The sequence below is a fragment of the Amycolatopsis sp. NPDC033938 genome, from assembly GCF_055575975.1.
This window is the reverse complement of the sequence record NZ_JBVIRO010000008.1, coordinates 147,688-204,583: the sequence shown is the minus strand read 5'-3', so window position 1 is coordinate 204,583 and position 56,896 is coordinate 147,688. Positions and strand designations below refer to the sequence as shown.

Annotated in this window: 51 protein-coding genes (2 of these 51 running past the window's edge); 20 read left to right on the top strand and 31 right to left on the bottom strand. The window is 69.0% G+C overall.

Annotated elements, in window-relative coordinates; genetic code table 11:
- Positions 1–324, bottom strand: partial view of a hypothetical protein gene (locus tag ACZ5ZX_RS21925; RefSeq protein ID WP_465503824.1) — the 5' portion only. It extends 183 nt beyond the left edge of the window; 324 of the gene's 507 nt are visible here — the first part of the coding sequence; its start codon is at positions 322–324; its stop codon lies off the left edge, out of view.
- Between the two features lie 278 nt (positions 325–602).
- On the opposite strand from ACZ5ZX_RS21925, the gene ACZ5ZX_RS21920 reads away from it, so the two are divergent.
- Entirely contained in the window at positions 603–1,529 is a 927-nt protein-coding gene (locus ACZ5ZX_RS21920) for a diacylglycerol/lipid kinase family protein (RefSeq protein WP_465503823.1), read from the top strand.
- A gap of 273 nt (positions 1,530–1,802) precedes the next feature.
- Positions 1,803–2,057: a WhiB family transcriptional regulator gene (locus ACZ5ZX_RS21915; RefSeq protein WP_037306843.1), complete on the top strand. Its 255-nt coding sequence runs from the start codon at positions 1,803–1,805 to the stop codon at positions 2,055–2,057.
- A gap of 290 nt (positions 2,058–2,347) precedes the next feature.
- On the opposite strand, the gene ACZ5ZX_RS21910 is transcribed toward ACZ5ZX_RS21915, so the two are convergent.
- Positions 2,348–3,871 (bottom strand): sensor histidine kinase, encoded by a 1,524-nt coding sequence (locus tag ACZ5ZX_RS21910; RefSeq protein ID WP_465503822.1) that lies wholly within the window; start codon positions 3,869–3,871, stop codon positions 2,348–2,350.
- Positions 3,872–3,977: 106 nt separating this feature from the next.
- On the opposite strand from ACZ5ZX_RS21910, the gene ACZ5ZX_RS21905 reads away from it, so the two are divergent.
- Positions 3,978–4,052 carry a 50S ribosomal protein bL37 gene (locus tag ACZ5ZX_RS21905; protein ID WP_098515123.1) on the top strand — a complete coding sequence of 25 codons (75 nt, stop codon included), beginning with the start codon at positions 3,978–3,980 and terminating at the stop codon, positions 4,050–4,052.
- Between the two features lie 67 nt (positions 4,053–4,119).
- Here ACZ5ZX_RS21905 and rsrA read toward each other — a convergent pair whose 3' ends face one another.
- Positions 4,120–4,443 carry a mycothiol system anti-sigma-R factor gene (gene rsrA, locus ACZ5ZX_RS21900; protein WP_465503821.1) on the bottom strand — a complete coding sequence of 108 codons (324 nt, stop codon included), beginning with the start codon at positions 4,441–4,443 and terminating at the stop codon, positions 4,120–4,122.
- Entirely contained in the window at positions 4,440–5,078 is a 639-nt protein-coding gene (locus tag ACZ5ZX_RS21895) for a sigma-70 family RNA polymerase sigma factor (RefSeq protein ID WP_465503944.1), read from the bottom strand. The genes rsrA and ACZ5ZX_RS21895 overlap by 4 nt, the downstream gene beginning before the upstream one ends.
- A gap of 190 nt (positions 5,079–5,268) precedes the next feature.
- Here ACZ5ZX_RS21895 and ybaK point away from each other — a divergent pair, with 190 nt between their 5' ends.
- Together ybaK and ACZ5ZX_RS21885 are read left to right on the top strand one after the other, a co-directional pair.
- The gene (gene ybaK, locus ACZ5ZX_RS21890) at positions 5,269–5,745 is read left to right on the top strand and encodes a Cys-tRNA(Pro) deacylase (RefSeq protein ID WP_465503820.1); all 477 of its coding nucleotides are present in this window, start codon (positions 5,269–5,271) and stop codon (positions 5,743–5,745) included.
- 105 nt (positions 5,746–5,850) lie between these two features.
- Entirely contained in the window at positions 5,851–6,414 is a 564-nt protein-coding gene (locus tag ACZ5ZX_RS21885; RefSeq protein ID WP_465503819.1) for a hypothetical protein, read from the top strand.
- Here the strand turns inward: ACZ5ZX_RS21885 and ACZ5ZX_RS21880 are convergent.
- Together ACZ5ZX_RS21880 and ACZ5ZX_RS21875 are read right to left on the bottom strand one after the other, a co-directional pair.
- Complete coding sequence (locus ACZ5ZX_RS21880) at positions 6,364–6,972, bottom strand: alpha/beta hydrolase family protein (protein WP_465503818.1); 609 nt, start codon at positions 6,970–6,972, stop codon at positions 6,364–6,366. The genes ACZ5ZX_RS21885 and ACZ5ZX_RS21880 overlap by 51 nt on opposite strands.
- Positions 6,969–7,727, bottom strand: a complete 759-nt coding sequence (locus ACZ5ZX_RS21875; protein ID WP_465503817.1) for an SOS response-associated peptidase — start codon at positions 7,725–7,727, stop codon at positions 6,969–6,971. Before ACZ5ZX_RS21875 ends, ACZ5ZX_RS21880 begins: the two co-directional genes overlap by 4 nt.
- Positions 7,728–7,828: 101 nt before the next feature.
- Here ACZ5ZX_RS21875 and rsgA point away from each other — a divergent pair, with 101 nt between their 5' ends.
- From rsgA to ACZ5ZX_RS21850, 5 genes are all read left to right on the top strand, one after another.
- Positions 7,829–8,839 carry a ribosome small subunit-dependent GTPase A gene (rsgA, locus tag ACZ5ZX_RS21870; protein WP_465503816.1) on the top strand — a complete coding sequence of 337 codons (1,011 nt, stop codon included), beginning with the start codon at positions 7,829–7,831 and terminating at the stop codon, positions 8,837–8,839.
- Between the two features lie 61 nt (positions 8,840–8,900).
- On the top strand, positions 8,901–9,773 hold the full coding sequence (locus tag ACZ5ZX_RS21865) for an SCO4651 family lipoprotein (protein ID WP_465503815.1): 873 nt from the start codon (positions 8,901–8,903) through the stop codon (positions 9,771–9,773).
- Positions 9,774–10,755: 982 nt separating this feature from the next.
- On the top strand, positions 10,756–11,436 hold the full coding sequence (locus ACZ5ZX_RS21860; protein WP_465503814.1) for an SCO4651 family lipoprotein: 681 nt from the start codon (positions 10,756–10,758) through the stop codon (positions 11,434–11,436).
- Between the two features lie 72 nt (positions 11,437–11,508).
- The gene (locus ACZ5ZX_RS21855; protein WP_465503813.1) at positions 11,509–12,303 is read left to right on the top strand and encodes an SCO4651 family lipoprotein; all 795 of its coding nucleotides are present in this window, start codon (positions 11,509–11,511) and stop codon (positions 12,301–12,303) included.
- Positions 12,304–12,365: 62 nt separating this feature from the next.
- Entirely contained in the window at positions 12,366–13,250 is an 885-nt protein-coding gene (locus tag ACZ5ZX_RS21850) for an NAD-dependent epimerase/dehydratase family protein (protein WP_465503812.1), read from the top strand.
- 30 nt (positions 13,251–13,280) lie between these two features.
- On the opposite strand, the gene ACZ5ZX_RS21845 is transcribed toward ACZ5ZX_RS21850, so the two are convergent.
- A complete protein-coding gene (locus ACZ5ZX_RS21845; protein WP_143104845.1) occupies positions 13,281–13,772 on the bottom strand; it encodes a DUF6912 family protein in 492 nt (163 codons plus the stop codon).
- Positions 13,769–15,175, bottom strand: a complete 1,407-nt coding sequence (locus ACZ5ZX_RS21840) for a WS/DGAT/MGAT family O-acyltransferase (RefSeq protein WP_465503811.1) — start codon at positions 15,173–15,175, stop codon at positions 13,769–13,771. The genes ACZ5ZX_RS21845 and ACZ5ZX_RS21840 overlap by 4 nt, the downstream gene beginning before the upstream one ends.
- Positions 15,176–15,209: 34 nt before the next feature.
- Between ACZ5ZX_RS21840 and ACZ5ZX_RS21835 the strand changes: the two genes are divergently transcribed.
- Complete coding sequence (locus ACZ5ZX_RS21835; protein WP_465503810.1) at positions 15,210–15,992, top strand: TrmH family RNA methyltransferase; 783 nt, start codon at positions 15,210–15,212, stop codon at positions 15,990–15,992.
- Here the strand turns inward: ACZ5ZX_RS21835 and ACZ5ZX_RS21830 are convergent.
- A complete protein-coding gene (locus tag ACZ5ZX_RS21830; protein ID WP_465503809.1) occupies positions 15,964–16,404 on the bottom strand; it encodes an HAD-IA family hydrolase in 441 nt (146 codons plus the stop codon). The two genes, ACZ5ZX_RS21835 and ACZ5ZX_RS21830, sit on opposite strands and share 29 nt — an antisense overlap.
- Before the next feature lie 90 nt (positions 16,405–16,494).
- Between ACZ5ZX_RS21830 and ACZ5ZX_RS21825 the strand changes: the two genes are divergently transcribed.
- The gene (locus tag ACZ5ZX_RS21825) at positions 16,495–17,010 is read left to right on the top strand and encodes an Rv3235 family protein (protein WP_465503808.1); all 516 of its coding nucleotides are present in this window, start codon (positions 16,495–16,497) and stop codon (positions 17,008–17,010) included.
- Between the two features lie 57 nt (positions 17,011–17,067).
- On the opposite strand, the gene secA is transcribed toward ACZ5ZX_RS21825, so the two are convergent.
- The 8 genes from secA to ACZ5ZX_RS21785 all read right to left on the bottom strand — a co-directional run bounded on the left by secA (position 17,068) and on the right by ACZ5ZX_RS21785 (position 28,439).
- Positions 17,068–19,896, bottom strand: a complete 2,829-nt coding sequence (secA, locus tag ACZ5ZX_RS21820) for a preprotein translocase subunit SecA (protein WP_465503807.1) — start codon at positions 19,894–19,896, stop codon at positions 17,068–17,070.
- 251 nt (positions 19,897–20,147) lie between these two features.
- Positions 20,148–20,840, bottom strand: a complete 693-nt coding sequence (gene hpf / locus ACZ5ZX_RS21815; protein ID WP_037306587.1) for a ribosome hibernation-promoting factor, HPF/YfiA family — start codon at positions 20,838–20,840, stop codon at positions 20,148–20,150.
- 542 nt (positions 20,841–21,382) lie between these two features.
- The gene (locus ACZ5ZX_RS21810; protein ID WP_465503806.1) at positions 21,383–22,033 is read right to left on the bottom strand and encodes a ComF family protein; all 651 of its coding nucleotides are present in this window, start codon (positions 22,031–22,033) and stop codon (positions 21,383–21,385) included.
- A 662-nt stretch (positions 22,034–22,695) separates the two neighbouring features.
- The gene (locus ACZ5ZX_RS21805; protein WP_465503805.1) at positions 22,696–24,426 is read right to left on the bottom strand and encodes an LpqB family beta-propeller domain-containing protein; all 1,731 of its coding nucleotides are present in this window, start codon (positions 24,424–24,426) and stop codon (positions 22,696–22,698) included.
- Positions 24,423–26,105, bottom strand: a complete 1,683-nt coding sequence (gene mtrB, locus ACZ5ZX_RS21800) for an MtrAB system histidine kinase MtrB (protein ID WP_465503943.1) — start codon at positions 26,103–26,105, stop codon at positions 24,423–24,425. Before mtrB ends, ACZ5ZX_RS21805 begins: the two co-directional genes overlap by 4 nt.
- 94 nt (positions 26,106–26,199) lie before the next feature.
- Positions 26,200–26,877 (bottom strand): MtrAB system response regulator MtrA, encoded by a 678-nt coding sequence (gene mtrA / locus ACZ5ZX_RS21795; RefSeq protein WP_005150760.1) that lies wholly within the window; start codon positions 26,875–26,877, stop codon positions 26,200–26,202.
- 111 nt (positions 26,878–26,988) lie between these two features.
- Positions 26,989–28,125 carry an NAD(P)/FAD-dependent oxidoreductase gene (locus tag ACZ5ZX_RS21790; RefSeq protein WP_465503804.1) on the bottom strand — a complete coding sequence of 379 codons (1,137 nt, stop codon included), beginning with the start codon at positions 28,123–28,125 and terminating at the stop codon, positions 26,989–26,991.
- Complete coding sequence (locus tag ACZ5ZX_RS21785; protein WP_465503803.1) at positions 28,122–28,439, bottom strand: bifunctional 3-phenylpropionate/cinnamic acid dioxygenase ferredoxin subunit; 318 nt, start codon at positions 28,437–28,439, stop codon at positions 28,122–28,124. The genes ACZ5ZX_RS21790 and ACZ5ZX_RS21785 overlap by 4 nt, the downstream gene beginning before the upstream one ends.
- Positions 28,440–28,592: 153 nt before the next feature.
- Between ACZ5ZX_RS21785 and ACZ5ZX_RS21780 the strand changes: the two genes are divergently transcribed.
- From ACZ5ZX_RS21780 to ACZ5ZX_RS21765, 4 genes are all read left to right on the top strand, one after another.
- Positions 28,593–29,378, top strand: coding sequence for an IclR family transcriptional regulator (locus tag ACZ5ZX_RS21780; protein WP_465503802.1), 786 nt, complete (start codon positions 28,593–28,595; stop codon positions 29,376–29,378).
- A gap of 252 nt (positions 29,379–29,630) precedes the next feature.
- On the top strand, positions 29,631–32,069 hold the full coding sequence (locus tag ACZ5ZX_RS21775) for a GcvT family protein (RefSeq protein WP_465503801.1): 2,439 nt from the start codon (positions 29,631–29,633) through the stop codon (positions 32,067–32,069).
- Positions 32,066–33,211, top strand: coding sequence for an N-methyl-L-tryptophan oxidase (gene solA / locus ACZ5ZX_RS21770; protein WP_465503800.1), 1,146 nt, complete (start codon positions 32,066–32,068; stop codon positions 33,209–33,211). Before ACZ5ZX_RS21775 ends, solA begins: the two co-directional genes overlap by 4 nt.
- Positions 33,208–34,311, top strand: coding sequence for an aromatic ring-hydroxylating oxygenase subunit alpha (locus ACZ5ZX_RS21765; RefSeq protein WP_465503799.1), 1,104 nt, complete (start codon positions 33,208–33,210; stop codon positions 34,309–34,311). The genes solA and ACZ5ZX_RS21765 overlap by 4 nt, the downstream gene beginning before the upstream one ends.
- On the opposite strand, the gene ACZ5ZX_RS21760 is transcribed toward ACZ5ZX_RS21765, so the two are convergent.
- From ACZ5ZX_RS21760 to ACZ5ZX_RS21750, 3 genes are all read right to left on the bottom strand, one after another.
- A complete protein-coding gene (locus ACZ5ZX_RS21760; RefSeq protein ID WP_465503942.1) occupies positions 34,308–34,940 on the bottom strand; it encodes a dTMP kinase in 633 nt (210 codons plus the stop codon). The two genes, ACZ5ZX_RS21765 and ACZ5ZX_RS21760, sit on opposite strands and share 4 nt — an antisense overlap.
- An 85-nt stretch (positions 34,941–35,025) precedes the next feature.
- The gene (locus ACZ5ZX_RS21755) at positions 35,026–35,793 is read right to left on the bottom strand and encodes a hypothetical protein (RefSeq protein ID WP_465503798.1); all 768 of its coding nucleotides are present in this window, start codon (positions 35,791–35,793) and stop codon (positions 35,026–35,028) included.
- Positions 35,790–36,374, bottom strand: coding sequence for a papain-like cysteine protease family protein (locus ACZ5ZX_RS21750; RefSeq protein ID WP_465503941.1), 585 nt, complete (start codon positions 36,372–36,374; stop codon positions 35,790–35,792). The genes ACZ5ZX_RS21755 and ACZ5ZX_RS21750 overlap by 4 nt, the downstream gene beginning before the upstream one ends.
- A 250-nt stretch (positions 36,375–36,624) precedes the next feature.
- Here ACZ5ZX_RS21750 and ACZ5ZX_RS21745 point away from each other — a divergent pair, with 250 nt between their 5' ends.
- On the top strand, positions 36,625–37,620 hold the full coding sequence (locus tag ACZ5ZX_RS21745; RefSeq protein WP_465503797.1) for a hypothetical protein: 996 nt from the start codon (positions 36,625–36,627) through the stop codon (positions 37,618–37,620).
- Positions 37,621–38,228: 608 nt separating this feature from the next.
- On the opposite strand, the gene ahcY is transcribed toward ACZ5ZX_RS21745, so the two are convergent.
- The gene (gene ahcY / locus ACZ5ZX_RS21740) at positions 38,229–39,701 is read right to left on the bottom strand and encodes an adenosylhomocysteinase (RefSeq protein WP_465503796.1); all 1,473 of its coding nucleotides are present in this window, start codon (positions 39,699–39,701) and stop codon (positions 38,229–38,231) included.
- 92 nt (positions 39,702–39,793) lie between these two features.
- Between ahcY and ACZ5ZX_RS21735 the strand changes: the two genes are divergently transcribed.
- On the top strand, positions 39,794–42,088 hold the full coding sequence (locus ACZ5ZX_RS21735) for a hypothetical protein (RefSeq protein WP_465503795.1): 2,295 nt from the start codon (positions 39,794–39,796) through the stop codon (positions 42,086–42,088).
- A gap of 82 nt (positions 42,089–42,170) precedes the next feature.
- On the opposite strand, the gene ACZ5ZX_RS21730 is transcribed toward ACZ5ZX_RS21735, so the two are convergent.
- From ACZ5ZX_RS21730 to ACZ5ZX_RS21720, 3 genes are all read right to left on the bottom strand, one after another.
- Positions 42,171–42,875 (bottom strand): LPXTG cell wall anchor domain-containing protein, encoded by a 705-nt coding sequence (locus ACZ5ZX_RS21730; RefSeq protein ID WP_465503794.1) that lies wholly within the window; start codon positions 42,873–42,875, stop codon positions 42,171–42,173.
- Positions 42,876–43,096: 221 nt separating this feature from the next.
- Positions 43,097–44,617, bottom strand: coding sequence for an amino acid permease (locus tag ACZ5ZX_RS21725; RefSeq protein ID WP_465503793.1), 1,521 nt, complete (start codon positions 44,615–44,617; stop codon positions 43,097–43,099).
- 529 nt (positions 44,618–45,146) lie between these two features.
- Positions 45,147–46,061, bottom strand: a complete 915-nt coding sequence (locus ACZ5ZX_RS21720) for a cation diffusion facilitator family transporter (protein ID WP_465503792.1) — start codon at positions 46,059–46,061, stop codon at positions 45,147–45,149.
- Between the two features lie 154 nt (positions 46,062–46,215).
- Between ACZ5ZX_RS21720 and ACZ5ZX_RS21715 the strand changes: the two genes are divergently transcribed.
- Positions 46,216–49,230, top strand: coding sequence for an AfsR/SARP family transcriptional regulator (locus ACZ5ZX_RS21715; RefSeq protein WP_465503791.1), 3,015 nt, complete (start codon positions 46,216–46,218; stop codon positions 49,228–49,230).
- A 41-nt stretch (positions 49,231–49,271) separates the two neighbouring features.
- Here the strand turns inward: ACZ5ZX_RS21715 and ACZ5ZX_RS21710 are convergent, their stop codons facing one another.
- From ACZ5ZX_RS21710 to ACZ5ZX_RS21685, 6 genes are all read right to left on the bottom strand, one after another.
- Complete coding sequence (locus tag ACZ5ZX_RS21710; protein WP_465503790.1) at positions 49,272–49,781, bottom strand: hypothetical protein; 510 nt, start codon at positions 49,779–49,781, stop codon at positions 49,272–49,274.
- 152 nt (positions 49,782–49,933) lie between these two features.
- Positions 49,934–51,157, bottom strand: a complete 1,224-nt coding sequence (gene manA, locus ACZ5ZX_RS21705) for a mannose-6-phosphate isomerase, class I (RefSeq protein WP_465503940.1) — start codon at positions 51,155–51,157, stop codon at positions 49,934–49,936.
- A gap of 67 nt (positions 51,158–51,224) precedes the next feature.
- Positions 51,225–52,316, bottom strand: coding sequence for a hypothetical protein (locus ACZ5ZX_RS21700; protein ID WP_465503789.1), 1,092 nt, complete (start codon positions 52,314–52,316; stop codon positions 51,225–51,227).
- The gene (locus tag ACZ5ZX_RS21695; RefSeq protein WP_465503788.1) at positions 52,300–52,521 is read right to left on the bottom strand and encodes a Trm112 family protein; all 222 of its coding nucleotides are present in this window, start codon (positions 52,519–52,521) and stop codon (positions 52,300–52,302) included. The genes ACZ5ZX_RS21700 and ACZ5ZX_RS21695 overlap by 17 nt, the downstream gene beginning before the upstream one ends.
- A gap of 84 nt (positions 52,522–52,605) precedes the next feature.
- Positions 52,606–53,961, bottom strand: a complete 1,356-nt coding sequence (locus ACZ5ZX_RS21690; protein WP_465503787.1) for a phosphomannomutase/phosphoglucomutase — start codon at positions 53,959–53,961, stop codon at positions 52,606–52,608.
- Between the two features lie 71 nt (positions 53,962–54,032).
- Positions 54,033–54,386: a DUF3499 domain-containing protein gene (locus ACZ5ZX_RS21685; RefSeq protein WP_033261311.1), complete on the bottom strand. Its 354-nt coding sequence runs from the start codon at positions 54,384–54,386 to the stop codon at positions 54,033–54,035.
- Between the two features lie 116 nt (positions 54,387–54,502).
- Here ACZ5ZX_RS21685 and ACZ5ZX_RS21680 point away from each other — a divergent pair, with 116 nt between their 5' ends.
- Positions 54,503–54,934 carry a metallopeptidase family protein gene (locus tag ACZ5ZX_RS21680; RefSeq protein ID WP_037306554.1) on the top strand — a complete coding sequence of 144 codons (432 nt, stop codon included), beginning with the start codon at positions 54,503–54,505 and terminating at the stop codon, positions 54,932–54,934.
- 311 nt (positions 54,935–55,245) lie between these two features.
- Here ACZ5ZX_RS21680 and ACZ5ZX_RS21675 read toward each other — a convergent pair whose 3' ends face one another.
- A protein-coding gene (locus ACZ5ZX_RS21675; RefSeq protein WP_465503786.1) for a glycosyltransferase crosses the window boundary here: on the bottom strand, positions 55,246–56,896 show its 3' portion. Its footprint extends 1,649 nt past the window's final position; only the last 1,651 of its 3,300 coding nucleotides appear in the window; its start codon lies off the right edge, out of view; its stop codon occupies positions 55,246–55,248.

Below are 56,896 nucleotides of genomic sequence, written 5' to 3'. Positions count from 1 at the left end.
TTGCCCGGACGGTCCGGCACCGTACCAGCCGACGCCGATCAGGATGAGCCCGACGACCACCCCCGGCGACCTGGCCCAGGTCTTCCCCATGGCCAGCCCCGCGGCGCACGCGAGCGTTCCGGCGGCGAGGACGAGGTAATAGGCGACCTCGGCCACCAGGTTCTCCGGTCCGGCCTGGCCGTTGACCAGTAGCAGGACCGCGAACACGATGAGGGCGAGCCCGGGGAGCGCGGTGATGGCCCCGGCGAGGCGGACTTCACGGGGCGCGGGCGAGAGCTTGTCGGCGATGGACACGGCGAAACAGCCTTCCAGGCTTCCGGACACGGCGCTCCATCAGGGCGGGTCACCGTACGTGAGCACTTTCGATCGTATGCCACCCGGTCGGCCGGTTTCCCCTGACCGCCGTGTGGGAAGAATTGGAAGCGTCGTCGATGAGCGGGCGGTCGGCCCGGGTGCACTTGTCACGACGAGCGACAGTCGCCGGCGATGAGGAGGAACGCCCGCCACAGGGTCATACGGTGTTGCTTCGAGGACGCACGGGCATTGAGCTTCGCGTCACCTGACGCTCCCCCCTACGGGCCGACGTCACTTACCCTGCGGTAGTGCGTGCCATCCTCGTCGTGAATCCCCAGGCCACCTCGACCACCGCCGGTGGCCGTGACGTGCTGGCCCACGCGCTGGCCAGCCAGGTGAAGCTCGACGTGGTGGAGACCGACTACCGCGGCCACGCGATGGCCGTGGCGCGCTCGGCCGCCCGTGACGGGATCGACCTGGTGGTCGCCCACGGCGGCGACGGCACGGTCAACGAGGTCGTCAACGGCCTCCTCGCGGACGCCGACGGCGATCCGGCCGAGATCGGCGACGTCCCCATGCTCGGTGTCGTACCGGGCGGCTCGGCGAACGTCTTCGCCCGCGCGCTGGGGATCGCGCACGATCCGGTGGAAGCGACGCATCAGCTCCTCAACGCCATCGAGAGCGACCGAAGCCGCAAAGTCGGCCTCGGCCTCGCCGACGGCCATTGGTTCACCTTCAACGCGGGCATGGGCTGGGACGCCGACGTCGTCGGCCGGGTGGCCAAGCGGCGGGGCAAGCAGACCACCGCGGGGCTCTACCTGAGGGCCGCCGTGGCGTCCCATCTCCGACCTCCGCTCGGTCGTCCGCCCCTCACCGTGCGGATCCCGGGTGAGGAGCCCACCGAAGTGCTGACCGCTTTCGTGTCGAACACCGATCCGTGGAGTTACCTGGGTGACCGTCCCGTGCACCTGAACCCGGGCAGCTCGTTCGACACCGGATTGGGGCTTTTCGCGTTGAGCGGTCTGCGGTTGCCCACCGTGTTCAAGCATGTACGGCAGGCATTGCTCACGAAGAGCGACCAACGCGGGCGACGTCTCCTTCGTCACGATGACCTGCCGATGATCCGCATTGACGCTGCTGAACCGGTAAACTTCCAGGTGGACGGCGACCTCGTCGGCCAGCGGACGAGGGTGGAGTTCTTCAGCGTCCCGGAAGCACTGACAGTAACCGTGTGAGAACCGGACCGCTGATCGCCTGCGGCAAAGTGGTATCTGCCGCTCATCGACGCAGAACCTCCGCTCACCGCATCGGCCTTCCCAACGGGAGGCCGTTTCGGAACGAAACCGCAGGTCAGGAGCGTCGCTCGGCCGGGTGAGCTGACTCACCGATCTTCAGAAAACCCTTGTCGAAACGGGTGCTTCGTGAAAGCATTCACAAGCACCCAAAAAAACGACCGCCATGACGACTATGGCGCGGAGTACCGCGCCGTTATGAAGGAGCTCAGAAACATGGACTGGCGCCATGACGCGGCCTGCCGAGACGAGGACCCCGAGCTGTTCTTCCCCGTGGGAACCAGTGGTCCGGCTCTGTCGCAGGTAACGCAGGCGAAGGCCGTGTGCCACCGCTGCACCGTCGCATCCGACTGCTTGGCCTGGGCTTTGGCCAGCGGGCAGGACGCAGGCGTCTGGGGCGGGATGAGCGAGGACGAGCGACGGGCCCTGAAGCGCCGTCGTACGCACATCGGCACGCGTACCTCCGCCTGAGTCTTTCGAGACTCAGCACTCTTCATCACAGCAACCAAAAGCTACATCCAAGCTTCGGGCCAATCCCGCGGCGCAATGGCTGTATGGCCGTGCGCTGCGAGGTGACACGTACCCGACTTGAGCTTAACAAGCGAGGCCGACACATCCCCACGGGGGTATGGCTTCACCGGACTTTTACCCAGTCCTCCCGCGGAACCGTTGCAGGGCCGGCGCCACTTCTCTTCGGGCGCCGGCCCTTAAACGTGTCCGGATCAGACGGTCCACAAAGGATGATCAATGGGGACAGTCCACTAGAGACGGCGGGAAAGCGGGATCCGCAAGGCCGCCTCGGTTCCCGCCCGGCGGCCGCCGCTTTCCTCTTGCTCCCCACGCAAACCGCGAAGCGACAGCGAACCGCGCAGTTCCGACTCCACCAGCGTCCGCACGATCTGCAGCCCGAGGCCGTCGCTGCGTTCGAGGGAGAAGCCCGAAGGCAGTCCGCGCCCGTTGTCGCGGATGACGACGTCGAGCCAGCGAGCCGACCGTTCCACCTCGAGTTCGACCTTGCCCGGCCGTCCGCCGGGGAACGCGTGCTCGATGGCGTTCTGCACCAGTTCGGCCAGCACCATCACCAGCGGCGTCGCGATCTCGGCGACGACGATGCCGAACGAGCCCTTGCGCGAGAGCCCGACCTGCGACTCGGCCGTCGCGACCTCGCCGACCATCGGCAGGACGTTGTCGAGCAGCTTGTCGAGGTCGACCCGCTCGTCCACGGAGATGGACAGCGCCTCGTGCACCATCGCGATCGACGAAACCCGGCGTACGGACTCACCGAGCGCGAGCCGCGCCTCCTCGCTGGAGGTCCGCCGCGACTGGAGACGCAGGAGCGCGGCCACGGTCTGCAGGTTGTTCTTCACCCGGTGGTGGATCTCGCGGATGGTCGCGTCCTTCGAAAGGAGGGCACGATCGCGACGCTTCACCTCGGTGACGTCACGCACCAGCACCAGCGCGCCGGCGGCCTGCCCGGCCGGGCGCAGCGGCAGCGCACGGAACAGCACGACGGCACCGCGGCGTGAATCCGCCTCGGTACGGCTGCTGGGCTTGCCGTCGAGTGCCTCGATGATCCGGTGCGACACCTCGGTCGCGTCGAACGGGTCGCGGATGAGCGAGCGCGTCAGCGGCGCGAGACGCTGCCCGACGAGGTCGGATTCGTGCCCCATCCGGTGATAGGCCGACAACCCGTTCGGGCTGGCGAAGACCACGGTGCCGGTCGGGTCGAGGCGGATCAGGCCGTCGCCGACGCGCGGGCTGGTGTGCGTGTCCGTCTGGTTTCCCGGGCTGGGGAAGGTGCCGTCGACGATCATCTGGCACAGGTCGCCCGCGCTGCCGAGATAGGCGATCTCGAGCGGGCTCGGCACCCGCGAGGCCGCCAGGTTGGTCTCCCGGCTGAGGACGGCGATCACCGTGCCGCCGAACACCACCGGGATGGCCTCGCGGCGCATCGGCAGGTCGCGGTACCAGTGCGGATCCTCTTCACGGCAGATCCGCACCTCGCGGCTCGCCTTGGCCAGCTGCGGATGCTCGTCCACGGTGAACCGGGAGCCGACGACGTCCTCCGGATGGGCCGTGGGCGCCGTCGTCGGGCGTGCGTGCGCGACGCAGACGTAATCCCCACCGTCGGGCTGCAGCTCCTCGGAGACGGCTACCCAGAGCAGGAAATCGGCGAAGGAAAGGTCGGCGAGCAGCTGCCATTCGGCGACCACGGTCTGGAGGTGGTCCGCGGCTTCGCCGGACAGACCGGTGTTCTCGGCGAGCAGATCGGAGAGGGTCGACACGTCCCCATCCAAGCAGGGTGAGGGCCGCATGACACACTGGAGCGGTTGACCCTGGCCCAGCGGTGTCGTATCACCCCGCGAGGGCCACTTGGACAAGGAGTGGAACATGTCGAAGCGCGCCCGCAAGCGTCGCGACCGTAAGAAGAACGGCGCGAACCACGGCAAGAAGCCCAACGCCTGATCATCGATCGGACGGCGAAGGCCCCCGCACCGGATTCGGTACGGGGGCCTTCGCGTGTCCGAAGTGGTTATTCGAAGGTCTGCTCGATCTTGACCTCGGTGCGCTCGATGGTGAGCGAGCCCTTGGTCTGCACGGTCTGGCGGATCGAGGCCCGCAGCCGGGACTTCAGATCGTCCGGCGCGTGGTCACCACCGCATTTCCGGGCGAGCAACTGCTTGATGTGCTCGTCGATGCCGTATTCCTCGAGGCACGGCGGGCAGTCCTCGATGTGCTTGCGCAGGGCCGCGTCGCGTTCGGCGCTGCACTCCTTGTCCAGCAGCAGGTAGATGTCGGCGAGGGCCTCTTCGCACTTGACCTTGTCGTCCGCGCCGCTGCAGTAGTCCTCGCTCATCGCCCCGCCACCTCCTGCTGTTTGCCGGCGCGGATGAAGCCCCGCTCGCGGGCGACGTCGGCGAGCAGGTCACGAAGCTGGGCACGGCCGCGGTGCAGCCGGGACATCACGGTGCCGATCGGCGTGTCCATGATCTCGGCGATCTCCTTGTACGCGAAACCTTCGACATCGGCGAGGTAGACCGCGAGGCGGAACTCCTCCGGCAGCTTCTGCAGCGCTTCCTTGACGTCGACGTCGGGCAGATTGTCCATCGCCTCGACCTCGGCCGAGCGCAGGCCGCTGGAGGTGTGGCTCTCCGCCTTGGCGATCTGCCAGTCGGTGATCTCCTCGGTGGGCTGCTGCACCGGCTGGCGCTGACGCTTGCGGTAGCCGTTGATGTAGGTGTTCGTGAGGATGCGGTACATCCACGCCTTGAGGTTCGTACCCGCCTTGAAAGAGGCGAAAGCCGCGTACGCCTTCAGGTACGTCTCCTGAACGAGGTCCTCAGCGTCGGCGGGATTCCGGGTCATCCGCATGGCGGCCGAGTACAACTGGTCGAGCAGGGGCATCGCGTCCCGCTCGAAGCGCTCGGCCCGCACGGCCACCTCTTCGGCGTCCGTGCCCGTTTCCGGCGCAGGATTCTGCGTGCTCGGCAAACCGTTCCCTTCCCGATCGGCGTCGATGCGCTTGTGCGCATGAGACGTCGCCGAGTTTACGCGCGGGCGGATCACCTGGCCGCCCGGCGTGCGCGGGATCAGGATTCGGGGAGCTTCCAGTGTGGTGGACACGTGCCTTTCAACAGCGCGGTCCGGCCGGGCATTCCCGGCGCGCTCGTAGACTCCGCCCATGGCAGGCAAGGGAACCCCGGCGACGGCGTTGCTGGCGAAGCAGAAAGTGCCGCACGTGCTGCACGCGTACGACCATGATCCGCGGGCCGAGTCGTACGGTCTCGAAGCGGTCGAGGCGCTGGGGCTGGAGCCCGCGCGGGTGTTCAAGACACTGGTCGCCGAGGTCGACGGGAAGCTGACCGTCGGTGTGGTCCCGGTCACCGGTCAGCTGGATCTGAAGGCGCTGGCCGCCGCCGCGGGCGGGAAGAAGGCGAAGATGGCCGACCCCGCGGCCGCGCAGCGCGCGACGGGGTACGTGCTCGGCGGGATCTCGCCGCTCGGGCACCGGAGCCGGCTCCCGGTGGTGATCGACGCCACGGCGGAGAAGTTCGAGACCGTGCACTGCTCGGCCGGGCGCCGGGGCCTGGAGGTCGAACTCGCGCCCGCCGACCTGGTGCGGCTCACCGGTGCCGTCCTGGCCCCGATCGCCGCCTGATCTCCCCCTCGCGAGGGAGCGAGGTCGTCCCGCGGCGGGAAGATCGGCCGGCCGGACTCGGGAATCGTCATCGGCAAGCGAACGACGACTCCTGGGAGCCCCGAAATGACCGACACCGTGCCCGGCGTACCGAGGTGGGCGAACATCGCCGCCCACGCGACGTTGCTGGCGACCCTGCCGTCCGGGCTGTGGCGGATCGCGATGGGCCTGGGCATCCCGGTCGGGTTCACCGCGCAAGGACTGGTGGAGTTCGGCATCCCCGGCTGGGGTACGGCCTACGTCTTCGGGCTGAGCATCCTCGCCGAGACACTCGCGTTCCTCACCCTCGGCCTCGTCCGGCCGTGGGGTGAGGTGTGGCCGCGCTGGGTCCCGGGATTGCGCGGCCGTCCGATCCCGCCGCTCGCGGCGATCGTCCCGGCCGCGGCGGGGGCGATCATCCTGACCGCGCTGGGTGTCCAGGGGTTGTTCGGCTGGGCGGAGGCCGGTTCCTCGATGTCGCCGGGGAGCTGGGAGACCTCGCCGGTCTACGGCGTCGTCATGACCGCCTGCTACGCCCCGCTCCTGCTCTGGGGTCCGCTGCTGGCGGCCGTCACCGTGCACTACGCCCGGCGGCGGCTCTCAGGTGAGCGGCCGCAGCACCCGCTCGAGCCACTCGGCGGCCGCGCGTGACACGCCTTCGAGGTCGGCGGTGAGGTTGTGGTCGCCCTTGAGCACCACGATCTCGTGATGCGGGCCGCCTTTGGGCAGGCCGAAGGGGTCACGCTCGCCCTGGATCACCAGGGTCGGCACCTCGACGGCGTCCAGTTCGGCCTGCCGGGTCTTCTCCGGCTTCCCCGGCGGATGTTCGGGGAAGGCCAGGCAGAGCACCGCCACCGCCTGCCCCGCCGCGGCCGTCCGGCAGGCGACACGCGCGCCGGAGGACCGGCCGCCGAACACGATCGGGAGATCGTCGAACCGGGCGGAGATCTCGTCGGCCACGGTGAGCCAGGCGGTGTCCAGCTGCGTGGCCGGAGCGGGCGCGCGGCGGCCGGCGACCCGGTACGGCTGCTCGACGAGCGCCACGTGCACGCCCACGGCCTGTGCCGCCCGCGTGACCTCGACCAGGTCCTTCGCCCCGATCCCGCCACCCGCGCCGTGGCCGAGCATCAGCACCGCGGCTCCCTCTTCGGCACAGTGCAGCTCGGCCCGCGCGGGGCCGTGGACGGTGTCGATCTCCAGCTTCGTCATGAGTTCGGCAGGTCGAAAAGCGCGCTGTCGGCCGCGGGTTCGACCCGGTCGAGCAGCTCCGGGCCGTTGTTGCGGACGTTGTTGACCAGACTGGACACCGGCCGCAGCTCGATCGTGTCGACCAGTTCCGCCGGGGGCGGGACGAGGAGCTCGGTGACGTCGGACAGGTCGGGGTCGAGCCAGGTGTCCCACTTCTCGCGCGGCATCAGCAGCGGCATGCGGTGGTGGATGTCGGTGAGCCTGCCGACCGAGTCCGTGGTGATCACCGAGAAGGTGATCAGCGGGTCCGCGTCCTTGTCGTCCTTCGGCCGCCAGGTTTCCCAGATACCGGCGAAGGCGAGCGAAGCGTCATCGGGGCCTGTCATGAAGAAGGGCTGCTTCTCCTTGCCGTCGCGGCGCCACTCGTACCAGCCGTCGGCGGGGACCAGACAGCGCCGCGACGAAACCGCCTTCTTGAAGGACGGCTTCTCCTTGGCGGTCTCGGCGCGCGTGTTGATCATCTTCGAGCCGACACCCGGGTCCTTCGCCCAGAACGGGACCAGGCCCCAGCGCATCATCCGCAGTGAGCGGACGGCCGGTTCGTCCTCGAGCACCGTGCCGTCGGCGTCCCGGGGATGCCGCTGCACCACGGTGGCGACCTCCTTGGTCGGCGCCACGTTGTGATCGGTCCGGATCCGGCCTTCGGTCAGGTCCACCGCGGCGAACTCGTCGATCAGCGCGGCGGGGTCCTTCGTGGCGGCGTAGCGCCCGCACATGCGAAAACCTCCTCGTCGAAGAGCCATCGTTACACGCTCGCCAGGCGATGGCGAGCGGCATGGGATCATTCTTCCGCGGTGTTCGAAGAGCAGGAGGCGGTTTGTCGGGCAAGGACTGGCGCAGACTGGACGAATCCGATGTGCGGATCCGTCCCGGCAAGGGCACCAGACCGCGCAGCAAACGTCGTCCCGAACACGCCGACGCCTCCACCGCGATGGTCATCGGGAAGGACCGCGGGCGCTGGACCTGCGCGATCGACTCGGATCCGGACCGGGTCGTCACCGCGATGCGGGCCCGCGAAATGGGCAGGGTCTCGGTCGTCGTCGGTGACACCGTCGGCATCGTCGGCGACGTGAGCGGCAAGCCGGACACCCTCGCCCGGATCATCCGGGTGGAGGAACGCTCCAGTGTGCTCCGCCGGACCGCGGACGACACCGATCCCTACGAACGGGTGGTCGTCGCCAACGCCGAACAGCTGCTGATCGTGACCGCGCTGGCCGATCCCCCGCCGCGCACCGGATTCATCGACCGCTGCCTCGTCGCCTGCTACGCGGGCGGACTCGAGCCGGTCCTGTGCCTGACGAAGGCCGACCTCGCGAGCCCGGACGAGCTCCTCGCCGGTTACGCGGGCCTCGACATCCCGGCCGTGGTCACCCGGCACGACGAGCACCCTGACGAACTGGCCGGACGGCTCAAGGACCGGGTCACCGCGCTGGTCGGGCATTCCGGGGTCGGGAAGTCCACTTTGGTCAACCGGCTGGTGCCGGACGCCGGGCTGGCGACCGGGGTGGTCAGCGCGGTCGGCAAGGGCAGGCATACGTCGGTCGCGGCGGTCGCGCTCCCGCTGCCCGGCGGCGGCTGGGTCGTCGACACCCCCGGTATCCGCTCGTTCGGCCTCGCCCACGTGACCGCGGACGACATCGTGCTCGCGTTCGAGGAGTTCGCCGAAGCGGCCGAGGAGTGCCCGTCGGGTTGCGGTCACCTCGGACCGCCGTCGGATCCGGATTGCGCGCTCGACGACGTCGTCACCGAGGGTCACGCCAGCCCGGAACGACTGGGCTCCTTGCGTCGCCTTTTGGGCTCCCGAGCCGGACATGATGACGAGCGGTAACTAAATTCGCGCTGGTGCGATACCCCGTTCGGATCAGATCGACTTTTCTGAGGGGTTCACTTTGAAGCGCGTAACCAAGCTCGCCGCGGTGGCCGCGGCGCTGGCCCTCGTGGTCACCGGCTGCGGCGCCCGCCCGAGCGCGACTGGCGAGAACAAGGGCGGCGAGCTGGCGCTCGCCACCCCGTTCACCGACGCGCTCGGCCTGGTCGAGGCCGCGAAGCAGGGCACGGCGAAGACCAAGTCCTCCAAAACGACCATCGACAGCAAGATCGGCAACAAGGTCACGGGTACCTTGACGGCGTTCTACGACGGCCCCGCCTCGAAGATCGAGGCGGACCTGACCGTCGACGGCGAACAGGGCATCCTGCGCCTGGTGAACCGGACGCTGTTCCTCAAGCTGCCGCCTTCCGAGAAAGCCGAACTCAAGACGGACAAGAACTGGGGGAAGGTCGACCTGGACACCGAAGACCCCCAGGCCAAGGCCTTCGGGAAGGCCATGGTGAAGTCGTTCGAGATGGGCGATCCGGCGAAACAGCTGGAACTGGTCGAAAAGACCGGCCGCATCATCCGTTCGGAGCAGACCCAGCTGAACGGCGTGCCGGTGAACCACTACTTCGTGGAATTCGACGGCAAGAAGCAGATCGACCTGTTCCTCGGCGATGACGTCCCCGCCAACGAACGGGCGAAGCTCGAGAAGCGGTTGGAGGGCAAGGATCTGCGGGTCCCCGCGGAAATGTGGCTCAACGCCGAGCAGCTTCCGCTGAAGATGACCATGGACATGTCCTCGTTGCTGAAGTCCGCCGGCAGCACCATCGAGGGTGAGGCCAAGTCGACCTACACCTACAGCGACTGGGGCGTGCCGGTGGAGGTCACTCCGCCACCGGCCGACGAGGTGGGCGACTACGCCGAAATGAGGAAGAGGGCAGGTAACTAGCCCCTGCTCCGCGTGAAGGCCTCCTTGAGGGACTCTGATTCCCTCAAGGAGAACCCGCATTTGGGTACCTACGCCTGACCTGGACGAGGGTGGCGGTTCCCCGGTCTGGTCCCTTGATCAACGGAGGATTCGGGACACTCAACGTCCCGAATCCTCCGTTGATCAAGCGTGTGCCCGCTCACGACCGGTGGACCGGCGATCGAGCGGGGAAGATTCCGGACGCTCAACGTCCGGAATGTTCCCCACCCGGACCGCACCGGCAACCCGCACAAGCTCCACACCAGTAGGTAAACAAAGGCGAGCCCCTCAAGGAGGCCTTCACGGACTTCAACCGGACGAATCACCCCTCGATGAATCCTTTATGGACAGTTGAGAACCTCAGAAACCGCCGCCTGACGGCAGGCGAGGAGCTCCCCGTTGAGCCGAAGGGCGTCGCGCGACTGCCCACAAGGGACACCTGCCGAAGGCTCGGTGTCCGCTTGATGACGCTATATACGGTTCCACAGGGGGGCGCGAGTGGCGAATAGGGTTAGCACTGGGGATGGGCGCTGGCGCGCCCGCTCGCGGATGGGATGCGAATCCCCTGACGCCCGGTTCTGATGCGCGTGAAGGCCCCCTTCCCTCGGCTCAGCCGAGGGAAGGGGGCCTTCACGCGCAAAGACACCACCACAAAAGTCCCCTTAGACACACCAGCCTCAGGTGCAACGATTCACGTACCAACCCTCATTGCCACTTACAACCCCCGCGCAAAACCGCGCAAAACACCCAAGTCGGACAGCCTTCTTAGGGAAGGTGCCCCTTGCGGACGCTGGGCGCGGCCCGGCTTCCGTCAGGCAGCCCGGTCCCACGCAGGGGCACGCCATGTTTGCCTTACCCCTTAACAAGTTCCTGACATTGACCCTCAAAGCAGGGAAGGGGGCCTTCACGCGCCGCCGTTCTCTGGCTACGGTGGTGGTACAGACCATTCACCTCAGGGAGTCCTATGCGTGCCACCGGATTCGCCGTCGTCTGTACCGCCATCCTCCTGCTTGGCGGTTGTTCCGGGGAAGAGAAACCGGTGGCGAAGCCGGTCACCGACGCGGCTCAGCTGGCCTCGGTCGCCGCCGCCGGCACGCAGAAGGCCCGCTCGTCGAAGGTGGCACTGGAGACCACCGCCGAGGACGGCCGCAAGGTCGCGGTGACCAGTTCCGGGCTTTACGAGGGACCGAACAGCAAGTTCTCCATGGTCGCCGAGATCGCCGGTGAGAAACGGGATCTGATCTTCGCCGACGGCGTCCTCTACTACCACCTGTCCGACGCGCAGCTCCAGGAACTCAAGACCGGCAAGGAATGGGTCAAGATCACCGCCGGCGGCAAGGACGCGATCTCCGCGGCCAATGGCGAGCTGATGACGAAGGTCGTCGAGACGATGGATCCGACGCGCACGATCGACCGGATCTCGAAGTCCGGCAAGGTCGTCAAATCCGAGCAGGCCGACGTGAACGGCACCGCCGCCACGCATTACGTCCTCGACCTCGGCGGCGCCCCCGCCGAAATGTGGCTCGACGCCGAGCAACGCCCGGTGCAGGTCACCTTCGGCAGGTCCACGGTCAAATACGACAGCTGGGCCTCGGACGTGGTGATCATCGCGCCGCCGCCCGAGGCGATCGGCGACAGCCGCTGAGCCGTTCCCCCGATCGGGGTGAGGTCCGCGGCTGTGTTTCGCTTGGGTGCCCGCACTTGAAAGCAGGTCCTCATGCGGAGAACGGCCCTGTCCACCGTCGTGTTCGTACTCGGCGCCCTGCTCGGCGCTTGCGACGGCGAAACCGTCGCGTTCGCCGACGCCCGCGCTCTCGCGGACGGGACCACCTCCGCCATCGACGGCAAGGCCGCGAAGTTCGCCACGGACGTCACGGCGGGCGCGATGCGCTCGAAGAGCCAAGGGCAGGCCAGGTTCGCGCGAGCGGGTACCGCGCTGGCCATGACCACGGACTTCCTCGGCGAGCCGCTCGAACTCCGGCTGGTCGGCAAGATCGTCTTCGCCAAGGTGCCCGAGAGCGCCCGCGAGGACGTTCCCGGCGGCAAGCCGTGGGTCAAGGTGTCCGCCGACGGCGCGGACCCGTTCTCGCAGGTCGCCGGCGGCAGTATCGACCAGCTGGCGAAACAGAACGATCCCGGTCGCGCGCTCGACCAGATCCGGCGCGCGGGCACCCTCGTCGAGTCCGGGCACACCGAACTCGACGGCGTGTCCGCCGAGCGCTACCGGCTGGACATCGACGTGGCCGCGCTGGGCGGTGATCTGCCGGCCGGGTTGTCGGCCGAGGCCGTCGGGGAGCTGGGCGGCAAGCTCGGGAAGCTCCCCATGGAGCTCTGGCTCGACGACGCGCACCAGCCGCTGCAGGTCATGCTCGACCTCGCCCCCGTCCTCGCCGCTTCGGGTGTCCCGGACAGCGCGATGGCCAGGATCGTCACGCGCTACACCGAGTGGGGCACGCAGGCCGAAATCCAGGCACCGCCGCCGGACCAGATCGGCGAAATCCCGGGCGGCTGAGCCTGTCACGTTCCTCCCGGGCGTCTCGTCCCCATCGTGAAGGCGGAACAGGAGGGACGAACATGCGCGTGATGGTGATCGGGGCGACGGGAGTGCTGGGACGGCCGCTGGTGCGGCGTCTGCTGGCCGAGGGGCACGAGGTGAGCGGGCTGGCCCGCGGCGAGGACCGGCTCGCGGCCGTGAGCGCGACCGGCGCGAAACCGGTGACGGGCTCGTTGTTCGACGTCGATTCCCTGGCCGCGGCGCTGCGCGGGCACGACGCGGTGGTGAACGTCGCGACCCGGATCCCGGACGCTCGCCGGGCGATGAGGCTGGCCGGCTGGGCGGAGAACGACCGCGTGCGGATCGAGGGCAGCCGGACGCTCGCGGCCGCCGTCCGACGGGTCGACGAGCTGGGAATCGTTGTCCAGGAAGGGATTTCGTTCGTCTACGCCGATGGCGGCGACCGCGAACTCGACGAGGACGCGCCTCTGGCGCTGCGCGACAACATCGCGTCCTCGACGGTGGCGCACGCGAACGTCGCCGAGCTGGCGGACGAGGGCCGCACCGTGATCCGGCTGCGGATCGGGTCACTGGTCGCCGACGACGCGATGACCAAGACGATGCTGGCCGCCGCGCGGCGCGGTGCGCCGCTGATCATCGGCCGCCGTTCCGACTGGACCGCGCCGATCCACCCGGACGACGCGGCGGCGGGGGCGATCGCGGCACTGCGGGCGCCGAGCGGCGTCTACAACCTGGCGGCGGATCCGGTGCGGAAGCAGGAGCTCGGTGCGGCGATGGCCGCCGCGGCCGGTGTCCGGCGGCCACGCGCGCTGCCGAAGTGGGCGGCGAACCGGCTGGGCCTGATGTCGGTACTGGCGCGCTCACAGCGGGTCGTCTCGACCCGGCTCACCGAGGCGACCGGATGGCGCCCCGAACGCCCGGTGCCCGGCCCCTCCTGGTTCTAGGACTCCACCCCTGGCGCCTTCGGAGGAGCGTCAGAGGAGTTCGAGGAGGAAGGGGAGCTCCTGGGGCGCGTACCAGGCGAGTTCGTGGTCTTCGGCGTCGCCGAGGGTGAACTCCGCGTCCGGGTCACCGAGGTCGGCCTGGTCGATCACCGCGGCCGCGGCCTGCACGGACTCGGCGGCTTCGGCCGCGTCGACGTGGATCGCGGCGACGTCGGCGATCTTCACCGGCCCGGACAGCCGGACGACGGCGGCGTCGAGATCCGGGCGCAGTGTGACGTCGTCGACGTCGGCCGAGATCACCACCCGCCGAGGCTCGGGCTTCTCCTCGGCCGCGATCAGCCGGAGCGACGCCCTCGCCGCGTCGAGCAGCGCGGCGTACTCGAGTTCCTCGTCGGAGCCGCTGGCGTAGGACTCCCGCAACGCCGGGGTCAGCGCGAACCCGGTACCGCTGCGCGCCCGGAATTCACCGGCGGTCTCGAGATCACGGAGCATCGCGATCGTCCCGGGCAGATAGACCCTCACCAGTGCGCACCCTTCAGCTCTTCCAACGATTCCTCGATCATCCCGGCGAGCAGGTCCACATCGGACACGGCCTTGCGGTCGCCGTTCAGTCCGAAGTAGACACCCCCGTGATACGAGGTGACCCCGATCGCCAGCGCCTGATTACGCACCAGCGGCATGACCGGGTACATCTCCACCATCTTCGCCTGTCCCGCGTAGAGCGGCACCTGCGGGCCCGGCGAATTCGTGATCAGCACGTTGAAGATGCGCCCCGACATCGATCCGGCGGCCCGCGCGCCCAGCGAATGCAGCGTCGCGGGCGCGAAGCCGCCGACCGTCAGCAGCCCGCGCGCGGCGACCGACCGGCCGGAGTCGAGGTGATCCGCCATCGCGTGGCCGATGTGCTGGAGCCGCAGGACGGCGTTCGGTTCACCGACGGGGAGGTCGATCAGGTAGGCGTCGACCTGGTTCCCGACCAGCGCCGGCGTCGAGTACTCGGCCGTCTCGGCGTCACGCACGGCCATCGGGACCAGCGCGCGCAGCGTGGTCGTCGCGGTCAGGTTCGAGCCGCGGGAGAGCAGCCACTCGCGCAGCGCGCCGGTGATCGCGGCCAGCACGACGTCGTTGACCGTGCCGCCGTGCGCGGCGCGGACCTTGCGGAAGTCCTCCAGCCGTGTACGGACCACGGCGAACACGCGCCCGCCGGAGGTGCGGACGTTGAGCGGCCCGGACGGCGCCGGATGGACCATGGTCTTCAACGCCGACGCGACGTCGCCGACCGTCTCGGTGACCTTGCCCGCCATCGCGGTGGCGTCGTGGGCGATGGACCGGACGTTCTCGACCAGCTCGGTCGGCCGCTGCACGGTCTCGGCGACCGCGTCGAGGATCAGCTGCGTACGGCTCGGCTCGCGGCGCGGATGCCAGTTGTCGTCGAAGGGTTCTGGCTCCTGCGGGATGGCGTCGAGGATCAGCTGTCCGAGCTCGATGGTGCCCAGCCCGTCCACAACGGCCTGATGCGTCTTGGTCACCAGCGCGACGCGGTCCCCCGCGAGCCCCTCGACGAAGTACGCCTCCCAGAGCGGCCTTCCCGGATCGAGCCGCCTCGACATCAGCCGGGCCACGAGGTCGAACAACTGCCCGTCGGAACCCGGCTGCGGCAGCGCGGACCGGCGGACGTGATAGCTGAGATCGAAGTCGACGTCGTCGACCCACACCGGCCGGGCGAGGTGACCCGGGACCTCCAGCACCCGCTGCCGGTAGCGCGGCAGGAACGACAGGCGCTGCCCGATCAGGTCCAGCAGCTGCTCGTAGGTGAAGCCGTCGCGCGGCCGTTCGAAAATCGCCACACCGCCGACGTGCATCGGGGTCGAGTGGTCTTCCACGTACAGGAACGAGGCGTCCAGCGCGGAGAGGCGGTCGGGCATGAGCCGATCCTTACATAGTGGGACACTCGCCGGTGTGGGTGATGAGTCGGTGATTTCGCCGAAGGACCGGTTCCTGACGGTGTACGGGCGGAAACCGGTGCTCGAGGCACTGGACGACGCGACGCTCGAGGTGGACAAGGTGATCCTCGCCGACACCGTGCGAGGGCCGAACGCCGCGGAGATCCAGCGTGCCGCGAAGGCCGCCGGGGTACCGGTGCAGCGGGCGAGCGCGCACCGCGTCAAGGTGCTGGCGGGCAACGGCAAGCAGGACCAGGGCGTCCTCGCCGACGTCGTCGCCCCGCGGATGCGGTCGCTGCACGCCGCCCTGTCCGACGGCAGGCCACCGTCGCGGGTGTTGCTGCTCGACGGGATCACCACGCCGGCGAACGTCGGGATGATCCTGCGCACGGCGACTGCCGCCGGGCTCGAAGGTGTCGTGGTGCCGCGGCGAGGGGTCGCCGCCCTCGACCCGATGGTGGTCAAGGCCTCGGCCGGGGTCGCGTTCCGCGCGCCGGTGCTGCGGTGCGGCAGCGCGCGCGAAGCCGCCGAAATGCTCACGGAAGCCGGGTACGGGATCTACGCGCTGGGTGCTTCGGCACGCGCTTCGGTGTTCGACGTCGAGCTGCCGCAGCGCGCGGCGTTCGTGCTGGGCGGGGAGACGAACGGCGTCAGCACCGAAGTCGGCGAACTGGTGACGGAGTGGGTGTCGATCCCGATGCCGGGTGAGGTCGAGTCGCTCAACGTCTCCGCTGCCGCCGCCGTGCTGTCGTTCGAGCTGGTCCGGCGGGCTAGCGGTCCGCCGCGAAGAGGGCACTGAGCTCGCTCAGGGTCTCCTCGACCGACGTGTGGTGCACTCCCGCCATCCCGGCCGCCACCGCGGCGCGGACGTTGTGCGCGGCGTCGTCGACGAACACGCACCGGTCGGCGGGCAGGTCGAGCAGGCAGGCGGTGAGCAGGTAGACCTCGCGCTCGGGTTTGGCGACGCCGACCTCGCCGGAGAAGACGAGCGCGTCGAAGAACGGGTCCAGCGCCTGTTTGGCCTCGTCCGACGCGCCGGGAGCGTTCGAGAGCAAGGCCGTTTTGATGCCGCGTTCCCTGGCGGCCCGCAGGAAGGCGTACAGCTCGTCCGCGTCGGCGTCCGTGAGCACCCCGACGTAGTCGACGACCAGCCCTTTCAGCACCAGCCCACCGTACCCCGGCCGTCCACAAGCGATTATCGCCCGTTTCATCCTCTCGGGCGGTTCCTGTCGTCTTCTCGGCCGCCGTCGGCCCCTTAATTGCTGGGCGCGGCCGAGGGGGCCGCGAAGGGGGACGACCTGATGCCTTCGTACGTACTGAGACGGCTGAAACCGTGTGAACCGGCTTACCGGACCACAAACCGTCCGGATCGGCTGATCCACCGGGTGCCGCCGCCGGACAACCAGCTCGTGCTGGACCTGCCGCTGCCCGGCGCGGTGCCCGCGCAGGCACCACAGCCCCAGCAGGAGGCCGACACGCTGGACGGGCGGCAGGTGGGCAGGCTGCTGACCACCATCCTCGAAGCCTGCGACGGACGCCGTCCGGCGGTCCAGGTACGGCCCATCCTCGATCCGGCGCTCCACAGCGCGTTGCTCGACCGCGCCCGTCGCCGTCCGGCGGGTGGCTACCGGCCGAAGTCGATCCACCTGTGTCATCCGGCGGACGGGGTCATCGAGGCCTGCGCGACCGTCGAGCAGAACAGCCGCTGCCTCGCACTGGCCGCGCGCTTCGAGCGGACGCCGACGGGCTGGGTGTGCACCCGTTTCCATTTGCTGAAGCCGCCGCGCCGCGTTTCCGCGCTCCGTCTGACGGCGTGAAAAAAGGGGGCCCTCCCCGCCGGTCCTGCGCGGAGAAGGCCCCCTCTGGCTTTGCGTTCAGCGGCGCGGGCCCTTCTTGCCCTTCTTCTGGGAGGCGCGCTGTGCGGCGCGACGCTCCCGGCGGGTCCCGCTCTGGTCACCACCGTCACCGGCGGCACTGTCCGAATGCGACTCGACGCCGCCGTCCTCGGACGGGCCCGACATGGTCAGCCCGGACCGCGAACCGCCGCCGAGTCCCTTGCCGCGCAAGGCTGTCGGCACCGATTCGGTGTCGGTCGCCGGCCCCTGCGGAGGTGTCGGACGGGCGTGACGGCCGTCGCCGTTGGCCTGGCCGTTCCCGGAAGCGACACCGGCGGGCAGCGCGGCCGCCGACTCCGGCGACGGCGCGGCGGGCTCGGCCTGCTCGACCTGGAGGTTGAACAGGAAGCCGACGGCCTCCTCCTTCAGCGACTCCAGCATCGCGCGGAACATGTCGTAGCCCTCGCGCTGGTACTCGATGACCGGGTCGCGCTGGGCCAGGGCCCGCATGCCGATGCCCTCCTTGAGATAGTCCATCTCGTAGAGGTGCTCACGCCATTTACGGTCGAGCACGGTCAGCATCACCTGACGCTCCAGGCTGCGCATCGCGCCTTCGCCGACCTTGGCGTCGATCTCGGCCTCGCGCTCGTCGTACGCGCGGTGAGCGTCCTTGAGCAGCGCCTCACGAAGCCCTTCGGCGTCGAGGTCGTCGTCCTCGGTGAGCTCTTCCCAGGTGATCCCGACCGGGTACAGCGTCTTGAGCGCCGTCCACAGCTTCTCGTGGTCCCAGTCCTCGGCGTAGCCCGACGAGGTCTCCTCGGTGACGTACGCGTTGATGACGTCGACCAGCATGTGCTCGATCTGCTCGCGCAGATCCTCGCCCTCGAGGACGCGCAGACGCTCGGCGTAGATCACCTTGCGCTGCTCGTTCATCACCTCGTCGTACTTGAGGACGTTCTTGCGGATCTCCATGTTCTGCTGCTCGACCTGCGTCTGCGCGCTCTTGATCGCCTTGGAGACCATCTTGTGCTCGATCGGCACGTCGTCCGGCAGCCGCATGGTGGTCATGACCCGCTCGACCATCGACGCGTTGAAGCGGCGCATGAGCTCGTCGCCGAGCGACAGGTAGAAGCGGGACTCGCCCGGGTCGCCCTGACGGCCGGAACGACCGCGGAGCTGGTTGTCGATCCGGCGGGACTCGTGCCGCTCGGTGCCGAGCACGTACAGACCGCCGGCCTCGCGGACCTCCTCGGCCTCGGCCTTGGCCTCCGCCTGGATCTCTTCGAGCACCTTCGGCCAGGCGGCCTCGTACTCCTCCGAGTGCTCCACCGGGTCGAGGCCGCGCTGGCGCAGCACCTCGTCGGCGAGGATGTCCGGGTTGCCGCCGAGCACGATGTCGGTACCGCGGCCCGCCATGTTGGTGGCGACCGTGACCGCGCCCTTACGCCCCGCGCGGGCGACGATCAGCGCCTCCCGGTCGTGGTGCTTCGCGTTGAGGACCTCGTGCGGGACACCCAGCTTGAGCAGCAGCTTCGACAGGTGCTCGGACTTCTCGACACTCGTGGTGCCGACCAGCACCGGCTGGCCCTTCTCGTGCCGCTCGGCGATGTCCTCGGCGACGGCCTCGAACTTGGCCTGCTCGGTCTTGTAGATCAGGTCGGCCTGGTCGGCGCGGACCATCGGCTTGTTGGTCGGGATCGGCACCACACCCAGCTTGTAGGTCTGGTGGAACTCGGCCGCCTCGGTCTCGGCGGTACCGGTCATGCCCGACAGCTTGTCGTAGAGCCGGAAGTAGTTCTGCAGCGTGATCGTGGCGAGCGTCTGGTTCTCGGCCTTGATCTCGACGCCTTCCTTGGCCTCGATCGCCTGGTGCATGCCCTCGTTGTAGCGGCGGCCGTGCAGGATGCGGCCGGTGAACTCGTCGACGATGAGGACTTCGCCGTCACGGACGATGTAGTCCTTGTCGCGCTTGTAGAGCTCCTTGACCTTCAGCGCGTTGTTCAGGTAGCCGACCAGCGGCGTGTTCGCGGCCTCGTAGAGGTTCTCGATGCCGAGCTGGTCCTCGACGAAGGCGACGCCCTTTTCGGTGACACCGACGGTGCGCTTGCGGATGTCCACCTCGTAGTGGATGTCCGGTTTCATCAGCGGGGTCATCCGCGCGAACTCGATGTACCAGCGCGAGGACTGGTCGGCGGGGCCGGAGATGATCAGCGGCGTCCTGGCCTCGTCGATGAGGATGGAGTCCACCTCGTCGACGATCGCGAAGTTGTGGCCACGCTGCACGCAGTCTTCGAGGCTCCACGCCATGTTGTCGCGGAGGTAGTCGAAGCCGAACTCGTTGTTCGTGCCGTGCGTGATGTCGGCGGCGTACTGCTGACGGCGGACCTCGGGGGTCTGGTCGGCCAGGATGATCCCGACCTCGAGTCCGAGGAAGCGGTGGATGCGGCCCATCCACTCGGCGTCACGTTTGGCGAGGTAGTCGTTCACCGTGATGACGTGCACGCCTTTGCCGGACAGCCCGTTCAGGTACGCGGGGAGGACCTGGGTCAGGGTCTTGCCCTCACCGGTCTTCATCTCGGAGACCTGGCCGAGGTGCAGCGCGGCGCCGCCCATCAGCTGGACGTCGTAGGGCCGCTGGCCGAGCACGCGCCAGGCGGCCTCCCTCGCCACCGCGAACGCCTCCGGCAGGAGGTCGTCGAGTGACTCGCCGTCCGCGTGCCGTTTACGGAACTCGTCGGTCTTCGCCCGCAGCGCCGTGTCCGAAAGTTCCTTGACGTCGTCTTCGAGGGTGTTGATGTGATCGGCGATGTTACGCAGCCGCTTCACCATTTTGCCCTCGCCCGCGCGGAGCAGGCGGTTCAGCACCATCCGGTCGACCTCACTAGCTGATTTGTGATCGCACCCGAGCCGGTCCCGGGCAATCTCGTACGCGGTGGTGCCTGGTACCGCACCACCGTCCGACCCCCATCGTAGGGAACACCTCGGTGTTCGCGCACGCACCGTCTGTCGGTACTTGACGAGGCGGGGTCGTATCGCACCTGATCCGGACACGGCGGCGGCCCGCACGCGAACACGTGCGGGCCGCCGTCATGGGCGTCAGTGGTCGGTTGGAGGGCCGGCTAACTCAGCCGGATCACGCCGTAGTCGAAGCCTCGCCTCCGGTAGACGACGCTCGGGCATCCGGCGTCGGAGTCGTTGAAGAGGTAGAAGTCGTGGCCGACCAGTTCCATCTCGTAGAGGGCCTGGTCCACCGTCATCGGTACCGCGTCGTGTTTCTTCTCGCGGACGACGCGACCGGGCTGATGTTCGGTCACCCCGTCATCCCAGCGCTGCTGCTGGGGCATCTCGAAGTCGTCACCGCTCTCGACAGCGAAACCATTGGCCATGGGTTCGGCCTCCGGCGCTTCGAGGACAGCGGTGCCTGCCAGATGTCGGGTGTCGGTGGTCATGCCACCGGCGACCGCGATCGAAGTCGCCTCGGCGACGGATTCCGGGCGGCTGCGGCCATAGTGCACGCGCCGTCGGTCGTGTGTCTTCCGCAACCGGTTCTCGAGCTTGTTCAGTGCGGAATCCAGCGCTGCGTAGAAGTCGCCTGCACACGCTTCAGCGCGTACGGCGGGGCCCCGTCCCTTCCCGGTGATTTCGACCCGCTGGCAGTTCTTGGACTGCCGGCGATTGGGCTCGTGGAAGAGTTCCACGTCGTAACGGATGACCTTCTTGTCGTAGCGCTCTAGCCGGGCCAGCTTTTCGCTGACGAGTGCCCGATAGTGGTCGGGCACCTCCACGTTGCGGCCCTTAACGACGATGTCCATACACGACCTCCCTCGCTGAAATGACTGCGAGCTGTAGATGTGTTCACTAGGGCGCCGGTAAAGCGGGGACGAAGCCCGGATCGCGGGCGGTGAGAGAACTCGGCATGCGCCACGACGTCTCGTGTCGGATGTCTGAGCGCGGACTCAGCGCGGCTCCGGCGCCAGGGACATGGGCTGGTCACCTCCCTGCCTGCCGGGATTGCTGATAGCGCTGCACGTTAGCTGCATCACGCCGCGAGCAACAGCCCCCGAGCCGGGGGATATCAGGACGTGAGACCTCGTCACCGCACGCGACGACGGAGGTGTGGACAGCGGGACAATCCGGCCTGTCGGGCGTCGTCCCCGTGATTTGTTTTCACGCGGACGGCGCAAGCCTTCGGACAGGAAAAAGCCGAGGGTGACGCTGCCCGGGGAATCCGCCGCCACCCCGGTGGAGTGGCGGGCTGTCGGAGTGTTCCCCGGTAGCTTCCTCATATCCCGTCAACGCCCTTGTACCCATTCTCGTTCCCGTCTATTCATCACTCTTGTAGGTGATCGCCCCATCACCCGGCGGCGGCCAGTGCGACCACGGCGTAAACATGAATTCCGCTTGCGTCCAACCGGCGCGTACAAGCGGCGGCCGTCGCTCCGGTTGTGATCACGTCGTCAAGAAGAATGACCGGCGTTCCCTTCGGCGGGACGGCTCCGGAAGCGACGCGGACGCGTCCTTCCAGGTTCGCCGCACGCTCGGCCTTGGTGAGCTTCGCGGCGTCGCGGACGCCCGCCTTGAGACTGAGCACAGGCGCCACGCTCGCTCGTTTCCCCTTACGTGAAAGGGATTTCGCGCATTCCTCGGCCAGCCGTTGGATATGCGGTCCACCTCGGACACGTGAGGCGTGCCGTCTCGACGGGACAGGGACGAGCCACCATCCGGCGTGTTGTCCGGCGGAGAGTTGAGGCAGGGCTTCGGCGACGGCTCGGCCCAGGAAAGGCGCGAGATCGCGTCGGCCGCGCTCCTTGTAGGCGAGGATCAGACGGCGGGCTTCGTCCGCGTAACGGGCCAAGGCGTAAACGGGGACGAGACCGGCCGTCGGGCCGCGGGTTATCTCGCTGAGCGAACCCCAAACGGCTTGGCAGACCGGGCAGCACGGGGCGCCGGGCACACCGCAGGAGGCGCAGCGGGCGGGAATGAGGAGATCCAGGATTTCGGACATGGGGCCGAGTGTCTTCGGAGATACCGACGATTTCCGGGCGGCTTGTGTCGTGAGAGGTCCGCTTTGGACGGTTCCGAGCCAAAGGTGACCGGTCATGACGGCAGTTCTGAAGAAGGCCGCTCCGCCTGTTGGGCGAAGCTCCTTCGCCGCTCCTGCCGCCTTCGGGCCTCCCGGCCACCCTGGGCTCGCGGTCCGTGAAGGTCTCCTTGCCTACCCTCAAAGTCAGGGTTCCGGCAAAGTCGCATAGCTGCTGGTCAGGCGGCTCTTGGTGGTCCGGATGTGGCATCGCTGATGCCTGCGGGGTCCGAGGTGCACCGGCTTCAGGGGCATGCCCCTGAAGCTCTGTTGATCAAGCTTCGCAACCGGGGTGCGACCCCGTGTCCATGAAGGAATTGGGACACTCAACGTCCCAATTCCTTCATAGACGTCGGCCTGCGCCATGACGAAGAGGTCCCCGACCTGCACGATCCCGACATTGCCGGGCCCCTGACTCTCAAAGTAGGGAAGGAGGCCTTCACGGACTTCCGGGCGCACCCATTCGCTAGCGCTGCTAGAAAAGCTAGCGATACTAAAGGTCCCTTGCTCCCTTCTGCCGCGCGTGAAGGCCCCCTTCCCTCGACTGAGCCGAGGGAAGGGGGCCTTCACGCGGGAACGGGCAAGCCTCAGCCCGGGTAGAACGGATCCGCGTCGGTGACGGTGTGCGCCTGCGGCCGCCAGACCTCGCCCAGTTCGGAAGCGACCCACAGCCCGCCCGCGTCCGCGACCAGGTTCTGCCGGTTCGGCGCCGCGGTGACGCCGTGCACCGGCGGGGTCAGGTTCGAGCTGTTGAAGGTGTCCATCCGCTGCCCGTCCAGCGGCACCTTGACCACCGGCAGGGTGCTCGACGACGTCGCGACGATCAGGTGGTCCTGCGTCGCCCAGTCGACGTCGACGACGTCCTTGAGCTGGCGTTCCTGCAGCGAGCGAGGCGCGCGCAGGGCCACCGAATCCGCCGTCCGCACGATCGAGGCGATCACCAGCTGGCCGTTGACCACCGCGGCCAGGCGCGATCCGTCGCGCGAGAGCCGCAGTTCGGTGATCTGGCCGAGTCCGGTGAGCATGGTCGCGTCGACGCCCGCCTTCACCCAGCGGCCGTCCGCGGCCAGCGTGACCCTGGCGACGGTGTTGTGGTCGACGACCGTCCAGACCTCGCCCGAAATCCCGCCGCTGCCGCGGGGGACCGGCCGCCAGGTCGGGCGGCTCAGGCTGCCGCCGAACAGGTCGACCGAGGCGAGGTCGTGGCCGAGATCGCCGACCCGCAGCCACTGCCTGCCGTCCCGCTCTTCGACCACCGCGAGCCGTTTGCCGTCGACGGACTGCGCGGCGCTGACGACCTTGTACCCGCCGTTGCCCGCCGGTCCCCCGACCGGAGCCCCGTCGCCGAGCGACCGGACCCGCCCGTTCACGGTCATCAGCCCCTTCAGCTCCGAATTGGGCTCGATCTCCGTGTTGTACGCGGGAAGGTCGCTGGAGCGCCAGTACTCGTGGTCCGGCACCAGCGCGGTGCCGTCGGCGAGCAGGCGGATCCGGCTCAGCGTCACCGTCTGCAGGGAGAGGACGATCTGCGCGGCGATCAGGGTCCGGTCCGCGGGGCTGGCCCCGCCGATGCCGGTCAGCGCGACGTCCAGGGTCCCGTCGTCCGTGCTGCGCACGTTCGTGTCAGTGGTGACCTGGTCGGCGAGCAGGTCCTTGACCGCGCCCTTCAGCCCTTCCGACGGCCCCTGCAGCACCAGGTCCATCACCCGGCCCGGGAGCCCGGACTGCGGTTTCGCCGCGACGTAGCGGAGATCGGGGACGAAGGTGCCGGAATCGGGTGAGTAGAACCGGATCGGCACCCGGAAGTAGTTGACCGAGAAATCCTCGTCGGTGATGGCGAGATCCTGCGGCGGATCCACGATCCGCCACTGGCCGTTCGACTGCTTCCGCAGCTTGAACTGCTGCGAGTACTCGGCCTTCTGCGGGATGAACGCGCTGTCGGGGCTCAGGGTGCCGAGTTTGAACCCGCGGACGTTCACCAGCTGCTCGTCCGGGTTCGCCTGCGGTGACGAAGTGTCGTAGACGGTGCCGAAGGTGTCGTCGATGATCGTCAGCCCCGGCGACGGCTTCCAGGTGCGCCGGGCTTCGTCGTCGAGGTAGACCCGCGCGTTGGCGTTCGCGGTGCCCGGTGTCGCGGAGTTGCGGATGAACTGGCGGGTGACGGTCAGCGAGTCGATCCCGGCCGCCGGTTCGGGGACGTCCACCGGTGCTTGCGCGGGTTTGTCCCCGGAGACGACGGCGGGCTGGGATTCGAGCGGGATGTTCGCGCAACCGGCGACCAGCAGGAACACCGCGAGCAGGGTCAGCAGCCGTTTCATCGGCCGACCTCCTCGGACTCGGCGAAGATCGCCTCGGGCGCCGGCCGGACTTCGAGCAGTCCGGACGACGAGCCGTGCGTGTCGGTCCCCTTGTGATCGGGCGGTGGCAGCACCAGCGGGCTCTCCCCCATCGGCGTGTCCTGCCGTCGCGGCAGTACGAGCCGGAAACAGGCGCCGTGGCCGGTCTCGCCCCACGCGTCGAGCACGCCGCCGTGCAGCCGCGCGTCCTCCTGACTGATCGCGAGGCCGAGCCCGGTGCCGCCGGTCCGGCGGTTGCGGGACGGGTCGGCGCGCCAGAACCGGTTGAACACCAGTTCCGCCTCGCCGGGGCGCAGCCCGACGCCGTGGTCGCGCACGGTGATGGCGATCGCGGTCTCGTTCACCGCCAGTGTCAGGACCACCGGCTTCCCTTCGCTGTGGTCCACCGCGTTGGCCAGCAGATTGCGCAGGATCCGCTCGACGCGGCGCGCGTCGACCTCGGCGGCGGCCTCTTCGTCCGGCAGTACCAGCTCGACCGAACTGCCCGCGTTGCCCGCGATCACCCGGACCTGTTCGACGGCCCTGGTCGCGATCGGCCGGACGTCGATCAGCTCGGCCGAAAGCTCCTCCACCCCCGCGTCGAGCCTGCTGATCTCCAGCAGGTCGCCGAGCAGGGCTTCGAACCGGTCGAGCTCGTCGACCAGCAGTTCGGTGGAGCGGGCGAGACCGGCCGGGAACTGCTCGCGGGACGCGTGCAGCACGTCGGCGGCCATCCGGACGGTGGTCAGCGGGGTGCGCAGTTCGTGCGAGACGTCGGAGGTGAACCGGCGCTGCAGGCCACCGAAGTCCTCGAGCTGCCGGATCTGCCGCTGGATGCTCGCGGCCATCTCGTTGTAGGACACGGCGAGTTTGGCCAGATCGTCCTCGCCGAGCACGGCGAGCCGCTGGTCGAGGTCGCCACCCGCGAATCCCTCCGCCGCCGCGGCGGCCTGCCGGACCGGCCGCACCACCTGCCGGGTGACCAGGTTCGTGATCCCGGCCAGCAGGAGCAGCAGCACGAGGCAGCCGACGAGCAGCGTGTTCTGCACGGTCGAGACGGTGTTCTGCTCGCTGGTCAGCGGGTAGAGCAAGTAGAGCTGAAGCGGGTTGATCATGGTGGTCACCGGGGCACCGACGATCAGATACGTCGTCTTGCCGCCGTCCGGTTCGGTGACCGTGTGTATCAGGTAGCTGACCTGCTCGGTCTCCACGAACTGGCGCAGCCGCACCGGCACCCGCTCGTAGGGACCGGCGGCCACCGGCTGGCTCGACAGGTCGCGGCCACCGGCGGCCAGCACCGGTTCGAAGGTGCCCGCGGCCGAGCCCGCGCCGTCCTGCGAGGTCGTGGTGCTGGAGATCTTCTTCAGCGCGTTCTTCAGCCGCGCGGCCATCGCTTCCGGCGTTTCGGCGCCGACGCCGACCAGCTCGCTGGCCGCGGTCTCGACGACCGCCCTGGTCTGCGCGATCGCCGCGTTCTGCTTGGTTTCGAGCAGCCGTTCGGTGATCTGGTTCTGCAGCACCATGCCCAGTACGAACACCACGGCCGACGACAGCGCCAGTGTGGACACCGTGACCCGGAACTGCAGCGAATGCCGCCACAGCTCGTTGAAGGCGGTGGACTTACGGCGCACGAAAACCACGATGCGCCGGATCTGGCGCATCGTGGCTCGGAGCACGCTTTTCGGCTGGGAATCCCGCGGGGATCCTGGGGGTTCAGCCTGGGCGAACGAAGGAGAAGGTCCTCTCATGGGGCGATCACGGCGGGCCGGCCTTGTACCCGACGCCGCGAACGGTCAACACCACCTCGGGGTGTTCCGGATCCTTCTCCACCTTCGACCGCAGACGCTGGACGTGCACGTTCACCAGGCGGGTGTCGGCGGCGTGGCGGTAACCCCACACCTGCTCGAGCAGCACCTCACGGGTGAACACCTGCCGCGGCTTGCGGGCGAGCGCGACCAGGAGGTCGAACTCGAGCGGGGTCAGCGGGATGGCCTTGCCCTCCCTGGTCACCTCGTGGCCGGGGACGTCGATCGCGAGGTCGCCGATCGTCAGCGACTCGGCGGGCTCGGCCTCGGTGCGGCGCATCCTCGCGCGGACGCGGGCCACCAGCTCCTTCGGCTTGAAGGGCTTGACCACGTAGTCGTCGGCACCCGACTCGAGCCCGAGGACGATGTCCACGGTGTCGCTCTTGGCGGTGAGCATCACGATCGGCACACCGGACTCGGCCCGGATCGCCTTGCAGACGTCGATGCCGTTCATGCCGGGCAGCATGAGGTCGAGGAGGACCAAATCCGGTTTCAGCTCACGAAGCGCCGGCAGCGCCCGTGAGCCGTCGGCCACGACGGCTGTGTCGAACCCCTCCCCACGCAGCACGATGGTGAGCATCTCCGCGAGAGCAGGATCGTCGTCGACGACCAGAACACGTGCCTTCATAAACCTATGTTCGCACTAGTTTCCCCGCGCGAGCGCGCGACCCGGCGATGTGACCACCAGAAAGATCATCGAATCGGGCAAATTGCTCCATCCGAGTAGGGCATTCGGACCCTAGAGGGAGCGCCGGAGCCTGGTGAAGGGACGAGGAGAGTCGATGGCGAACACACCGGTTAAGGCGTCATCGCGGTAGTAGGCCGCCACGAGACGCTTCGCCGCGACATCGCCTTCGACGATCCGGACGTCTTCTGTGGCCACTCCGGCGAACTGGATGCGGCGTCCGTACTGATCGGACCAAAAGTAACCGTGCCGTGCGAAATGCGTGACGGTCGCGCCGGCGAGCAGATTCGCGACCGCGACGCCAGCCTGTTCGTTCGCGGCCGTCCAGTGCTCGGCACGGAGCCGTCTGCCGCGCAGACGGCAGCGGTACCGCGCGACGTCACCCACCGCGATCACTCGGGGATTCGCTGTGACACAGCCGGAATCGACCAGCACCCCGTCGTCGACGGCGAGCCCGGAACCGGTCAGCCATTCGGTGGCCGGTCTCGCCCCCACCCCGGCGACGACGAGATCGGCGGCGATCTCCCTGCCGTCCGCGAGCCGCACACCGGTGACGCGATCGGTCCCGGCGAACCCGGAGACGGGAACGCCGGTGAGCAACCGGACATCGTTTTCGGTGTGCAGCGCGCCGCACACCGCGCCCATTTCCGGGCCGACGACCGAAGCCAGCGGAACGGGCATCGCCTCGATGACGGTGACGTCGTGACCGAGCAGACGGCAGGCGGACGCGACCTCCGCGCCGATGAATCCCGCGCCGATGACGACCACCGCGGAAGGCCCGGCCGCGAGGCCTCGTTTCAGCGCGACGGCGTCGCCGAGCGTCCGCAAGGTGTGAACGCCTTTCAGATTCCTTGCCGCGCCAAGGGTTCTGGCCACGGCGCCGGTCGCGATGACGTAACCGTCCGCGGCGATCGTCGTACCGTCGTCGAGCGCCACGCCGTCGCCGGTGAGCCGTTCGGCGCGGACGCCGAGATGCCATTCGGCCTCCAGCGCGTCGAGACCGGTTTGCCCGTCGAGGGCGAGATCCTCGGCGGAAACCTTGCCCAGCAAGAAATCCTTCGACAACGGCGGCCGATCGTACGGCGGTTCCGCGCCGATCATCACCAGCCGCCCGTCGAAGCCCTGCGCGCGCAGCTCCTGCGCCGACCGGAGCCCGGCCAGGGAAGTGCCGACGACGGCGACGGTTCTCAAGCCACTTCCTGACGTGCCTCGGTGTCCACGTAGATCACCCCGTCGTCGACGACGACCGGGTACGTGCGCACGGCGTGCTTCGCGGGAAGGCAGGCCGGGACGCCGGTCCGCAGATCGAATCGCGCGGCGTGCAGCGGGCATTCGACGAAGCAGTCCTCGATCCAGCCGTCGGCGAGCGACGCGTCCTGATGAGTGCAGGTGTCGTCGAGGGCGTAATACCCGCCCTGGGCGTGGAAGACCGAGACGGGGACGGGGCCCTCCAGGCGGAGAGCCTCGCCTTCGGGCAGTTCGGAGACGGAGCAGGCACGGATCATCGGGGCCTCCGGGGAAAGGACCGACGGTTTGTTGATGTTGCGTATTACGAGACGGGACGTGCTCTGCGCAACAATCGCCCTCGACGGGCCGGTGCGTCAAGAGATTCGCCCACTCAGCCGAGCGGATGCGGGCAAAACGGCTACTGTTGCGTCATGCGGAACCAGGACACGGGGAACGCAACACCCAGTCAGGTGCAGTCCGTCGACCGCGCGATCAGCGTGCTGGAACTGCTGGCACGCAACGGGGAAACAGGCATCACCGAGATCGCGGGGGAACTCGGCGTGCACAAATCGACGGCCTCCCGGCTGCTGAGCGTCCTGGAAAACCGCGGCCTCGTCGAGCAGCTCGGCGAACGCGGCAAGTACGCGATCGGTTTCGGGGTCGTCCGGCTCGCCGGCGCCGCCACCAGCCGGATGGATCTGGCGAAACTGGGCAGGCAGACCTGCCAGGGGCTGGCCGAGACGCTCGGCGAAACGGTCAACATCGCGATCGCCGACGACGGGGTCGCGATCAACATCAGCCAGGCCCGCGGCTCGGCCGCGATCACCACGCAGAACTGGACCGGCCAGCGCACGCCGCTGCACGCCACCTCCAGCGGAAAGGTCCTGCTCGCATACATGGACGACGTCGAGCGCAAACGCTTGCTCCGGCGGAAACTCGAACAGTTCACGCCGCGGACCACGATCGACCCCGACGAACTGACCGCCGAACTGGAGCGCATTGCCGAGGACGGGTACGCGGCCTGCTTCGAAGAGCTGGAGCTGGGGATGCACGCCGTCGCGGTCCCGGTGCACGGGCCCGGCGGCGAGGTCGTCGCGGCGATGAGCGCGTCCGGCCCCTCGTACCGGCTCTCGAAGCAGCGGGTGCGGCAGATCGTGCGGCCGCTGACCGAGGCCTCCGCGGATCTCTCGGCGCAGCTGGGGTACTTCGCCGAGTGAGGTGACCGGTCCTGTCACGCCCCTGAAGCGCGCTATGAAAGGTCCTTTCCTTGCAAATTTTGCAAGGAAAGGACCTTTCATAGCGCGCGCGGGTTGAAGCAGCCGACCTCTTCGGGCTCTTGACAGCGTGCCCGCGCGTGCCGCACTTTGTTGCTGAAGACGGAACACCGTGCCTCATCCGCAACAGCGCCGGTCACCCCGATGCCCCGTGTCCACTGTGGACGCCTGGGCAGGCAGGAGGTTCCCCTCACCATGGCCCCCAGACCCCGCGTGGTCGTGATCGGCGCCGGTATCGTCGGCTGCGCGATCGCCGACGAGCTGACCGAACGCGGCTGGACCGACCTCACCGTGCTGGAACAGGGTGACCTGTTCACCACCGGCGGGTCCAGTTCGCACGCGCCCGGACTGGTCTTCCAGACCACCGGCTGCCGCACGATGACCGAGTTCGCCCGCTACACCGTCGCCAAATACGGCGCGCTCGAACTCGACGGGAAGCCGTGCTTCCGGCCGGTCGGCGGGCTGGAGGTGGCCACGACGCCGGAGCGGCTGGCCGACCTCAAGCGGCGGCACGGCTGGGCGACCGCGTCGGGTGTCGAAAGCAGGCTGATCGGGCCGGACGAATGCGCCACGCTGCATCCGCTGCTCGATCCGGCCAAGGTGCTCGGCGGGTTTCACATCCCGTCCGACGGTCTGGCGAAACCCCTGTGGGCGGCCGAGGCACAGGCCCGGCGCGCGATCGGGCGCGGCGCGAAGTTCCTCGCGCACCAAAAGGTCGTCGGCGTCGAAAGCGCGGGCGGCCGGGTCACCGGCGTCACCACCGAAACCGGGAGTTTCCGCGCGGACATCGTGCTCTCCTGCGCCGGGATGTGGGGTCCGGTGCTCGGCGAACTGGTGGACCTCGCGATCCCGCTGGTCCCGATGGCGCACCAGTACGCGCGCACCAATCCCCTGCCGTCACTCGCCGGCGCGAGCGAAGAAGCGACCCTGCCGATCCTGCGGCACCAGGACGCCGACCTCTACTTCCGTGAGCACGCCGACCGGATCGGCATCGGCGCGTACGGGCACCGGCCGATGCCGTTGCCCGCCAAGGAGATCGGCGCCGGGGAGGGAATGCCGTCGGAACTCGCGTTCACGCCGCCGGATTTCGAACAGTCCTGGGCGGCCGCCGTCGCATTGCTGCCGTCCTTGGGCGAGACCAAGGTCGAAGAGGGCATCAACGGGCTGTTCTCGTTCACCCCGGACGGGATGCCGCTGCTGGGTGAGCATCCGGAGCTGGACGGGTTCTGGGTCGCGGAAGCCGTCTGGATCACGCATTCGGCCGGGGTCGCCCGCGCGATGGCGCAATGGCTGGTCGACGGGCAGCCCGAAGCGGATCTGCACGGTTGCGACCTCGCCAGGTTCGAGAAGGTGCAGCTGGCCCCGGACTACGTCATGGCACGCAGCTGCCAGAGCTTCGTCGAGGTCTACGACGTCATCCATCCCTTGCAGCCCATGGAGGAACCGCGGCCGCTGCGGACGAGCCCGTTCTACGAGCGGCAGGCGGAGCTCGGGGCGTTCTTCCTCGAAGCGAGCGGCTGGGAGCGGCCGCACTGGTACGAGGCGAACGCGAACCTGCCGGAAGTCGACCTCATCCCGGCCCGCAACGACTGGGCCGCGCGGTACTGGTCGCCGATCGGCGGCGCCGAGGCACTGGTCGCGCGGCAGCGGGTCGCGATGTTCGACATGACGTCGTTGAAACGCGTGGAGGTCACCGGACCCGGCGCGCTGCCGTTCCTCCAGACCATGACGACGAACCAGCTCGACAAGAAACCCGGTTCGGTCACCTACACCCTGTTGCTCGGCGAGGACGGCGGCGTGCGCAGCGACCTCACCGTGGCCAGGCTCGGCGCCGAGCGGTTCCAGGTCGGGGTCAACAGCGCCATCGACGTCGACTGGCTGCGACGGCATCTGCCGGGGGACGGCGCGGCGCAGATCCACGAGACCACGCCGGGCACCTGTTGCATCGGTTTGTGGGGACCACTCGCCAGAGCGGTACTCCAGCCACTGTCCACAACGGACTTCTCGCACCAGGCGATGGGCTACTTCAAGACGAAACAGGCCTACATCGGCCAAGTTCCGGTGACCGCGATGCGACTGTCCTATGTGGGCGAACTCGGCTGGGAGCTGTACACGAGCGCCGACCTCGGCCGCGAACTGTGGGACACGCTCTGGGACGCCGGCCAGGAGCACGGCGTCATCGCCGCCGGACGCGACGCCTTCTCCAGCATGCGGCTGGAAAAGGGGTACCGCCTGTGGGGCACCGACGTCACCGCGGAGCACGACCCGTTCGAGGCCGGACTGGGTTTCGCCGTAAGGATGGACAAGGGTTACTTCGTCGGGCGGGACGCGCTGGCCGGCCGCTCGGAAGACACCGTCACCAGGAAGCTGACCTGCCTCACGGTCGACGATCCGTACTCGGTCGTCCTCGGCAAGGAACCGGTGTACGCCGACGGCCGCCCCGCCGGATACGTCACCAGTGCGGCGTACGGCTACACCGTCGCGAAGAACATCGCCTACGCCTGGCTTCCGGTCGAATTCACCCAGCCGGGCAGGCCGCTGGAGATCGAGTACTTCGGCGAGCGGATCCCCGCCGTCGTGGCGAACGAACCGTTGTTCGACGCCGGCATGACCCGGATCAGGAGTGCCGCATGAGCCATTACGACGTCATCGTCATCGGCCTCGGCGGGATGGGCAGCGCGGCCGCGTACCGGCTCGCCCGGCGCGGACAGCGGGTGCTGGGCATCGATCAGTTCGCGCCAGTGCACAACCTCGGCTCCAGCCACGGCGGCTCACGGGTCACCCGGCAGGCGTACTTCGAAGATCCTGCGTATGTCCCGCTGCTGGTGCGGGCACACGAACTGTGGGACGGGATCGAACGCGACTCCGGCCGGAAGATCTTCACCCGCTGCGGCGGGATCATGCTCGGCGGACCCGGCTCGCGGACGGTGTCGGGAAGCCTGGCCAGCGCCCGGGAATGGGATCTGCCGCACGAGATCCTGGACGCGTCCGAGGTCCGGCGCCGGTTCCCGACGATGAACCCGGCCGAGGGCGAAATCGCACTGTACGAGGAGACCGCCGGATTCGTGGTGCCGGAAGGCAGTGTGGCGGCGCATTTGCAGCTGGCCGCGAGGGCCGGGGCCGAACTGCGTCACGAGGAGAAAGTCCTTTCGTGGCACCAGACGTCCACTGGTGTCCGGGTCGGAACCTCGCAGAACTTCTACACCGCCGAGCAGTTGGTGATCTGCCCCGGCGCCTGGGCGCCGGAACTGCTCGCCGAACTCGGTGTCGAGTTCACCATCGAACGGCAGATCCAGTACTGGTTCGCCCCGTCGGGCGGAGCGGAGCCGTTCCGCGCGGAACGGCATCCGATCTACGTCTGGGAAGGCGAGAACGGCCGTCAATTCTATGGCTTCCCGTCGCACGACGACTCCGGGAGCGTGAAGGTGGCGTTCTTCCGCGGCGGCAAGACCTGCACTCCGGAGACCATCGACCGGACGGTGCACGCCGAGGAGGTCGAGGAGATCTCCGCTTTCGTCGGCCGGAAGATGCCGTCACTGCCCGGCACCTTCCTGCGGGCGGCGACCTGCATGTACACGAACACCCCTGACGAGCATTTCGTCATCTCCCGCCATCCCACCTGTGAACGCGTGGTGGTCGCCTGCGGATTCTCCGGGCACGGTTTCAAATTCGTGCCGGTGGTCGGCGAGGTGCTCGCCGACCTGGTGGTGGACGGCACCACCGAACATCCGATCGCCCTGTTCGACCCCGCCAGGCTGACGGGAGTGCCGAGATGACGAGTCTCATCCCGACCCTGGGCGGCGATTACTACACCGACCCGGGAATCTTCGCGGCCGAACAGGAAAAGCTCTTCGAGCGCGGGTGGTTCTGCGCGGCGCGTTCGGCGGATCTGCCGTCGGCGGGCGACTTCCGGACCGTCCAAATCGGACGTGAGAGCGTGATCGTCAGCCGCGGCCGTGACGGCGGGCTGAAGGCGTTCCTGAACGTCTGCCGCCACCGGGGCGCCCGGCTGTGCACCGAGGAGTCGGGCACGGTGAAGCGCGCTTTCCAGTGCCCGTACCACGCGTGGACCTACGGACTCGACGGGAAGCTGATCGCGGCGCCGAATCTGGCGAATCTGCCGGACATCGATCGCGCCGGATACGGTCTGCACACCGTGCACCTGCGGGAGTGGCTGGGTTACGCGTGGGTCTGCCTGGCCGCGGACCCGCCGTCGTTCGAGGCCGACGTCGAAGGCGCGGTGCGCGAACGGCTGGGCGACGTCGAGTCGATCGAACGGTACGGCCTCGACGGGCTTTCGGTCGGGCGCCGGATCACCTACGACGTCAAGGCGAACTGGAAGCTGATCGTCGAGAACTTCATGGAGTGCTACCACTGCGCGACGATCCACCCGGAACTGACCGAGGTGCTGCCGGAGTTCGCCGACGGCTACGCGGCGCAGTACTACGTCGGGCACGGAGCCGAGTTCGGCGAGGACGTCGACGGGTTCACCATCGACGGTGGGTCGGGCTTCGACCGGCTCGACGGCGTCGCGAACGAGCAGGACAGGCGGTACTACGCGATCACCATCCGGCCGCAGGTGTTCGTGAACCTGGTGCCGGATCACGTGATCTTCCACCGGATGTACCCGCTCGCGCCGGACCGGACGGTCGTCGAATGCGATTGGCTGTACGCGGCCGACGTCGTCGCCTCCGGCCGGGACGTGTCACGGTCGGTGGAGTTGTTCCACCGCGTCAACGAGCAGGACTTCGCCGCGTGCGAACGCTGTCAGCCCGCGATGGCGTCCCGCGCCTACCGCGGCGGCGGCGTCCTGATGCCCTCGGAGCACCACATCGGCGAGTTCCACGACTGGCTGCTCAAGCATTTAGAGGACTAAACGCGCAGAAGGGTGGTGGCCAGCGCGGCGGTATCGACCCCGGCGACGCCGTCGAGAACGTGCCAAGGCGCGAGCCAGCCAGTCGCGGCCAGCTCGTCGTAGACCACCGAGCACCGCTTCTGGAGCGCGTCGTCGGTCTCGAAGGAGTCCCGCGCACGGGCGGCGTCGTCCTCCGCGCGGCGCTGCGCGCGTTCGGCGGCGACGTCGGAGGTGACCCGCAGCAGCAGATGCGCGGCCGGCACCGGCAGACCGAACCGATCGATCTCCAGGTCGCGGAGCCACCGGACGAACTCGCCGTCCACGCCCTGGTGGAGCCGGGCCGCGCCGTACGCCGCGTTCGACGCGACGTACCGGTCGAGCAGCACGACGTCGTGATCGTCGAGACGGGCGCGGATCTCGTCCGCCGCGCCGCGACGGTCGAGCGCGTAGAGCATCGCCATGCCGTACACGGAGTCGGCGAGGTCGCCGTGCCCTCGGTGCAGCGCCTCGCGGACGAGGTCGGCGTGCACGCTTTCACCGTAACGCGGGAACGCGATCGACGTGACGCTCGCACCGTCGGCGTTCAGCGCACCGGTCAGCGCGTCGGCGAGGGTGCGCTTTCCGGCGCCGTCCAGACCTTCGATCACCACGAGTCGTCCCACAGCGCCTACTTTAAGGTGCCGTGGTCGACCGGCGGGCCAGGCGGGGTCAGCACACGCCCGGCCCACCGGTCCGCTAGGGGACGCGCCGCTTCGAGTGGAGGAAGAAGCCGGCGATACCGATGAGGAGCAAGCCGCCGAAGATCAGCAGCGGGACGAAGCCGGTGTCCTGCGCGTCGGGTGCGGGGCCGCCGTCACCGCGAGGCATCACCTGGGCGTTGTAACCGCCGGCCTTGCCTTCTTGGGCGTAGGGCGAGCCCGCGAGCATCGGCCCGTACCGGCCGGAGACCGTCTTCTGGTACTCCGCGAGTGTGGCCGACGCGCCGTCCGCGTAGCCGCTGGCGCCCGAGTCGAGCAGCGTCACCCGGCCGTCGCGCAGCGCGTACCAGGCGTCGACCTGGGGCTCGTGGAGCAGCGTCGCACCGGCGGGCAGCCGCCGGGCCAGTTCGCTTTCCCGGTCACCCGACGCGATGTTGCCGACGCGCCAGACACCGTCGTCGCCACGGACCGACCAGACCGTCGCGGTCTGCCCGTCGGACGCCGTCACCGGGACGGCGACGTAGGCGAGCTGCCCGGCGACCGCGCCGTCTCCGGCGACGAAATCCCTCGAAAGCTCGTAAACCGGGAAGGATTCGCCGACGACGGTGACCGACGGCGAATGCCCCGAACCACCCGTCTGAGTGAAGAAGCGACTGATTTCCGCACGCAGCGTGGGATCGTCGGCAGCCGCCTTCGCGGCCGCGAGATCTTCACCGGACAGGTGATCCGCGCGCGCTCCCGGCGCCGACATCAGCAACGCGATCGCGACCAGCCCGGCGAGCCCGAGGATCCGCCGCGCCCTCATCGCCGGATCCCGGTGAGGGTGTGGGTCCAGGTGAAGGACCGGTTGCCGGCGTAGAAGTCGTAGGTCGACCAGTTGTAGCGGTTACCGGTGGGCAGTGGATCCCCCCACGAGACCCACTTCCGGCCGGTGTCGTAGCCGTAGAGCACGTGCATGTGGCCGCCGCCCGCGGCCCAGCCGACCCGGGTCTGCACCGGCTGCCCGGCATCGGCCTGCGCCTGAACGGCCGCGTACGGGATGCGGCCCTTGACGTAGTTCCCCGGGGCCGAGAAGCCCAGCTTGCCGAAGGCGTGCCGGACGTCGCCCAGCGTCCCGGGGCGGTCGGCGCAGTCCCGGCGCCGCTCGTCGTGGGCCATCCGGCAGAATTCGTTCTGGCTGACGGTGACGCCGTGGCGTGCCGCGATGGTGTTGCCCGAAGCCACCCAGCACCACTGCGGCTTTTCCTGTACCTGCATGACGATGGGGTTCTGATAGGCGGAGTGCTGCCGGGCCGACGACGGGGGCAGCGCGCTCGCCGGGGTCGCGACCGCGAGCCACGCCGCGAGACTCGCGGCGCCCGCGGCGCAAACCCTCCTCGAGAACACAGGCACGACGGGCCTCCTGGTCACCATGGCGAACCAATGTGGTCACAACGGTGAACAGAAGGTTCACACAGAGCAAGATGGGCACTCGGCGGAACGGACCGTTCCGGGGCGTTTCCACACCCCGGAACGGTCACTCTTCCGGGGTCAACCACCCCGAACGGGGGACGTAGTGTTCACAGTGCGCTGCTAACGTGAACGTTCCGCGGTGTTCACGCTCAGCGCACACACTGGTCTGGTGAAGGGACGAGCGGTGACACGAGAAGGGGACACCCCGACGATCATCGACGGTGCGCGCCGTCAACCGCTCGAAGCCCTGCCCAAAGAGCTGGTCGAAGCCCTTCGCAGCGGCGAATTCCACCACGCGTTGCGGCAGGCGATCGCCTATCGCGGTCTCTCGCTGGCCAGGCTTCGCGCCCATCTCGGGCTTCGCGGCGTCCAAATCGGACAGTCGACGTTGAGCTACTGGCAGCGCGGGTTACGCCAGCCGGAGGTACCCAAGGCGCTGCCGGCGGTCCGTGCCCTGGAATCGGTGCTGCAGCTGCCTCCCGACGCGCTCGTCGTGCTGATCGGGCCACGGACGGCGCGGGCGCGCGGGCATCAGATGGCCGCGTCGTTCCACGACATCCGTTCCGGTGACATGGGCTCGATCGTCGACCAGCTGCTGTCCGAACTCGGCGCGTACCCGTCGGCCAATCGCTACAACGCCGATCTCGAGATGCTTTCGGTGCACGACACGATCACCTTCGACGCCGCGCACCGGCAGGTCGGCCTGCAGACCCGGCTGGTGTGCCGGGCACGGCGGCACGGCCCGGACCGGTACGTCACCGTCTACAACGGCGACCCCGGCTGCAATATCGGCGACGTCGAGCTGATCACCGCCGAGGGCTGCCGGGTCGGCCGGATCCGGCGCAACGCCGACGCCGAGACGATGGCCACCGAACTGCTCTTCGATCGGAAGCTCGCCGAGGGCGAGATCCACGTGTTCTGCTTCGAGGTCCGCGACGACTCGGGCACCGCGTCGCCCGGCTACTTCCGGATGTTGCGGGACCAGTGCTCGAGCTATCTGGTGCAGCTCAAGTTCGCGCTCGGCGCGCTGCCCGCCCGCTGCACGCGGCAGTTCCGGACCCGTGACGACGCCGTGCCCGTCGAGTCCGAGGAGCTGCCGCTCGACATGGGCGGCGTGACCAGTGGCTACTTCAGCGACGCCGGGCCGGGGCTGGCCGGCATCGAGGTCGAGTGGCGCTAGCGCGCAATGAGCCTTTTTCATCTTGGTTCGCGGTGCAGGCCGTCGCAAGGAGCCGATTACCTGCGAGGTCAGGTCACTCAAGACCCGTGAGACACGCTCGCACGCCGCCGATCAGAGCCGCCGCCCCACGTCACCGGACCCGAAAGTTGGTCGTGAGTGGTAAGTGTCGTTAGAGCAAACCCTCTCTTAGGTACCTACCCGTGTCCTGCGGACTTGCTGGCGTGAGGTACATGATGGCCCCCTTCCTTGCTGTAGGCGCAAGGAAGGGGGCCATCATGTACTGGGGAAGATGTGAAGGTCGCGTTTCCTCGGCTGAGCCGAGGGAAGGGGTCCTTCACGCGCAGCCGGTGTGACTGGTGGTGCTGCTGAGGCTCGTGATGGTCGTCCGCGACGGGTGAGGGGAACTTTGAGGGACTCTGGGTCCCTCAAGGAGTCCTTCACGGCCAGGCCGTCACCGGACCCACCCACCGTAGGTACCTGAAACACCCTTGGCCAGAACGACACTTACCACTCACGACACCCACACCTCTGAACCCAGGATGAAAAAGGCGCCATGAAAGGTCCTTTCCTTGCAAATTTTGCAAGGAAAGGACCTTTCATGGCAGCCGTCAGTACCGGTAGTGATCCGTCTTGAACGGGCCTTCGACGTCCACGTCGATGTACTCGGCCTGCTCCTTGGTCAGCTTCGTGAGCTCACCGCCGAGCGCGTCGAGGTGGATCTTCGCGACCTTCTCGTCGAGCTTCTTCGGGAGGCGGAAGACCTCCTTGTCGTACTCCTCGTACTTGGTGAACAGCTCGATCTGCGCGATCACCTGGTTGGAGAAGCTGTTCGACATCACGAACGACGGGTGGCCGGTCGCGTTGCCCAGGTTCAGCAGTCGGCCTTCCGACAGCACGATGATGCTCTTGCCGTCCGGGAACACCCACTCATCGACCTGCGGCTTGATGTTGATCCGCCGGATGCCCGGGTAGCGCTGCAGACCCGCCATGTCGAGCTCGTTGTCGAAGTGGCCGATGTTGCCCAGGATCGCCTGGTGCTTCATCTTCGCCATGTGCTCGACGAGCACGACGTCCTTGTTGCCGGTGGTCGTGATGATGATGTCGGCCTCGCCGAGGACGTTCTCCAGCTTCTTGACCTGGTAGCCGTCCATCGCCGCCTGCAGCGCGCAGATCGGGTCGATCTCGGTGACGATCACCCGCGCGCCCTGGCCGCGCAGCGATTCCGCGGCACCCTTGCCGACGTCGCCGTAGCCGCAGACAACCGCGACCTTGCCGCCGATGAGGACGTCGGTGCCGCGGTTGATGCCGTCGATCAGCGAGTGCCGGATGCCGTAGCGGTTGTCGAACTTCGACTTGGTCACCGCGTCGTTCACGTTGATCGCCGGGAACAGCAGCTCACCGGCGGCGGCGAGCTGGTAGAGCCGCAGCACGCCGGTGGTGGTCTCCTCGGTGACCCCGCGGATGCCTTCGCCGATCTTGGTCCATTTGCCGGTGTCGGCCGCGACGGAGGCGCTCAGCAGCTGGAGGAACACGCGGAACTCGTCCGAGGTGTTCTCGTCCGGCGACGGGACGACGCCCGCCTTCTCGAACTCGGTTCCCTTGTGCACCAGCATGGTGGCGTCGCCGCCGTCGTCGAGGATCATGTTGGGACCCTCGCCGTCCCAGGTCAGCATCTTCTCGGTGCACCACCAGTACTCCTCCAGCGACTCGCCCTTCCAGGCGAACACCGGCACCCCCTTCGGCTCCTCGACGGTGCCGTGCGGGCCGACGACGACCGCCGCGGCGGCGTGGTCCTGCGTGGAGAAGATGTTGCACGAGGCCCAGCGCACCTCCGCGCCCAGCGCGACGAGGGTCTCGATCAGCACCGCGGTCTGTACCGTCATGTGCAGCGAGCCCGAAACCCGGGCTCCCCGCAGGGGATACACCTCGGCGTACTCGCGGCGCAACGCCATCAGGCCAGGCATCTCGTGCTCGGCGAGGCGGATCTCCTTGCGGCCGAACTCGGCGGCCTCGAGATCGGCGACGGCGAACTCGATGCCGTTGCGGGTGTCGTGCCGCTTGGCAACGCTTTCGGGGGTCATATGCGCGCTTCCTCCAAGGTTGGATGACATCGGAACAGTACCGTTGTCGGCTCAGTCCCCACTGGAATGGTTTGGAGGCCTTCACCGTGGTCATGCCGGGTCCCGACACCCGCGTCGTCGAAATACGCGTACCCGGGTTAGTGGGCACGAGCGGTGAAAGCCTGCTGGATTCGACGTCGGTGGTCGACGTCGCGGGCGACGGGATCGGCAGGCTGATCCGGCCGTCGGACCGGCTGCGCCGTCCCGCTCCCGGTCCGGTGCTGCCCGCGCTCGGCCGTTCGATCCCGCGCATTCTCGAAGGCTACCTGTGGAGCGGGATGACGTCGGGGGGCGCGGCCAAGGCCACCTGGGCGCTGCTGTTCCCCTTTTCGCTGGCGAACGTCGCGCACTGGATGCTGCCGCCGGTCCCGGAGGGCAAACGGTCCGCCGCGCTGCTCGCCGCCGCTTGCCGCGGTGTGTTGCGAGTGGCTTCGCTGCTGCTGACGATGCTGCTGATCAGCCAGCTCGCGGTGGTCTCGCTGGACCTGTTCGCCGCGCAATGCCTCGCCCCCGGCTCCGCCTGCCTCACGGGCGCGCCGTCGTTCCTGCGGGATTTCGCGCCGCTGCGGACCGCGATCGGCGTGCTGCCGCTGCTGGCGCTGATCTTCGTGCTCGACCGGATCCCGTCCTCGGACTGGCGCTCACGGAACCGGCTGCACCGCGCCCACAGTTCGAGCCCGCTACAGCCCCAGGACCTGCCGCGGACGCCGGGCCTGCGCACGCTGCACACCGTCGCCGCGCTGACCTGTGTCGCGCTTCCGCTCCTCGGCGGGCCGTTCCGGCTGCCGACGGCGACGTTCGACCTGATCGTCTGGAGCTGCGCGCTGGCGCTCGTCCTCGCCGCGCTCGTGGCCTCGACGGTCGGTTTCTCGGCAGGCCCGATCGTCCGCGGCGGACTGATCGCGATCGCCGTCGCGCTGGTCGGGATCGCCGTCGTCCGCCGGACACCGTTGCCTGCCGGGCTGTCGGGCGGCGGTCTCGGCGGAGCCGACGGGACGGTCGAAGCGCTCGGCGCGGCGATGGTCGCGGTGACCTCGCTCTTCGCGCTGATGCTCGTCCCGGCGGCGTTGCTCGGCCGTCCGACCTGGAAGCACCTGCCGCACCGGTTGCGGCCGTGGCTCGGCGGCTGGGCCGCGGCCCCGGTCCTCGCGCTCGCCGGGCTGCTCGGTGGCGGCTTCGGCGCGGGACTCGCGGTCGCGCTGCGGCAACTGGTCGGCGCGAACGATCTGCGCCTGCCCGACACCTACGTCCTGGTGACCGTGCTGTGGGGCGCCGGGCTCGCGCTCGCCGTCGTGCTCGGTGTGCTCGGGTTCGCCGTCGCGGTCCCGCTGCGGCGGCTGCGGCGCGGCATCCCGGAGATCGTCGCGCTGATGGAGATCGGCAAGGCACAGGAAGACGAGGCCGCGCGCGTCTGGGCCCGTGCTTCGTGGGAACGCAAGCATCTGCACCATCTCGCCCTCACCGTCGCGCTGGCGATGGCGGCGGGCGGTGGCGCCCTCCTGGTCGCGCGCTTCGGTTTCGGGCATCTACCCGGCTGGTTCACGCCGCTCTCGACGATCGGCGTGTTCGCGCTGGGCGCGATGGCGGCGGGGCTGCTGCGTGTCGTGTTCGCCGCCGCGACGACCCCCAAACGCAGCCGTCACCTCGGCGCGCTGGCCGACCTCGTGTGCTTCTGGCCGCGTGCCGCGCATCCGACCGTTCCGCCGAGTTACGCGCTCAAGGTCGTCCCGGAACTCGCGGACCGGGTCAAGGAACACCTCGCCGATCCGGGCACGCGGGTGGTGCTGTCCGGGTACAACCTCGGCAGCCTGCTCACCGTGCTCGCCGCGGCTCGGGTGATCGCCGATCTCCCGCCGGAAGACCGCGACCGCGTCGGGCTGCTGACCGCCGGTTCACCACTTCAATGGGGTTATCAGCGGGCCTTCCCGGCGATGCTGCCGCAGGCACAACTGGCCGCGCTGTACGAAGATCTCGACGGCCGCTGGCGGGCGCTGTGCCGTGGCACGGACATCTTCGGCGGCGGCGTCACGACGTGGCGGCACCGGGTAGTGGGCGGGAAACTGCTGGGCGACGGCTATCTGCCCGGCGGCGGGACGGGACCGCTGGCCGCCGAAGCCGACGACAAGGGCGTCCTCGTGCTCGGGGGCGATCACTGGCTGCCCGACCCGATGCGCGGGCCGACCGGGCGGCACCGCTGGGCACCCGGCGTGCTCAAGCACACGGACTACGTCGTCGACGCCGAATGGGACAACGCCGTCGCGATGGCCGCCGGGCTCGGCCGTCCGCGCCCGACGAACCCCTGGGGCGAGCAGGGATCGCTCTTCGGGGACTTCCCCCAAATGCGCTGAAGGGAACTTTCCCCGAGTCGGACGCAGCGAAAGGGCCCTTCACCGCATGTCATGCGGTGAAGGGCCCTTTCAGCTACCTACGTCAGTTGGCCTTGCGGCGCACGCGCAGCAGGATCAGGACGCCGGCACCGGCCAGGACCAGCAGGCCACCGGCCCACAGCAGCCAGGCGTTGTCGAAACCGGTGTCCGCGAGGCCGCCGCCGTTGCCACCGTTACCGCCGACCGCGGGGGCCGGGGCGGTGGTGCTGCTCGGGGCTTCCGACGTCTGGGTCGGCTTGTCCGAGGTGGTCGGGGCGGACGTCGGCGGCTTGGCCGTGGTGGTCTTCGTCGGCTCGGTCGGCTTCGGCGGCTTCGTCGGCTCGGTCTTCTTCTCGCCACAGGCGAACCAGTGGCTGATGTCGGCCTGCTGGCCGCCGTTGTTCATCGGCGAGCGCAGCTTCTCCCACGGCGGGGTCTTGCCGAGGCCCCGCTTGCCGGGCTCGTAGATGTTGTAGCCGTCGCCGCCCTTGACCACGATCGCGGTGACGGTGACGCCTTCACCGACGGCGGTGATGTTGAGGTACTTGTCCTTCTCCGTGCCACCGGTGAAGGTCAGGTCCTTCGTCGAGATCTCGGTGCCCGGGAGCTGGGCCTTTTCACAGGTGCTGACGTTCTTCGGCGTCGGGATGGCGCGGCCGTCGTCGGTGTGGCACGCCAGCGCGGTGCCCGTGACGCCGAGCAGGGCGGCGGTCGCCAGCGCGAAGACGGTGGCGGCGGAACGGACACGCCGTCTGGTGATGATCTGCATTCAGAGCTCTCCTGTACCGATCGGGGGACAAACGAGCAAAGCGAGGTGCCTCTTTAGGGGTGAAGGTCAACTCGCGGTGCTTCTACACGAGCCCCGTTCACCCACTAGGGGGAAGTAAGAGCCCGGACGCTATCGCACACCGATTTCACACCGAAACCGGGGCCCCGAACGGCGCGGCCCACCATCCACAAAGGAATGGTGGGCCGCCGAAACGAGAATGATCAGTCCGATACGGACGTCGGCACCTCGTCCTTGTTCTGCTTGCCGAGCAGCGAATGACGACGGCCGTAGGCGAAGTAGATGACGACGCCGAGCGCCATCCACGCGAGGAAGCGCAGCCAGGTCAGGACGGTCAGGTTCAGCATCAGCCAGACACAGGCGACGATCGCGAGGATCGGGATCACCGGAACCCACGGCACCCGGAAGGCGCGAGGCAGATCGGGCCGGGTCTTGCGCAGCACCAGCACACCCGCGGAGACCAGAACGAAAGCGAAAAGCGTCCCGACGTTGACCATTTCCTCGAGTTTGTCCGCCGGGAAGAACGTCGCCGCGACCGCGACCAGCCCGCCGACGACGATGGTCGCCCGCTTCGGCGTGCCGTGCTCGCCGGTCTTCGCCAGGCCGCGCGGCATCAGGCCGTCACGCGACATCGCGAAGATGATCCGGATCTGGCCGAGCATCAGCACCATGACGACGGTCGTCAGACCGGCGAGGGCGCCGACGGAGATGATGTTGGCCGCCCAGTCGACGCCGTTGGCCGCGAACGCGGACGCGAGCGTCTTCTTGCCGCCGTCACCGGCCGAAGTGGCGAGATCCTTGTAGTTCACCATGCCGACGACCACGAGCGACACGGCGACGTAGAGCACCGTGACGATGGCGAGCGAGCCGAAAATGCCCCGGGGCACGGCCTTCTGCGGGTTGCGGGTCTCCTCGGCGGTGGTCGCGACGATGTCGAAACCGATGAACGCGAAGAACACCAGCGACGCCGCGGCCAGCAGGCCGAAGACGCCGAACGCGCTGCTGCCGCCACCGGCGACCAGCGAGAACAGCGACTGGTCGACACCGGTGGACGCCGACTCCGCGGCAGGCTGGGCGTCCGGGATGAACGGGGTGTAGTTCGAACCCTTGATGTAGAAGATGCCGAGCACGATCACGAACAGCACCACCGCGACCTTGATCCCGGTGATCACCATCGAGAACCGCGACGACAGCTTCGTGCCGACCGCGAGCAGTGTCGCCAGCACGAGCACCACGAGCAGGGCACCCCAGTCGACCGGCACCGGGCCGATCTCGAACGTCGTCTTCGTGCCCTTGCCGAAAATGTAGGAGAGCACGGTTTCGAGGTAGGCGGACCAGCCCTTCGAGACCGCGGCCGCGCCGACCGCGAGTTCCAGGATCAGGTCCCAGCCGATGATCCACGCCATGAACTCGCCGAACGTGGCGTAGGAGAACGTGTACGCGCTCCCGGCCACCGGGACGGTCGACGCGAATTCCGCGTAGCAAAGGGCGGCCAAGGCACAGGCGATGGCCGCGAACACGAACGCGAGCGAGACGGACGGTCCCGCGAAGTCACCGGCGGTCCGCGCGGTGAGGGTGAAGATCCCGGCACCGATGACGACGGCGACACCGAAGACGGTCAGATCCCACGCGCCCAGGTTCCGCCTGAGCTTGGTCCCCGGCTCGTCCGTGTCCGCGATGGACTGCTCGATGGATTTCGTACGCCACAGACCGTTTCCGGGCACCCTTGACCTCCTACACCTGACTGCGGTTCAACGGACCCTATCTCCCGGCCGGAACGGCAGCGCGGTGGGAGAGCAACGAAGTACGAGGAGGTCGCGATGGTAACCGGCGGAGTACGGACAGTTGCTCCGAACGGCGGTCGCGGCGGTACGAAAAGTCCGTGAAGGCCTCCTTGCCTACTTTGAGGGTAGGGAAGGAGGCCTTCACGGACTTTTCGGCTTGAGGCTGGGGATGCCGAAGGCCGCCGTGGGTGAGTGGGGAGGATCCTCCGTTGATCAAGGTCCGGGCTCGGGCCACGTCGTCGATCCCGACCCCCACCGCCCTTCACGCGGGCGGTCCGGTCTGGCCCGGATCGCCACCCGGCGACCCACCGCACCCGCACCCGCCACCGCACCCGCACGCAAGGAAAGGTCCTTTCCTCGCAAAATTTGCGAGGAAAGGACCTTTCCTTGCAGCTTTTCCTCCTGGTTCGCGGTGCAGACGGTCCCACCGCCCCAAGTCACCGGGCCCGAAAGCTGGGCCGAGCGAGGCTCAGACCAGGGAGCGGTCCAGGTCCGGCTCCAGATAGATCAGCTTCGCCGTCGGCACCTTCGCGCGCACACGCGCTTCGGCGTCGTCGATGGCCCGCGCGACCTCGCCGGTGTCCAATCCGGGTACCAAAGCGAGCTTCGCGGCCACCAGCATCTCGTCCGGGCCGATGTAGAGGGTGCGGATGTGGATGACCCGCTCGACCTTGCCCGCGGCCAGTTCGTCGACGATCGTGTCGAGGTCGGCCGGAGAGGCGCCCTCGCCGATCAGCAGGCTCTTCATCTCGATGATCAGGATGATCGCGATGACGCCGAGCAGCAGGCCGATCATGACGGTGCCGATACCGTCCCACACCGGATCGCCGGTGACGACCGAAAGCCCGACGCCGATGAGCGCGAACACCAGGCCGAGCAGCGCGCCGGCGTCCTCCAGCAGGACCACCGGGAGTTCGGGGGTCTTGGCCTGGCGGATGAACGCCCACCAGCCCACGTCGCCCTTGATCTTCTTCGACTCCTGGATCGCGGTGTAGAAGGAGTACGACTCCAACCCGATCGCGACCACCAGGATGCCGACGGCCACCAGCGGCGAGGTCAGCGCCTCGGGCTCGCCGATCTTGTGGATGCCCTCCCACAGCGCGAACACCGAGCCGAGGCTGAAGAGCATCAGCGCGACGATGAACGAGTAGAAGTACCGGTCCCGTCCGAACCCGAACGGATGCGTGCGGGTCGCCTTGCGCTGCGAGGTCTTCTGGCCCAGCAGCAGCAGCCCCTGGTTCGAGGTGTCCGCGAGCGAGTGCACGGACTCGGCGAGCATCGAGGACGACCCCGTGATGAGGAAGCCGGTGAATTTCGCGGCCGCGATGCCGGCGTTCGCCACGAGCGCGGCGATGATCGCCTTGGTTCCGCCACCTGCAGACACGTGCAACTCCCCAATGGTGTCCCGATATGCCGGGTTCGAAGGCTAGCAGTGCAGATGAGCCCGTACGCGCTGGGCGGCCCCACCCGGGGACAGGTCACAGAATTGTCGGACGCCCTCGCTAGTCTCGCCCCTCTCATGAGCTGGGGAGGTGCCCGTGCCGCGATTCGGCGTGCTCGGACCGTTGACGATCGAGAGCCCGCACGGGCGGCGTACGACGCCGCGCGGCGATCATCAGCGCACCCTGCTGGCCGTCCTGCTGCTGAACGCGAACTCGTCCGTCCCGGTCGACGCACTGGTCGAGACGCTCTGGCCGGAGACGCCGCCGAAGTCGTACGCCTCGAATCTGCACACCTACGTCTCCCGTCTGCGTGCGCGGATCGAGGGGCTGGAGATCGAGCGGAATCCGCACGGCTACCGGCTGGTGGTCGAGCCCCGCGAACTCGATCTGCTGTCCTTCCGCGAGGCAGCGGCCGCGGGGAAAGCCGCCGCGCGGGCGGGTGATCCGGCGGCGGCGGCCGGGCACTATCGCCGCGCGCTCGCGGAATGGCGCGGGCCGGTCCTGTCCGGACTGCACGTCCCCCGGCTCGACGCGGACGTCGCCCGGCTCGAATCGGAACGGCTCGCCGCCTTCGAAGACTGTGTCGACGCCGAATTGTCCGACGGCAGGCACGGCGAACTCACCGGCGAACTCCAGGCGATGATCACCGAACACCCCCTGCGTGAGCGGCTGGCCGCGCAGCTGATGATCGCGCTGCACCGCGCCGGGCGGCAGGCCGATTCGCTGGCCGTCTACCGCGATCTGCGCGCCACCCTCGTCGAAGAACTCGGCGTGGAACCCGGCGCCGAGGTCCGCCGCGTGCACGCCGCCGTGCTCCGCGGTGAGGATCCGGTGCCCGCCACCAAGGCCGCGCCGGTCTTCCCGATCTGCCAGCTCCCGCCGGACATCGCGGATTTCGCCGGCCGCGAAGGCGAGATCGTGCGACTCTCCGGCCTGCTCGGCGACGGCACCGGCGTCCCGGTCGCGGTGATCACCGGCGAACCCGGTGCCGGCAAGTCCACCCTCGCGGTCAGCACCGCGCACCGGCTGCGCCGGTCCTTTCCGGACGGTCAGCTGTTCGTCCCGCTGGCAGGCGCCTCCAGCCCGCGCGATCTCACCGACGTCCTCGGCGACCTCTTACGGGCGCTGGGTGTCACCGGCCCCGCGATCCCGGACGACGTCGAGGCGCGGGCGGCGGTCTACCGCGGACGCCTCGCCGACCGGCGGGTACTCGTGGTGCTCGACGACGCCGCCGGCCCGGAACAGATCCGCGCGTTGCTGCCGGGAACGCCGGGCTGCGCCGTCCTGATCACCAGCAGGCAACGGCTTTCCGGCCTCGCCGGGGCCGATCGCCTCCACCTCGCGCCGCTGTCCGGCACCGAGGCGATGACCCTGCTGGAGCGGCTGGCCGGGCCGGGCCGGGTGGACGCCGAGCGCGCGGACGCGGAGCGGATCGCCAAGGCCTGCGGCAATCTCCCGCTGGCGCTGCGGATCGCGGGCAGCAGGCTCGCCATGCGGCCGGGACTGCCGCTGGGGAAACTCGCCGCGAAGCTGGAAGACGAGGTCTCCCGCCTCGACGAACTGCGGGTCAGCGATCTTCAGGTCCGCGGCAGCATCGCGTTGAGCTACCGAGCACTGAGTCCGGGCGCGCGGCGCGCGTTCCGGTTGATCGGCCGCTGCCGCACCCTCGACCTTCCGGCCTGGGCGGTGTCGACCCTCATCAACGACACCGCCGACGAAGAAGCGGACGCGGCCGTCGACGAACTCGTCGAAGCCAGCCTGCTCGAAGCCACCGGCCTCGATCCGACGGGCGAACAGCGGTTCCGCGTGCACGACCTCGTTCGCGTGTTCGCCACCGAACTCGGCCGGGAACTGGAGACCCACGCCGAGCGGGTGGCCACCGTGGCGAAGGTGTCGGACGCGGCGCTGTGCCTCGCCGACACGGCGGCCCGCCGTCTGCCGAGGACGGTGCCGATGCCGTTGTCGGATCAGGATCTGCCCGCGCAACCGCTCGCGGGCGAACTGGTCGAGCGGCTGCTGCGCGACCCCGGCGCGTGGTTCTCCGTGGAGCGGGCCAATCTGGTCACCGCCGTCTCGTCGCTGTGCGCCATCGGCTGGCGGCGAAAAGCGTTGCGGATACTGGAAAGGCTGAGCGCGTATCTGTACCTGCACAGCCACTACACCGATATGCGGACGGCGTACGAGACTCTGCGAGACGCCGCCCGAGAGGCGGGTGACAGGCATATCGTGGCCATCGCCGAGGCGAACTTGACGGTGTTGCTGCACGCTCGCGGCGAGTACGAACGCGCCGTCGAGGGTTATCGCGCATGTTCGAAGGAGCTGGCGGCGCTCGGCGACAGTTCCGCGCAGGCGTGGGTCGAGACGAATCTGGCGCACTGCCTCGTCGGTCTCGGCCGGGCGGGGGAATCCCTGCACGCCGCGACCCAGGCCCGCGAACTGTCCACTGTGGAGGAAACGGGACCCGGAGCGTACGCGCGGCACGCGGAGTCCGCCGCGTTGCACCGGCTCGGCAAGGTCACCGAAGCGCTCGAGATCGACCGCAGGATCCTCGCGCACGCCCGCGAACGAGGCGACGAACGCCAGCTCGGCGTTGCCCTGCAAGGACTTTCGTGGTCGCTGATGCTCGACGGGCGTCCGGCGGAAGCACTGGAGACGATCGAGGAGTCGGTCCGGGTACTGCGCCGGACGACGGCGAAATCGGCGCTGGCGAAGTCGTTGCGCACGCAGGGCGCCATCCTCGCGGGTGCCGGTCGGCGGGTCGGCGCGGTGAAGGCCTACGAGAACGCGCGGCGGCTGGCCGGCGCGCTCGAAGAACGGCCGCGGGAGCTTTCCTGCACCCGCGCGATCGCGGCCAGCTGGATCGGCGACGGCCGGGCCGATCGCGCGATTCCCGTGCTGCGCCACTGCCTCGACGAATTCCGGGCGATGGGCGGGAAACCCGCGACCGGCCTCACCCTGCACGTGCTGCGCCGGGCGTACGAGGCCGTCGGGGAGACGAGGGCGGCCGAGGCGGCGGGCGAAGAGGCGAAGCGATTGGAAGTCCCCCACGACGCCAACGCTTCGACCCTCGTCCGGTTGCTGTTGTCGCTCACCGAACCCGCCCCGGCCTGACCGGGGGGTGCCCGACCCCTCAGACGAGCACCACCCGGAAATCACTTCAGCGCGAACCGCGGCTCACGACGGTTCGAGGAGAACCAGGCCAGCACGATGACCAGCGCCCCGTTGGCGGCGGCGTCCCACGCCGACGGCGAGCCGGGTTCGAGCCGCGCGACCGCGAACATGTTGAGCAGGCCCGCGACGGTCAGCATCACGCGGGTGGGCTGCGCTCCGGTGACCACGAGCGCGGCGGTGAGCAGTACCTGCGCGCCGAGGGTGGCGAGCACGACCAGCGGGAGGTTCAGCCTGCTTTCCGCGTCGGCGGCGAGCCCGTGCAGACCGGAACCCATGGCTTTGGTGGCCTCGATCACGTCAGCGGCGAGCCCCGCCAGCCCCTGCGCCGAGACGACCAGGTCCTGGCCGTCCGACAGCAGGCGCGCCCGGTCGACGACCGGGACGAGCACGGTCACCACGGCGAATCCGAGCGCGGTGAGCAGGACACCGGGGCGCACGGAAACCCGCACCCGGTAAACGCGCCCGCTCGCCGCGTCGGGATGGGAAGTCACTGCTGGTCACTCCTTGGCTATCGACATCCGGGATGAGCCGACGACAACCGTCGGGTCACCCCTTCGGGCGATAGTTGCGGAACCCACCACACGGAACGCACACACTTCGGCCAAGTACCGCATTCAGAGGACGAACCGCGAGGGGTCGAGGGCTAGCAGGTACCGGCGGTGGCGCGGAAGACCTGGGTGCGCTCGGCGGAAAGCGGCCGCACGCGGACGGCGGGGTCGGCGGCCGGGAGCCACACCGACTGGCCTCGGCGGAGTTCGACCTGCTCGCCGTCGTCGGCGGTCACCTGGAGACTGCCCGCGGTGCACAGCAGGATCTGCGGGCCGACGTCGTGGACGGCGACCTCGCCGTCGTCCCCGGCCTCCCATTCGATCCGCGAGAGTTCGAATTCGGGCGCGTCGGTGCGATAGACCGACATGCGCGCCTCCTGCTCGCCGCTCTGGACCGGCATCTCACCGCACGCGAAGTCGACGACGCGCAGCAATTCCGGCACGTCGACGTGCTTGGGGGTCAGCCCGCAGCGCAGGATGTTGTCCGAGTTCGCGAGGATCTCGACGGCGGTGCCGTGCAGGTACAGGTGCAGATTTCCGGCAGGCAGGTAGATCGCCTCACCCGCGCTGAGGGTGAGCCGGTTGAGCAGCAGCGCGGCGAGCACGCCCGCGTCCCGCGGATGCGACTCGCCGAGTTCCAGGATGGTCCGGCATTCGACGTCGAACTCGCCGCGTTCCTGCACGTGTTTGACACACGAATCGAGGACTTCGGGCAACAGTTCGTCGAGCGCGGCCTGCGGCAGGGTGATCCAGGTGGTGAACAGCGCGCGCAGCCCGGCCGGATCCGGCTGTGCCTCCAGCAGCACCGCGTACTTCGCCAGACCGGGCGTTTCGATCGCCTTCAGCAGCGAGATCGTGCGCTCCGGGTCACGGAAGCCCGCCAGCGCGTGGAACTCCGTCAGCGCGCAGACGAGTTCCGGTTTCGCCGTCGGGTCCGGGTAGTTGCGGTTCGAGGCGTCGCGCGGGATCCCGGCGGACTCCTCGCGGGCGTAACCCTCCGCCGCCTGCGCGGCCGAGGGGTGTGCCTGCATCGAAAGCGGCTCTTCGGCGGCGAGGATCTTCAACAGGAACGGCAGCCTGCCGCCCCAGCGGTTGGCGCAGCTCGTGCCGAGCTGGCCGACCGGGTCGGCTTCGACGAGCTCCAGCAGGCTCCGCTCGGTGCCGTCCGGGCCGATGACGTGGGACGGGTCGCCGGGGTGGGCGCCCATCCACAGTTCCGCCTCCGGATGCGGCGCCGGCACCGGACGCCCCAGCAGCTCGGGGATCGTCGTTCTCGATCCCCACGCGTAGGGCCGCACGGCATTGCGCAGCAGCTCCACTGTCACCTCAACTCCTCGCCGGGCACGGGTGGTGCCGGCCCTCATTCATTCACGTCGCGCGCGGGGCTCACGCCGTTGCAGGCGTGTACCTCCCGGCGCCGCCGATGCTGCCGACGGCCAGCCCCAGGTAGACCGCGGCCAGCTCGAAACGCAGCGCGAGAACGGCCGCACGCACGATCTCGTCCGTTTCGATCTCTTCGGCCGGGGCGATCACGTCCGCACCGGGCAACAGGTCTTGTGCCTCGAAGCGGGCCGCCTCCGTGGCGGGCCCCGTCCGAACCGAGAGGAGCAACACCCTCGGCGTCAAGCCGACCCCCTCCTCCGGGTCCGCGAAGATATCGCGCTCCACGCCCCCGGACAACGCCGCGCGCCGCAAAGCGGGCCTGGCCAGCGCCTGGCGGTAGTCCTCCACGTCACAGACGAGTGCCGCGTGGGCGGCGAAAGCGTGTGCCGCGTGCTCGCCGACGGCGACCGCGACCGGATCGAGTCCCCAGAGCAGCGGCTGCCGGTCGGCGACGCGCAGCGCCATCGCCTTGGCCGGGTTCGCGAACGACTCCCTGGCCAGGTAGTCCTTCTCGGCTTCCGCGTCGAGGTGGTCGGCGAGCTGCTCCAGATCGGCCACCAGCAGGCCGAGCGCGTTCGCGGTGACCAGCGCGGCGGCGAGCCCGCGCGGGAAGGCCATCTCCGGCGGTACCGGGATCCGGGGCGCCAGCAGCACGCCCTTCCCCGCCACGGAGGCCGCGACCGGGCCTTCGGCGGGCGCGGACAGCACGACTGTCGCGCCGAACCGGGCGGCGCGCTCCAGCGAAGCGGCCAGCTCACGGTCACCGGCGTCGTCGGTGTGCGCGAAGACGACGTCGAGCGCGCCGATCCAGCTGGGCACCACCTCGGCGACGACCACCGGTACCGGGCACGACGGGGTCAGCAGCGCGGCGACCAGCCGGGTCAGCGTCCGGCTGACCCCTGGCCGGTCGAGCAGCACGAGTGAGCGGGGACGCCCGACGTCGAGGCGATCGCTCAGCTCGAGTTCGGCCGCGGCTTCGGCGGTCGCCCTGACCTGGGCACCCGCCATCGCGGCGGCACGGAGCAGTCCCGCGGTGTCGGCCTCGGCCAGCCTCGCGGGATCGTCGAGCAGGGAATCGTCAGGGACCGTCGGCATGTTCGCCATCCGGGTTCGTCGGCTCGGTGGCTTCGTCCAGCAACAATACCGGGATTCCATCACGGACCGGATACACTCGGCCACACTCCGTGCAGGTCAGCGCGTCGGCCTCGGGGTCCGCCGTCGTCCCCGTGCGCAGCGGCGCGTGATCGGGGGACGGGCAGGCCAAGATCTCCAGCAACTGTGCGTCAAGCGTGACGGCCATGGTTACTCCCTACCTGTGGGTCCGTCGTGAATGCCACCTTCGAGACCAAGAGATGTCTCTATGTGTGTTTTCACGACACATTCGTTACCCACGGACTATCGCCAGTACGTCTTCGGTCAGTGCCCGGACGGCTTCGGCGTCGGCGGCTTCGACGTTCAGGCGGAGCAGCGGCTCGGTGTTGGACGGGCGGAGGTTGAACCAGCCGCCGCCGGGCAGCTGGACGGTGAGCCCGTCCAGCTCGTCGATCTCGACGCCGTCACGCGCGCCGAACGCGTCCTTGACCGCGATCATGCGCGCGACCTGGTCGTCCACGGTCGAGTTGATCTCGCCAGAGGCCGCGTAGCGCGAGTACTCCGCCGTCAGCTCGGACAGCGGGCCCGTCTGCTCGCCGAGGGCGGCGAGGACGTGGAGCGCGGCCAGCATGCCGGTGTCGGCGCGCCAGAAGTCACGGAAGTAGTAGTGCGCGGAGTGCTCGCCGCCGAAGATCGCACCGGTCTTGGCCATCTCGGCCTTGATGAACGAGTGCCCGACCCGGGTGCGTACCGGTTTGCCGCCGTGCTCGGCGACGATCTCGGGGACGCCCTTCGACGTGATGAGGTTGTGGATGATGGTGCCGCCCGGCTCCTTCTCCAGCTCACGGATCGCGACCAGCGCGGTGATGGCGCTCGGCGACACCGGCTCGCCGCGCTCGTCCACCACGAAGCAGCGGTCCGCGTCCCCGTCGAAGGCCAGACCGGCGTCGGCGCCCTCTTCGCGCACCTTCGCCTGGAGGTCGACGATGTTCTTCGGGTCGAGCGGGTTGGCCTCGTGGTTCGGGAAGCTGCCGTCGAGCTCGAAGTACATCGGCACGATCTCGATGGGCAGGCCCGCGAAGACGGTCGGCACGGTGTGACCGCCCATGCCGTTGCCCGCGTCGACGACGACCTTCAGCGGACGGCTGCCCGACAGGTCGACGAGCTTGCGCAGATACGCCGCGTAGTCGGCGAGGACGTCCTTCTCGGTCACCGACCCGCGCTGGCCCGCGAAGGCGGGCACGCCCTGCTCGACGGTGTCGCGGATCTCCGCGAGACCGGAGTCCTGGCCGACCGGGGCCGCGCCCGAACGGCACAGCTTGATGCCGTTGTACTTGGCCGGGTTGTGGCTGGCGGTGAACATGGCGCCGGGCAGGTTCAGCGAACCGGACGCGAAGTACAGCTGGTCGGTGCTGGCGAGACCGATCGTGACGACGTCGAGGCCCTGCGAGGTCACGCCGTCGGCGAACGCGGCGGACAGCTCCGGCGAGGAGTCGCGCATGTCGTGGCCGATGACGATCGCGTCCGACTCGGGTTTGATCAACAGGGCGAACGCCGAGCCGAGGTCGCGGACGAGTGCCACGTCCAGTTGTTCACCGACCACGCCGCGAATGTCGTAGGCCTTCACGATGCCCGAAAGGTCTGGCACGCCTGCTCCCCGCCAATAGTCTCGTTACAACGCCCTCTGGCGCCTCGAAAGCCTACCGGCGAGCCCTTGCGTCAGGCGCGGCCGGGCAGGACGCGCAGGTGGCCGCGCCTGCCCGAGGGTCCCTCGGGTTCGGGCGCCGGCGCGGGCTTGTCCGAACGGCCCGCTTCGCGGACGGCCTCGGCCAGGGCGGTCAGCTCGTCGGCGGACGGGTCCGGGGCGGCGAAGGCCCCCTCGTGCCGGACGACTTCCCAGCCCTTGGGCACGGTGAGCCGGAGGGCGTGGGCTTCGCAGAGGTCATAGGAGTGCGGCTCGCTCGCGGTGGCCAGAGGGCCCACCACGGCCGTCGAATCGCTGTAGGCATACGTGAGCGTGGCGACAGCGGGCTCGAGGCAACCCGTTCGCGAACACTTTCGTACGCTCCGCACGATCGAGAACGATAGCGCGTCGCGAGCCCGGCGTACCGGCGACACGCGCTTCGACTCGCCGAGCGCGTACCCTTCGGTTCGTGGCGACGGCTCGTGATTCCCGACAGCGACGGCGGATGCGCCGGGACCGGCACGGCCGGGGCCTGCGTGGTGCGCTCTATCCGTCGACCCTTCCCGCCGCCGCTAGCAGGGCGGAAAGGTTCGACGCACTGGTTCTGGACGCGCTCGAACCGATCGAGGCGCGGTGGCGGCACGAGCTGACGAAGCTCGACGTCGCCGTCGACGACGTCCCCGAAGTTCGCTCGGATGGCGCACCGAGCGGAGTGGACGGCGTGTTGCACGATGGCGCCGTCCCGCTCTCGCGGCTCGTCCCCGCCGGCGTCGACCGCGCCGGGCTGCCGACGCGCGCCCGCATCGTCCTCTACCGCCGCCCCCTCGAAGCGCGCGCGAAGGACCCGGGCGAACTCGCGGAACTCGTGCACGACGTCCTCGTGGAACAGGTCGCGGGCTACCTCGGCGTCGAACCCGACGTCATCGAAGGCGAATAACCCTCACCTTCCCCACCCACCCCGACCCAGCCCCCGCCCTTCCCCGGGGGGCGTCCCCAGCCCAGCGTACCGCGAGGGACCGACTTGACCTGGGAAAACGGGACTGAAGCGCGGAGTTGTCCACAACCGGGGCACGCTGTGGACAACTCGGTTCTGGTGCGAGGAAAGGTCCTTTCCTCGCAAATTTTGCCAGGAAAGGACCTTTCATAGCGCGCTTCGAGGAGACGACGCAGCGATGTCGCAAGGGCCTCCTTTGAGACGTTGAACGTCTCAAAGGAGGCCCTTGCGACATCCGCAGGAGCCACAAGCGCTCAAGAAAGCGGCCGCCGCGTAGGCACAGCGGTCAGCAGCGTGAACAGCACCGCCGCGATCTGCGCCAGCAGCAACAGGTTCCGCGTGGTCCCCTGGTGCTCCACCACCACCTCCGAAGGCGCGGGAGGCACCGAGACGGCGACCTGGTGGCCCCAAGCCCGCACGATCGGCACGGCCTTGCCGTCCACGGTCGCCTGCCAGCCCGCCTCGAACTCCGCGGCCAGCACGAGCAGCCGCCCGGTCGGCCCCTCCGAGACACGCACCCGCACGTCCGGCAGCCCGGCCTGCACCGGCGCCACCCCGGGCGACGCGCCCGGCGCGCCCTTCCCGGTCACCGCCGCCTGCGCCAGTTCCGGGGAGATCAACGCCACCTGACCACCGGCGGGCAGCAGCCGGAGCACCGCCCGCCCGTCGGAGGCAGGCGCGACCGGCGCGACCAGGTCCCGCGCGAGCCCGACGAAGGCCGAGCCGTCCACCCCGCTGGGCAGCACGACGTACTGCACCCCGGAAGCCGCGGCCGCCGCGAAGGCCTGTTTGACCGCGTCCGGTGAGCCCTGCAGCAGGTCCCGGCGCCACGAGGCCAGCCTGTCGGCGCTGCCTGGTGTCGGCGCGAGTTCGTCGTCGCCGTAAAGCGGCAACCGCCCGCCGGTCTGCCGGACCAGGTCCGGAGACGAGCCCACCACCAGTACCGAACGTCCGCTCGAAGCCAGTTCCGCCGAAATCTCCGGGGCCAGAGAAGGACGGTCACCCGACCGCAAAGGCCCTTCCCGTCCGGCGACGACGGCACCGGTCGCCAGCGCCAGCAGCACGAGCACGCCGGCCACAGCGGTGACCTTCGCCAGCCACGGCGCCGGTTCGACGACGGCCGCGCCACGCTGCCAGGTCGCCAGCACCGTCCACAGCAGCCCCGCGCCGATCACCAGCAGCGGCACCCCGGCGTATCCGGTCGCGTGCGCGCCGCCCGACATCGGCGTCACCGCCACGAACCGCACGGCCACGAGCCCGAGCACCCCCAGTACGACGACCGCGACGCCGCCGCCCGCACCCCTCGACGGCCGGACCACCAGCGCGACGATCGCGGCCGCGACCAGCACCACCCCGATCGGCCAGGCGCCGGGACCACCAGGGTCCAGCCCGGCGAGATCGGCGCCGGACGCGGCCGTCGCCCCGCCGCCGAGCCCGTGCAGCAGCAGTTCCGGATGCCGCAGCAGCACACTCGGCCACGGCAGCAGCAGCGCCAGCGGCAGGAAGACCACGATGCCGACCGACGCGATCCGTCGCGCGAGCCCGCTCGGCGAAGGCAGCACCACGAACCCGACCACCAGCCCGACCAGCGCCAGCGCGTGCGCCAGCGGCGAGAAGGCGCCGATCAGCGCCAGCCCGATCGCGCTCAGCGCGGAGACGTGCAGCCACCGCGAGTCCGCGCGGACCAGCAACCCCACGACGCCGGCGATCACCAGCGGCAGCAACAGGTGCACGACGACGACGTCGAGCCGTCCCTGCGCGACCGAGGCCGTGGCGGCGGGAAGCACGCCGTACGCCGCCGCGACGACGGCACGCACCCAGCGACGCACGCGAAGGTGCCGAGTAGCGGCGTACGCGCTCAGGGCGGCGAGCGGGATGTCACCGATCAGCAGGATCGCGACCAGC

Bases quoted from the DNA above. Each gene is read 5' to 3' on its own strand.
- ACZ5ZX_RS21860 (WP_465503814.1), top strand. From the start codon at position 10,756: ATGCGTGCCACCGGATTCGCCGTCGTCTGTACCGCCATCCTCCTGCTT.
- ACZ5ZX_RS21780 (WP_465503802.1), top strand. From the start codon at position 28,593: ATGCGGAACCAGGACACGGGGAACGCAACACCCAGTCAGGTGCAGTCC.
- ACZ5ZX_RS21700 (WP_465503789.1), bottom strand. From the start codon at position 52,316: ATGCCGACGGTCCCTGACGATTCCCTGCTCGACGATCCCGCGAGGCTG.
- rsrA (WP_465503821.1), bottom strand. From the start codon at position 4,443: ATGAGCGAGGACTACTGCAGCGGCGCGGACGACAAGGTCAAGTGCGAA.
- ACZ5ZX_RS21875 (WP_465503817.1), bottom strand. From the start codon at position 7,727: ATGTGCGGGCGCTACGCCGCCACGAAGGACCCCGCCGCGCTGATCGAC.
- ACZ5ZX_RS21840 (WP_465503811.1), bottom strand. From the start codon at position 15,175: ATGCCCGACCGCCTCTCCGCGCTGGACGCCTCGTTCCTGTACGTGGAA.
- solA (WP_465503800.1), top strand. From the start codon at position 32,066: ATGAGCCATTACGACGTCATCGTCATCGGCCTCGGCGGGATGGGCAGC.
- ACZ5ZX_RS21810 (WP_465503806.1), bottom strand. From the start codon at position 22,033: ATGTCCGAAATCCTGGATCTCCTCATTCCCGCCCGCTGCGCCTCCTGC.
- ACZ5ZX_RS21730 (WP_465503794.1), bottom strand. From the start codon at position 42,875: ATGCAGATCATCACCAGACGGCGTGTCCGTTCCGCCGCCACCGTCTTC.
- ACZ5ZX_RS21805 (WP_465503805.1), bottom strand. From the start codon at position 24,426: ATGAAACGGCTGCTGACCCTGCTCGCGGTGTTCCTGCTGGTCGCCGGT.
- ACZ5ZX_RS21915 (WP_037306843.1), top strand. From the start codon at position 1,803: ATGGACTGGCGCCATGACGCGGCCTGCCGAGACGAGGACCCCGAGCTG.
- ACZ5ZX_RS21680 (WP_037306554.1), top strand. From the start codon at position 54,503: ATGCGCCGGGACCGGCACGGCCGGGGCCTGCGTGGTGCGCTCTATCCG.
- hpf (WP_037306587.1), bottom strand. From the start codon at position 20,840: ATGGACATCGTCGTTAAGGGCCGCAACGTGGAGGTGCCCGACCACTAT.
- secA (WP_465503807.1), bottom strand. From the start codon at position 19,896: ATGGTGCTGAACCGCCTGCTCCGCGCGGGCGAGGGCAAAATGGTGAAG.
- ACZ5ZX_RS21830 (WP_465503809.1), bottom strand. From the start codon at position 16,404: ATGAAACGGGCGATAATCGCTTGTGGACGGCCGGGGTACGGTGGGCTG.
- ACZ5ZX_RS21695 (WP_465503788.1), bottom strand. From the start codon at position 52,521: ATGGCCGTCACGCTTGACGCACAGTTGCTGGAGATCTTGGCCTGCCCG.
- mtrA (WP_005150760.1), bottom strand. From the start codon at position 26,877: ATGAAGGCACGTGTTCTGGTCGTCGACGACGATCCTGCTCTCGCGGAG.
- ACZ5ZX_RS21825 (WP_465503808.1), top strand. From the start codon at position 16,495: ATGCCTTCGTACGTACTGAGACGGCTGAAACCGTGTGAACCGGCTTAC.
- ACZ5ZX_RS21885 (WP_465503819.1), top strand. From the start codon at position 5,851: ATGACCGACACCGTGCCCGGCGTACCGAGGTGGGCGAACATCGCCGCC.
- ACZ5ZX_RS21855 (WP_465503813.1), top strand. From the start codon at position 11,509: ATGCGGAGAACGGCCCTGTCCACCGTCGTGTTCGTACTCGGCGCCCTG.
- ACZ5ZX_RS21775 (WP_465503801.1), top strand. From the start codon at position 29,631: ATGGCCCCCAGACCCCGCGTGGTCGTGATCGGCGCCGGTATCGTCGGC.
- ACZ5ZX_RS21850 (WP_465503812.1), top strand. From the start codon at position 12,366: ATGCGCGTGATGGTGATCGGGGCGACGGGAGTGCTGGGACGGCCGCTG.
- ACZ5ZX_RS21765 (WP_465503799.1), top strand. From the start codon at position 33,208: ATGACGAGTCTCATCCCGACCCTGGGCGGCGATTACTACACCGACCCG.
- ACZ5ZX_RS21785 (WP_465503803.1), bottom strand. From the start codon at position 28,439: ATGATCCGTGCCTGCTCCGTCTCCGAACTGCCCGAAGGCGAGGCTCTC.
- mtrB (WP_465503943.1), bottom strand. From the start codon at position 26,105: ATGCGCCAGATCCGGCGCATCGTGGTTTTCGTGCGCCGTAAGTCCACC.
- ACZ5ZX_RS21735 (WP_465503795.1), top strand. From the start codon at position 39,794: ATGCCGGGTCCCGACACCCGCGTCGTCGAAATACGCGTACCCGGGTTA.
- ahcY (WP_465503796.1), bottom strand. From the start codon at position 39,701: ATGACCCCCGAAAGCGTTGCCAAGCGGCACGACACCCGCAACGGCATC.
- ACZ5ZX_RS21755 (WP_465503798.1), bottom strand. From the start codon at position 35,793: ATGAGGGCGCGGCGGATCCTCGGGCTCGCCGGGCTGGTCGCGATCGCG.
- ACZ5ZX_RS21880 (WP_465503818.1), bottom strand. From the start codon at position 6,972: ATGACGAAGCTGGAGATCGACACCGTCCACGGCCCCGCGCGGGCCGAG.
- ybaK (WP_465503820.1), top strand. From the start codon at position 5,269: ATGGCAGGCAAGGGAACCCCGGCGACGGCGTTGCTGGCGAAGCAGAAA.